Genomic DNA, 57,671 nt, shown 5'->3' with positions numbered 1-57,671 from the left:
GGTCTGTAATATGAAAAACTTCATCAATCCACGGATGTTCTAATGCTTCTTTTCTATCTAAAATAGAACCTAGTAAATCTTGTTTCCAGGGAGATTCTTCTTTGTCCATTAAGCCAACTTGATAATCAGTTTCATCAACCCAAATTCTAAATGGAAAAGCAAATCTATTTTTAGGTTCATCATCCGTTCCCCAATCACCAATACTAATTATTCCGGTAACAAGTTTGTCTTCATGTCCTTTTGTGAATTTTAAATAGTAAATAGCAAATGCATCTTCGTCTTTATAAACAAAACGAGTAAGCTTAACAATTTCGTTGTTACAGCATTTACAAATTTCGATGGTAGGCTCTTCAAATTCAATTTTAATCATTATTAATCCCTTTTCGATTTATATGTATTATTACAGGATTTTGGCCATCTGCATTTCTTTTACTTCTGCCTTCCAGACCAATTTTAACATCATCTGGTTTTTCAGAACCTAACTCGTTCGGATTTACATAAGTATACATTCCGTATCCATGTCCTGAAACAATCCAGCCTTCAGTTTCCTTTAAATGAATAACGCTAAAGTCTCCGGCGGGTCCTCCGGCATGTACTGGACCAAATTCTTTCATTAATTTTATTGCCTCGCTTTCTAAATCCGGAATGGTGTCTGCATTGTCAAAAATTATATAAGTTCCGTTTTCGAATAAAACCCAATCTTGAAATTTTGGATTTATAGCAAGTCTGACATGATGAAGTAAATCAGCTTCTGTCATTTCGTTAGATTCTTGATTGTCAATTTTCTTTTTTTCAGGATTTTTGCAACCCAACGAAAAGAAAGTTAAAAGAGGCAGAATAATTTTAAATGGCTTTATCTTCATATAGAATTTGGTTTCAATAGGCTTTTTTCAAATGTATTAATTTTTGATTATGATTTAATACATTTGAAGTAATTTGATTTTCTCTTTTATTATAAAAAAAGAATCTGTAATTGTAAGAAAAAGAATATAAAATAGAAAGGTTTTTCTTATATTTGTTTTTCCTAAATTACAGAATAATGACATTTAAAAAAAATTTGCCCGTGTGGTATGGTGACGGTATTGGAAACAACCGTAACACTTCTGTAGTGTAGGACACCTTAGCTATGCGGGTTTTATATTTTCCTAAATTACAGAGTTTATGAGTACAAACACATTTTCAAAAGAAGCTGAAACAAGACTTCTAAATTTCTTCAACACTAAAATTGATCCGCAAGACATGGCCAAAGCAATAAGGCAGGTAAATTATATTCTTGCTTTAGGCGTTATGCGAGAACATGAAACTCTTCAAAACGGAATAGATAACTTAGAAAATAGCTTTTTTTGGCTGAATGAATTGGCTGAAGTTTTGAATCCTTATTTGGAGAAGGAATAAAGTTTATAAAAAAACCTCGATTTTTTAAGATCGAGGTTTTTATTTTTCTCTTGTTACTTTTGCTAGCGGGCAAGATACTCTCTCTAAAAAGAAATTTGAGATAATTACAGATTTAAATTTTTTTGACACAAGTATAATATATTTTAGAAGAGGATTGGTATGAATTCAGCCTTTTCTAATTTAATATAATTTCAGGGGTTACTAATTCGGCTAACTTAGCAGCAACTTCTATCATTGAATCATCTATAGTATTTAAACCACTTCGTGAGCCAAGTAAAGGACTTACTTCACGTAAATCATCAAACGTTGTGTTATGAACTATAGGAACAAGTAAATCACGAGCCAAGAGAGCGGAAAGTTCCTTGTCAGCAATTCCTTCTCCTTTAATACGTTTAAGAAACGAAGGAGTAACTAATACAATACCAACTCGAGATTTTGCCAATCCTTTATCGATTTCACGGAGTAAGGATGAGCCTAACAAAACATCTTTTTCGCTAAACCAAACAGAAACGCCTTTTAATTCTAGTAAATCGTGTAATTCTTTAGCAGCGTCTTTTCGATCATCCCAAGCGTGACAAAGAAAAACATCTCGCAAGTCTGGTAAATCAGAACGTTTCTCAATGTTTTCACGTACAGGTGTAAGTGTACGGATCTCTGCTGGTGTATATAAGATCGTAGATCCAGCTGAAGACCAACGGGCTTTAGTTTTATATTGTCCGTTACTACTGTTAGTGTTACGACCAAACGAGCTGTTTGAGGATGAAGAATAAGACGGATAAGACGGATAAGAATTATAACTACGATAACTACTTCTGCCTCCGCATGCTGGGCAATTTTCTCTTGCACTTGCTGTGCGATGACCATGAACTGGTGCTGTACATCTTGACATATTATATATAATTTTGATAAGTTTATAATTTTTAAAATTTGTATAATTTATTTCTTTTTTGGTTAGTTGTTTAATTTTGAGCTAATGAAGAAGGCTTTAGCCTTCTTCATTGATTTTGTTGGTGTTATTTTTCTTTGGTAACGCCTTTAAAAGGAGCAGGACTTGAAGTTTTTACATCCATAAACTGTCCAGTTTCAGAATCTCTTTTAGTCCATAAACCCGTTTTCGGATTTTGAAATTGAGTTCTGTCTTTCACAGCTCCTTTTCTTGAATTGTCTTTAGGTGGATTTGTTGCCATCTTTTTTCAATTTAGAGTTAAACAATATTCCTTTAACTTCACGACATAAAGGATTTGACGATTTTAATATGTTATATCTATAATTTTTCATTAGATAATTTTATTTTTAAAAGTGCATTTAATCGTGTTTTATGTGATTTAATCGATTATATTTTGCTAAAATATACTTTATTGTATATTTTTTTCATAATGTATGAGATTAATACGTGCAAATATATAAAAAAAAATATTAGCTGTTTTATTTTTTTTAATCTTTTTTACGTAAATCTCTCATATTTTAGTATTTTTGCTTTAAAACAACTTTATTTACATTAGTAATGCTCGTAAAATTTTCGGTATGTAATTTTTTATCATTTAAAGAAAATACATCAATAAGCTTTTCTGCAACTTCTCTGACTGAACATAGAGAAGAAAATATATTTCAATCACCAATAAATGATATAAGCCTTTTAAAAAGCTTAATAGTTTATGGTGCAAATTCTAGTGGAAAAAGTAATCTTTTCAGTGCTTTAGGTTTTATGAAGCGGTTTGTCTTAAATTCTTCAAAGGATTCAATTTCAGGTGAAGAAATTGGTGTAGAAAGATTTAGATTGTCAACAGAAACAATTAAGAAACCAAGTTTTTTTGAATTAGAATTTATTATTGAAAGTACTAAATATAGATATGGTTTTAAAGTTGATTCAGATAGAGTTCACTCGGAATATTTATATTATCAAATAAAAACAAAAGAATACGTACTTTTTGAACGTGATTTTCAAGAAATCATTAGAGGAAAAAAAATTGACAAGGCAAATGAAAAACTTTTTGATATTACTAGAGAAAATGCTCTCTTTTTATCTGTTTGCGCTCAATTTAATGATCCTTTGGCAACATCTATAATAAAAGAAATTAGAAAGATAAATTTTATTACTGGTCTCGATGATTTTAGTTCTAGTGAATATACTGCAAGGATGTTGAGTGATAATAAGTCTAATGTTTTTATCAATGATCTTTTGAAAAGTGCTAATTTAGGCTTTAAAGAAATTAAAGTAGAGAGAGTATCTACAGAAGATTTACTATTGAAATCAGAAATACCTAAAGAACTTTATAAAATTATAGTAAAAAATAATCCTGAGAATAATATTATAAGCACAAAACATGATGTTTATAATGAAAAAGGAGAAATAGTAAGGGAAGAATTTTTTGATTTAAATTCAGATGAATCTCTAGGTACAAGGAAATTTTTTGCTTTAGCCGGACCTTTAGTAGATGCTTTAATTGATGGTAAAGTTTTAATAATTGATGAATTCGATTCAAGACTTCACCCAGAATTATGTAAAGCGATTATTAAACTTTTTAATTCATCTCGCAATAATCCTAGAAATGCTCAATTAATTATTGCATCTCATAATTCTACATTTATAAACTCAAATAATAAGCTGTTTAGAAGAGATCAAATTATAATAGCACGTAAAAATAAATATGGTGTTACTAAAATGAAAAGCTTATTTGATTTGAAAATAAGGAAAGATGCTTCATTTGAAAAAGATTATTTATCTGGAAAATATAATGGAGTTGAGATAGATTTAAATATTAGTAATCAATTTGAGTTAGATTTGTAATTTTGTTAAAATTCCCACTAGATTGCGATTATCTTCCTCATAAACACAATCTAAATTTTCTTAAACCACTTATATGGTTTAAAAAAACGTAGCAACTCTGCGTCTTTGCGAGAAATTTTCACGGTTAATCAAAATACCTACAAGGTTTTAAAAACCTTGCAGGAAAGCATAAAAAAAGGACGGCACTATATTAAGTACCGTCCTTTAAGGCAAATTTTAGATTTGCATTTTAAAACCATTATGATTTTAAAATGCCGCATTCAAGAATGCGTACAGTAATTGGTAATCTACTAAAAAGAAGACTAAACGCAGGTTATTCGTTTATGATATCGCCTTCCTTAGTTTCTTCGCTGGCAATTTTTACCAGTTTATCTTTAAGGCTTAAATCTCCGAAAATTTCGATTTTATCGTCGATTTCTCTTCCTTTTTTAATATCAACTCTGTTTGCTTTATGATTTACAACTCTAATTACAAACAAACCTTCAGCAGAATTCACCACTGCCGATTTCGGAACCACAAATGTGCTGTCTTTCGCATTAAGCGGTAATAAAACCTCGGCAACCATTCCTGGTAATAAATCTTTCTTTGTATTTACAACATCCATTTCAACACGCTCAGAACGTAATTTTAAATCTAAAGCACCAGACATTCTGGTAATTTTAGCTTTAAAAGTTTCAGGTAATGATTTTACATTAAAACTCATTTCGTCGCCTTCGTGTAAATATCCTGTATACAATTCAGGAATAGAAACTGCCAAACGTAATTTATCCTGCTGTTGAATGGTTAATAAAGGCAAATCTGAACCTTTTCCTGCCGGACCAACAAATGTTCCTAAATTCACGTTTCTTGCCGCCACAACGCCATCAAACGGAGCGCGAATTTCAAGATAACCTCTCATAATCGAAACTTCTTTATGCGCTGCAATTGCAGCTTGGTATTGCGCGTAATCAGAATTCTTTTTCCCGCTTGCCATTTCTAAATCGTTTTTAGAAATCGTTCCTTCAACCTTGCTTGTTTCATACAAACGGTTGTAAGTACTTTTGCTCGTTGTATAAATCGCTTCCATCGATTTTAATCTTGATTCGGCTGCAGCCAGCTGCGAACTGATTTCAGGAGCTTCTAAAACAATTAAAAGTTGTCCTTTTTTTACTTTCGTACCAATATCAACTTTCAATAATTTTACGAAACTGCTCACTTTAGCGTATAAATCTACTTGTTGAAAACCAGTTAATTCGGCTGGTAAACGCAATTCTGTAGTTAGTTTTTCTTTTTCTAAAAGAAACGTTTCAGTTTTAGGTTCGATTTCTGCCACAACAGGTTCTTCTTTCTTTGAATTACAGCTGTTAAGGAAAAATAATGCTGCAAAAAACAGCGCGCTATATTTTATAATTTTATTATTCATTATTTTGATTTTAATGATGAGATATAATGGATGCTTTCTTCGTCTTCAGGATCTAAAGAAACAGATTGTGTCGATGTTTTTTCTTGTGCCCAGGCAAAAATCTGAGGAAGAATTAATAATACGGCAAAAGTAGAAAATAATAATCCGCCAATAACCGCTCTTCCTAATGGAGAAACCTGATCGCCTCCTTCACCGTGTCCAATTGCCATTGGTAACATTCCCGCTATCATCGCCACAGAGGTCATAATAATAGGACGAAGACGCAGCGCCGCAGCTTCTCGCGCAGATTCTAATGCGTTTCCGTTTCGTTTACGCAATTGTTCGGCATTTGTGACCAGTAAAACGGCATTGGCAATCGAAACCCCAACCGACATAATGATCCCCATATACGATTGTAAATTTAGCGTTGAACCTGTAAGCGTAAGCATTAATAAAGCTCCTAAAACTACCGCAGGAACTGTCGTTAAAATTACCAATGAAACTTTGAACGACTGGAAATTAGCGGCTAACATTAAGAAGATTACAAAAACGGCAACCAATAATCCTGTTTGTAAACTACTTAATGTTTCGCTCAATACAGTACTTAACCCAATTGGCGAAATGAACAAACCACGAGGTAATTCGCCTAAAGAACTAATTGTTTTGCTCACATCTTTTGTAGCCGTACCTAAATCGGTTTGGTTGATGTTTGCCGTAACGGTAATGTAAGGCATAGCCCCTAAATTGTCATTTTCACCACTTACATAAGTTGGTGTAATTTTAGCAACGTCACTTAAAACCGGACGAATCGAATTTCTTAATACCGGAATTTCTCCAATATCAGTTTTGCTTTTCATCTTATTCAAAGGAACCTGAACCTGAACGTTGTATGATAATCCTGCTCTTTCATCAACCCAGGTATTTTTTTCTGTATATCTTGATGATGAAGTCGAAGCAACCAATGAACGTGAAATATCATTCATATCAACGCCTAATTCTGCAGCACGAGTTCTGTCAATATCAATATTCATTGCCGGATAGTGAATTGGCTGACCAATTTGCACATCTCTGAAATAAGAAATGGCTTTTAGTTTATCAACAATTTGATTGGCGTATAATTCATTTCGTTTTTTGTCTTTTCCTGCAATACGAATTTCGATTGGAGTAGGGGAACCCTGGCTTAAAACTTTATCCGTCAATTCGATTGGTTCAAAAGAAACTTTAGTATTTGGCAGTACTTTTTTAAGTCTTGCTCTAAAGTCATCTTTAAATTCATCCATATCAACATGATATTCTTTTAAACTTACTTGGAAAACAGCTTCATGTGAACCCGCCATGAACAAATAAATTGGGTTAATCGAGAATAGAGAAGGGTGCTGACCCACATAAACAGAAGTGATTCCGATATGCTCTTTTCCAACCATTTTCTCCAATTCTTTTAAAACAATTCTGGCTTGTTCTTCAGTTCTTTCTAAACGAGTTCCGTCAACAGCACGCATTCTCAATTGAAACTGGCTTGAATTGGTTTTTGGGAATACATCTTTTCCAATAAAACCAATAAATACAATCGCTAAAGCTGTAGCCGAAACCAGATATATAATACTTGTCGCTTTTTTGTATGGAAACAAACGATCTAAAGTTCTCATAAAACGGATTTTAAATCTTTCAAAAAGACTTATTTTTCCGTTATTATCTGTATCTAATCTTTCAACATAACCTTTTTTCTGTGTAATCAAATCTTTTTCAGATTCCGGAGTTAAACCACAGTCTCTAAATTCTGCTTCATCATCTGTAATTTCCGGGCCATGTTCGTGTTTTTCATGTCCTTTCATAATCCAGTTTGCCATTACAGGCACAAAAGTCTGCGATAATAAAAACGAAATAACCATCGAAAATCCAATCGCTAAAGCCAAAGGCAAGAACAAAGCTCCCGGAATACCAACCATGGTAAACGCTGGCGCAAATACAGCCAGAATACAAAGTAAGATCAATAATTTAGGTAAGGCAATTTCCTGACACGCATCCCAAATGGCGAGCGCCTTGGGTTTACCCATATCAAGATGCTGGTGAATATTTTCGATCGTAACCGTACTTTCATCCACCAAAATACCAATGGCAAGAGCCAATCCTGATAAAGACATTAAGTTGATCGTTTGCCCGAATAATTTCAGGAATAAAACTCCAGAAATAATCGAAATAGGAATCGTTAAGATTACGATTAATGCCGCACGTTTATCTCCAAGGAATAATAAAACCATTAATCCCGTTAAAACCGCACCAATAATTCCCTCAGTAATTAAACTTTTAACGGAGTTGATTACATAAACCGACTGGTCAAATTCATACGTAATGTTTACATCTTCAGGAAGTGTACTTTGAATTTTAGGAAGTTCGGCTTTTAATTTCTGAACCACGTCCCAAGTTGAAGCGTCACCCGCTTTTGCAATACTAATATAAACCGAACGTTTTCCGTTTACCAAAGCATAACCTGCCGTAATATCGGCACCATCTTTTACAGAAGCAACATCGCCTAATTTTAGATTTTGAACACCGCCTTTAAATAACGGAATCTGCTCAAAATCCTTAACTTCTTTAATGGTATTATTAGTTGGCGTAATATAGTTTTTGTCGCCCATACGAACGTTTCCGGAAGGAGCCGTTTGGTTGTTTAAACGAATCGCTTCCACAATTTGATCCGGCGTCATATTATGCGAACGCAATAAATCCGGATCAACATTTACCTCAATTGTTCTTGGGCTTCCGCCAAAGGGAGCCGGCGATAATAAACCGGGAATTGCCGTAAACGAAGCACGAACGTAAACGTTAGCTAAATCCTGTAATTCATTGTTTGATCTAATTTTACTGCTTAAAACCAATTGACCAATTGGAAGAGAAGAAGCATCAAAACGAATGATAAACGGAGGCTGAGTTCCCGGAGGAAAAGCCGCTTGAATCCTGTTGGAAAGCGCACTTAACTCGGCAGCAGCCTGAGCCATATTTGTACCTTCATAATAGGTTAATTTCATGATCATTAACCCCTGAATATTTTTGGTTTCTACCGATTTGATACCATTAGAAAAAGGTAAAACATTCACGTAGTTTTTAGCAAAATAAGCTTCCATCTGGTCTGGCGTATAACCTCCAAACGGATGCGCAATATAAATAACCGGCAAATTCATTTTTGGCAGAATATCTACCTTAATGTCTTTGATGGCACCAATTCCGAAGAAAAATAGACCCGCAACCAATACTAATATGGAAATGGGTTTGCGGAGTGCAAAACGTATTAAATTCATTAGACGTTATAATTAAAATTCATTTATAAATAAGTCAAAATTGCCCGTTGCAGCAACTTTCAGTAAAAACGACTGCCATACATTATTGTTCACAATATCACGATCGATTTCGGCACGGTTTAAAGTATAAATCGTTTGGGTCAAATCGGTTAGATCTGTTAAACCATTTTTGTATAAAGTCGATTTTTGAATGTAAGCTCTTTTTGCCGCATCAACCTGAATAGGCGCTTCGGCATAATTATCAAGTGTAATTTTGATCTTATCTTCGGCAAAAGTCAATTGTGATTTTAATTCTCTGTCTGCCTGATTATACTCTTCCTGTAAAGCCTGAGAAACAAATTTCTGAGCACTTACTTGTTTGCTTGATCTAAAAGGCGTGGTTAAATTCCATGTAATTCCAACTCCAACCAAATAATTGGTACGATCCGGATTTACACCATCCCAGTAATTTCTGCTAAACGCATGCTGATCTGTGGCATAACTATTTTCAAACCCCGAAGCCCTGGTTTGTAAAACTCCAAAAGCACTCATGGTTGGGTAATAAAAACGTTTGTATAATTTAACCTGCTGATTGCTGTAATCGATTTTTGTTTTATAGAATTGTAATAAAGGATGCAGACTATCTGTAGCTGCATTTGTTTTAATTAATTCTTTTGGAATCTGAGTTACAAAAAGAGTATCCGTAGCAAAATCCTGAGGCGCAACGCCCATTAAATCGACTAATTTATTGTTTTGCTCTTTAACGAAATTCTTCGCCAGATTTAAAGCAATTTTAGCTTTAGAAACTTCGGCTGTAGCCAATGTAGAATCTACTCCGGCCAATAATCCGTTTTTAACTCTCGCAACAGCTGTCTTTTTGAAAACTTCTGCACGATCCAGATTTTTTTGCTGCGAGATCAACAATCTTTGGCTTGCCAGTAAATTTAAATAAGCGGCAGAAATTTTGATTTCCTGCTGGAATTTTTCCTGTTGTAAATCTTTTTCTTTGGCCTGAACATCAATTTTAGACAAATTGATTTTTTCCTGTGTTTTTCCAAAAGTGAAAAAATCCCAGTTCATGTTGACCAGATAAAGTGCGCCAAAAGCCGAATTCCAGTTTTGTTCCGGCAGTGGTAATCCTGATGAAGCAACTCCAAGACCTCCAAATCCATAAAGCGGCCCGTTTTGACCATTTACAGTTCCGTAATCCTGCTGTGCCGATAAATTTAGGTTAGGCAGGTAATCACGTCGAGATTGTTTTAGAGTCTCTTTTGATGCATTGGTGTAATTGTTTTTTGCCCTGATCGAACCGTAATTTTCAAGCCCAGTTTTTACTGCTTCTTTTAAAGAAAGGGTTTGAGAGTAACCGATTGATGCAAAAATCAAGAAAAATAATAAGGTAATTTTTTTGAAATACATAAACTCAAGTGTGAAATTATAGCACAAATTTATTTCTCTTGTACTGATAAAAGTCATGTTAAGTGATGTACTGCGATAGTAAATGACCAATTCAATTGGTCATTTTTTAGAAATGATAATTAAATATTTGTCCGTACTTTGTGAACTATTTAAGTTTAAAAAATGAGCATAAAATTTGATAATATTCTGGATAACAAATGGTGGCAGGAAATTGCCGTCGTCGCGTTTTCCTTTACTATATATACTTTAAAAAATGACTGGATGTTATTTAGTTCCATAACATCTGTTTTAATGGGCATTTTCTTTTATTGCATTTTGTACATGCACGCCCAGTTCAATCGTTTCTTCCTTTTTCCCATATTATTTAAAACCCGTCGTCCTTTTACTTACCTGGTATTAACGCTTTTTGGGGTTCTTGTTTTCTCTGTCGTTTTGTATGAGCTTACGATGCTGGATATGTTTAGAAATCTTTATTTTTATCAAAACTCGCATCAAAGAAGTTATTTGTACCAATTGGCCAGCGTTTTGGGAACTTTGGTTTGTATTTTGAGCCCAATTATTGTTTTTAAATTCTACAGAATCCACAGAAAACGTACCGAAGAAGCTTTGCTATTCAACCAAATGCAGTTGAATTCGTTAAAAGGACAATTGAACCCGCATTTTTTATTCAATACTTTTAATACGCTTTACGGAATCAGTCTAGAATTTCCGGACAGAACGCCGGATTTAATTATGAAGGTTTCGCAGTTAATGCGTTATCAATTAGAAAGTAACAGCAAACAATGCGTATCTTTAGAAGACGAATTAGAGTTTATAAACAGTTACGTGCAGCTAGAAAAAGAACGCGTAGGATATCGTTGTGATATTACTTTTGATTCTAAAGTTGATAATGAAAATGCGTATAAAATTTCGCCGATGCTTTTAATTGCTTTTATTGAAAATGCTTTTAAACACGGAACCTGCGCGATTGAAAAATGTTTTGTCCAAATTTTTATTACTGTGGAAGACGGACAACTGCATCTTCATGTAGTAAACTCAATTCCAACGAAGCAAACCGATGTTGTTTCGACCAAAATTGGTTTAAAAAATACGATTGAAAGACTGAATTTGATTTTCGGGAAAAACTATACACTCGATATCCAGGAGAATAAAAAAACGTATATAGTTGATTTAAAACTGCAGTTGAAAAGATTTGCATAATGAGAGATCCAAAAAAATGCATTATTGTTGATGATGAGCCGGCAGCGCATTATGTTTTAGCTAATTATATAAAACAGAATCCGCAGTTAGAATTGGTTTTTCAGGGATATAATGGCATTGAAGCAATGGATTATCTTAGGGAAAATAAAGTCGATTTAATGTTTTTGGATATCAATATGCCTGAGATTTCAGGAATGGAATTATTAAAGATTATTCCCAATCATCCTAAAACCATTTTAACGACAGCTTATTCTGAATTTGCACTCGAAAGCTACGATTACGGTGTAATTGATTATTTACTGAAACCTATTTATTTTCCGAGGTTTTTAAAAGCTGTAGATCGTTTTTTCTCTACAGAAAATGTAAAAACAAAAGAAGAAGAAGTTGTTGTAAATAAAGTAAGCGTAAAAGTTGATGGTTATTTTATTGATATTGAATTAGACCAGCTTTTATATGCACAGAGTTTTGGAAATTATGTAAAACTGCACACAACAAAACGAACTTATCTGGCCTCAATAACCACAACAGAGCTTGAAAAATGCTTGCCGGAGAAGAATTTTATCCGAATCCATAAATCTTATATTGTCGCATTGGACAAAATTGATACAACTGAAAAAGATTTTGTAATAATCAAAAATGAAAAATTACCCGTTGGAATAACCTACAAAAGGGAATTGACGGATAGATTAAAAAAGTAACATTTTTTTTATTAAAAAATATTTGGATTTCATTTTAAAAGTAATAATTTTAGTACGTTATTTTGGTTTTATATTTTAATAGTCAAGATCATGAAAAAAGTATTCTTATTGCTGGTTTTACTTTATGGAGGTTTTTTAAGCGCTCAAAATGAAGTAGTAACACCGCCCGAAAAAGTTAGGTTTACTTTTGAAAAAGAATACCCAAATAAAGTTGCGGTCTGGTCTATAGATTACGTTGGCGATGATAATGATGAGATTAGATACGAAGCAAAATTTAATACCGATAAGAATACCAAAGCGCTGGCCGTTTATGATAATTTGGGAATTTTAAAAGCATATGAATTACAAATTCCATTAACTCAATTACCTCAAAAAGCGCAGACTTATTTAAAGAAAAATTACGCACCAAAAGCGATTAGGGAAATCGCTGTAATAGTAAATGATAAAAACAAAACCACTTATGAAGTTGGTGTAGAAAAAGACTCCAGATTTTATGATGTTGTTTTTGATCAAAATGGAGGTTTTGATGTGATCATCGAAAAAAATTAACAAGCACACTTACTAATTCAATTATATTTAAAACGGCAAACCCGACAAGTTTTATACTTGTCGGGTTTTGTTTTTGTTGATATCTAGGAAATACTATAAGTTTTAATTTTTTTCATAATTAAAAATGTAGTAATTTTATTACTTTATATGCAGATTGTTTAATTTATTAAAGTATTATTATGAAATTTTTTTATTTATTTACCGCCTTTTTATGTTTCAATTTTTTAATTGGGCAGCAGAGCATTTTGCTTCCGTCAGAAAAGACAGTGAAGGCTTTTGAAAAACAATATCCACAGAAAAAGCCAATTTGGTCTATGGAATATGGTAAGAATGAGAATGATATTAATTTTGCCGCAAAATTTACCATAGCAGCCAAAACTCAGGCTTATGCTGTTTATGACAGTGATGGAAATTTTAAAAAGTATAAAGAGCAAATCTCAAGTGCTAAACTGCCAAAAAATGGACAGACTTATCTTGACACCAATTATCCGGTTAAATCGAGCTCGAAATCAAAAAGTAAATCAAAAAATAAGATGGCAGTGGCTGTAAGAGAGGCTTATTCTGTTGTTGATGCTAATAGTAAAACGACTTATGAAGTGAAAGCGGCAAAAGACGGAAAAAATTATAATCTTATTTTTGATGAAGAAGGAAACTTAATTAAAACAATTCAAATAGGATAAAAAATATTTATTCAAAGATATTTAAAAAAGCAAACCCGACAGATTTTTAAAACTTGTCGGGTTTTATTTTTTATCTTTTTGCCAAATAAATTACGCAATCGCCAATTTTTCTCTCCACTTGGTAAGATTTACGCCTTTAAAAATAAGCCATAATGTAAGGCCTAATTCTGCAATGATGCAAGGAAACAATAATGCAAAATTAGAAAGCTGCGGTGCCAGAATGGATAGAAAACTGTTTATTAAGTAGCAAAGACCAGCAATTGCCATTAAAATACCTAATACTTTTGGTAAATATTGAGATTTATAGATTAAATATCCTTCAATAAGACACACAAATCCAAAAAAGATCAAACCTACACCAAATCCATAGCCGTGTAATTTTATGGAAAGATAAGATAATGCATGTAATTGATCTGGATTGAAAGATTTTAAGTAATCTGAATCTCCAAGGAAAAATAAAGCAGCAAGCAGATTTAATTTGTTGGCTGCCAAAACAGCAGTTTGAATCAGGTTAAAAGATAAATTGAGCAGTGCAAGTTTTTTGTTTACAGGTCTCAGCAGATAATAAAGTATAATCATTACAGGCAGATCACAAATTTGCATAATCAAATCTGCGCTGATTCCTATTCGCCATAAAAGATCAGAATTCATAATATTGTTTGCTGTAGCAGCTGCATCTTCGTAAACAATTAATTTGCTTCTTACGAAGATTTCAGCAAATAAACCTGTTACAATAATAACCAGGTATAATAATCCGGCTATTCTCGCGTAAAATTGGGGAGAAGTTTCAAAATTTTTTGGTTTCATATTTTGGTTAGTTTAAGATAAGACGTTTGTCTCACTAAATTGTTACCAACCATGATATTAAGTTTATTTTCTTGTTTTAAAAAGAAACCCGACAGGTTAAAAAAAACTGTCGGGTTTAATTCTCAACGTAAATAAGAATTACAAATTCATTCCACCAGAAGCTTCAATACGTTGTGCATTTACCCATTTTGCATCTTCAGTACATAAAAAAGCAACAACACCGCCAATATCATCTGGCAAACCGACTCTTCCTAAAGCTGTAATTGAAGCTATGTGTTGATTTAATTGTTCATTATCACGAACTGCGCCTCCGCCAAAATCAGTTTCAATAGCACCCGGAGCTACAACATTAGCTCTGATTTTTCTTTCGCCTAATTCTTTTGCCTGATATTTTGTTAAAGTCTCGATTGCGCCTTTCATAGAAGCATAAGCCGAATAACCAGGAAATGAAAACCTTGCTAAACCTGTTGAAATATTTACAATTCCGCCGCCGTCGTTCATTACGTTCAAAGCTTTTTGAGTTAAGAAAAACGGACCTTTAAATTGAATATTAGTCAATTGGTCAAACTCTGCTTCAGTAGTTCCAACGAATGAATTATGAATTCCAATTCCGGCATTGTTTACTAAAAAATCAAATTTATCCGTATTGAAAGTGCTTTTTAAAGTTGAAGAAATACCTTCAAAAAAGCCATCAAATGTATTTGAATCTCCCACATTCAATTGAAGAGACGCCGCTTTTTGACCTAAACTTTCGATTTCTTTTACAACAGCGTCTGCTTCGTCTTTTTTACTGTTGTAAGTAATGATAACGTCAAGTCCTTTTTTAGCAATAGCGATTGCCATGTTTTTTCCTAAACCTCTGCTTCCTCCTGTAACCAGAGCTATTTTTGTATTTACTGCCATTTTTATAATTGTTAATTATGAATTATTAATTGTGAATTGTTTGTTGTTCTGTCAGTCTGAGCGAAGTCGAAGACCTTTATGGTACGAATGTCCTTCGACTTCGCTCAGGAGGACAAATGATTGTGTTTAAATAAAATTAATTAGCATGCATTGCATTAAAATGATTTCTCAACTCTTCTGCGCTTGCGTTTAATCTCGTTTCGCTGGTTCCAAAAGTAAGTTCTGGTTTTCCGTCTTTTAATTGTTCAAAAATAGATTCGATAAAACTGCTTACGCTTGGATGTGCGTCGTGTAAACCAACTCCACCAAGATCTGTATTCAATGCGGGCGGAATAATTTCGATTACTTCAATATTTTTAGCTTTTAATAAATGACGAAGTGAAAGTGTAAACGAACGGAAAAATGCTTTTGTAGCCGAATAAACCGGAACTTTTGCAAAAGGCGAAAATGCCAATCCAGAAGTTACATTCATTACCGTTGTTAAAGATTTCAACTCAATAAATAAAGAAGTTAAATGCAGCGGCGCTTCAATATTCGTACTGATTTCTGCTTTCATGCTTTCGTAGAAATCAGCATCTGTAACAGAAACCCATTTTTGGATTCCGGCATTGTTGATTAATACGTTTAAATCAGGATGATTTTCTTGAATCCATTTGTAAAGGGCAACTCTTTCTTCTTCTAAAGATAAGTCGCATACTTTTGTAATTACAGAAGGAAATTTTGCTTTCACTTCGTTTAAAACAGATTCTCTTCTGCCGCAGATAATTACAGTATTATTTTCCTGAATAAATCTTTCAGTAAGTCCAAGTCCAATTCCGCTTGCACCGCCTGTTATTAAAATTTTGTTGTTTGATAAATTCATCTTTTCGATCTTTTAAATTGATAAGACAAAGGTAGGAGTGAAGTCGTGTTGGGGAATTGTAAATATCAAACCGATGTTTGCAAAATTCAAATCAGGTTTAGCAATTAAAAATTAAAAATTGATAATTAAAAATTCCAATTCTCATTTTATGTCATCCTGAGCGAAGTCGAAGGACACGCACAGCTGTACTCAAAGCATAGTCTGAGTTAACTATTGTCAATAATCTAAAATCTAAAATAATCTAGCTCCTAAAAGCCAACGGCGTAAAAGTAGTTTGTTTTTTAAAAAAGTTAGAAAAATGCGCTAATTCTTCAAAACCAAGAGAATAAGCGATTTCAGAAATATTCCAATCCGTTTGTTTTAAAAGGATTTTCGCTTCGTTTGTTAATCTTGAACTGATTAATTCGGTTGTGGTTTTTCCGGTATTTTCTTTTAAAACTTTATTTAAATGATTAACGTGAACCGATAATCTTGCTGCAAAATCCTTTGCAGTTCTTAGTTCTAATCGCTGATGCGGAGATTCTATTGGGAATTGTCTTTCTAATAATTCTGCAAATAAAGAAGAAACTCTTGCTGCAGAATTGTGTTTAGAATATAGAGCAGTTATAGGCTGTAATTTTTGTCCAAAGTGAATTAATTCAGCGACATAATTTCTAATTAAATCATATTTATAGATATAATCAGAATTAATTTCTTTTTGTATTTTGTTGAAAATCAATGCAACTTCTTCTACTTCTTCATCTGATAATTGAAAAATAGGATAACCGTCTGAAGCAAAAATAGGAAGTTCGTCTAAATCAATTCCGCTTTTGTTTTTTGATAAAAACTCGCTTGTAAAAACGCAAAACTGCCCAGATTGATTAGTGTCTTGCGGAACGTAATTATATGGAATTTTTGGTGTTGCAAATAAAAGTCCCTGTTTTTCTATTTCAATTACTTTGTCGGCATACTCTGCTTTATTATGACCTCGAATCAAACTTATTTTATAATAAGCTCTTCTGTCATAAGGCATTGTTGGTTTTCCCTGAAGACGTTCTAAAAGCTCTTTGATATCAAATACATTAAAATGACCAATCTCTTTTTGAATGTCATTTGGCAGTAATGAATTGGATTCAGCGGTTGTATCTTCGCTAATATCTTTGTAAAATGAATCTAGGGATTTCATATGTATGAATTGTAAAATTCAAATATACGAATTTTTTTGGCCCGCGGATTTTACGGATAAAACAGATTTGCACAGTCATTGCGAGGAACGAAGCAATCTTACTTGCTGAATCAATTGGTGATTTTTGTGAGTGCGGTTGCTTCGTGCCTCGCAATGACATGCTGTGTGTTTATTTAAACGCAAAGTATTATTCGCATTTTATGTCATTTCGAGGAACGAGAAATCGCACTAGAAACTCCGCAATGTGAGTCGCCAATCTTTGTAGATTATCGCGTGCGATTTCTCGTTCCTCGAAATGACAATACTTTATGTTAAAAAATCAAAATAAACTGCCCTGAACAAACTCAGCTTGTGCATTTCCATTAAAAGAAAAAGTATCAATTACAAAAAACTGTTTTTTAATAGCGTCAAGTTCTCGAAGTACAATTTCCTTGCACGAAAAATCAATATCTATTGTAGTAAAAAGCTGCGAGGCAATTTTAAGGTTTTCAGGAGTTAATTTCCTTCCGATTGACATATGCGGATCGTCGCTTTTTTTGAGTTTTAAAGGTTTTAAAGATTCCTGAACCTTTTTCATAATAGGTTTCAGGTTATTTTTTGATTCTTCGTTAGGAGCTATATAAAACGCTCCGGCATTGTCATAAGAACCAAAATGATCAAAATGAACCTGAAAAGGAGTAAAAGTGTCGCAAATTTTAAAAAGCTTTTGTTTGTATTTATCAATTTCGGATTCGGTAATTGTGAATTCACAAATCGTAATATGTCCAACAGAATTACAACTGTTATACCAATCAATTTTGCTTTTTAAATAATCCTTCATTGTTTTGACGGAATCAATAACATCTTGCGAAGGATAAATGGCAACAGAATACTTTTTCTCCATTATTTGGATTTTGAATTATACAAATTTAAGCTGTTAGTAAATCAGAGCGATTTATTTAGACCAAAATTTTCTTGAAAACCCATTATTTTGATCGTATGAATATTCATAGTCAATTAATTTTTTGCGTTTTGAAAATTCTTCAGAAGAAATAATCTTTATGTCTTCGGGATATTCAACTATGGCAGTTTTAATCAAATTATATTGAATTTTGCCTTTTTCATTTTTATTCTTAACCAATATAATATCATCATTCCCTATTACTTCAATTAAATCATAAATTAGCACTAAACCAGAATCTTGATGTTGTATTTCGATATATTTTGATGGAAGGATATCACTTTCCATTAAATAAAAATTACGAGACAGGCTTTCTTTAAAAGTATAATCTTTATAAAGACATTGCGTTAAAAGTAGTGAGACGAATAGAACAATAATTATTTTGGAGTATTTTTTTCTCATTTGAACAGATTGTGTTACACAAATTTAGAATTTAAATTGTGCTGTCAAAGCCGTATAAAAATAATCTTTTCCAGAACCAGCTTCTTTTAAAAATGCTCCTGCATCAAACCAGGCGCCTTCAACTGAAACGGTTAAAAAAGGATTTACAGAATAATCAAAATTTGTGATCAATTGAGTTCCTATAAAACGTTCGGTTGTGTTATCTCCAGAATATAAAAGCTGCATGTTTGGGGCGTATAATCCGTCGTGAATGGAACTTCTCCAGAAAATATCATAATCGATTCCGAAGCCTAATTTTTCGGTTAAATCTAAAGCAATTGACGGGTGAATGTCAATTAAGTTTGATGGACCAATTAAACCGACTAAACCAAAATAAGCGCCTTTTGGATACAACGGATTAAAAGTCTGCAATTGATTGTCATTACTGTTTTTATCTCCGGAAATGAATTCGGTTTTTAAACCAATTTCGGGATTGAATTTTACATTTTCAAAAGTATACGAAGTATTAGATGAAAGTGTCCATGCGGAAATATTTTGCGATTCGATTTTTCCGAATTGGTACAAACCTTCAAAATCATATTTCCAGTTTCCTTTTGTTTTCCAAATTCTTGTTCCTATGGAATGTCTGGTTTCTTCGCCAATAGCGTTATCAAAAACGGCTCGATTTTTCCATAAACCTAAATAATACAAATCGATGTTTTGAATAAAAGGCACTTTGTGAAATACGGTATAACTTCCCCAAAGTTTGGCATTGTCATTAAAATCATCGTTGAAAACTCCAGGTTTATTGGCAACAGGATGCGAATAAAAAGCATCCGTCTGCCAATTGTTATTTTTGTAGAACAGTTTCATTCCGTCAAAAGCAATTCTATTATTTGGACGTTCGCGAACGCTGACCAAACGCTGAGAACCGTATGCGATTTCTTGTCTTCCAACTCTAAAAGTTAACTGCTGATTTTTATTTTGAATGAAATCAACATCTAAAAATGCCTGATGAAAATCGAGTTCGTTTTCATCAACCGGACTCGGATCAATTTTGCTGTTGGCCAGACTGCTTTGAAATTCAATAAAAGTTCTGAACCTTCCCAAATGAACATCGGCATTTAGTAAATATCTGGACAATAAATAGCCGTCGCCGCCTGTGGTTTCATCGCCCCATTTATCATTTACGGTATAAAAATATTGTTCTCTGATTTCGCCGCCAATTGAAGCGTAGTATTTGTCGTTTTTTCCTAACGGAATATGTTTAATTTTCTCGTACCAAGTTTTCGTCGAATCGGCTTTTAGATATTGGAAATCATCGTCATATCGCAGCTTTTGGAAAACTGGTTTTTGTTGTGCATTTGCAGAAAAAATGATTCCCAAAAGCAACAATAATCGGAATGTATTTTTCATATTAGTTTTTTTGGTAACCTCCAAAGTAATTTACAGGACTCCAATCCGGAATCGCTTTTGGTGTTTCTTTGGCAAAGGTTCTAAATTCATTATCAGCATAAACTACTTTTCCGTTTACGACTGTTAGTTTTGATTCTATATTTAAGATTTTTTCTTCAGGAGTCGCGAAATAATCATCAGAAAGGATAGAGAAATCGGCCAGTTTATCTGCTGTCAGCATGCCGCGGTCTTTTTCAATATTGATTAATTGTGCGCTTCCGTAAGTGAATAATTTTAGAGCGGTTGTTCTGTCCAGAATATTTTCATCATTCATATATTTTAAACCGCCTAAAGTTTTCCCAGTTGTTAACCAATATAAACCAACCCACGGATTGTAACTTGCAACACGGGTTCCATCAGTTCCCATTCCTACTTTAATTCCTAATTCTAGTATTTTCTTTAGCGGAACTGTATTCGCAGCTGCCGTTTTTCCATATCTTTTAATAAAACTTTCACCTTGATACGCCATTCTATGCTGAATCGCTAATCCGCCGTTTAAAGCTTTTATTCGTTTTAAATTTTCTGTAGAAACCGTTTCTCCGTGATCAAAGAACCATAAAAGCCCATTTAAAGGTATTTCTTTATTAATGTCTTCAATTACATTTAAAAATCTTGTAATGCTTTCGTTATAAGTGGCATGAATTCTAAACGGCCATCTGTTTTTAATTAATAAAGACAAAACTTCTTTTAATTGTCCTTCCATTGCAGGGCTTAATTCTGGTCTTGGTTTATCGAAGTTTTCAAAATCTCCCGCACTCATTACTAAATTTTCTCCTGCACCCTGAACATGATATTCTACTTTGTCTGAATGATGATCATCGTCACAGCCTTCGCCAATTTCGACTGTATTAATCCATTTGGTGTAGTCGTTTAGTTCACTTCCTGCTTTTTGAGCAAACAAATAATACGGCATTCTAATCGTTAAATCGCTGTCTTTGCACAAACCATTCGTTACACCATAATCGTCTGGAAAGTTTTGAAATCCGCCTCCTGCATCCATAATTGCTGTTACGCCAAGACGGTTCATTTCGGTCATAAATTGTTTTGTAGAGTTTATTTTTTCTTCTGGAGATAATTCCGGAAGTTTAGAAAGTGTTGAGTATAAAATAAAAGCATTTGGCTCGGCAACTAATAATCCGGTTGGATTTCCTTCTGGATCTTTTTCAATTAATCCTGCATTTGGGTTTGGAGTATTGGCATCAATTTTTAAAGCTTGTAATCCAGCTTTGTTTAAATAAGCGTGTCCGTATAAATGAAGAATAAATGTTGGGACATCGCCTGTTACTTCGTTGATTTCTGCTAAAGTTGGGAGTCTTTTTTCTTCAAATTGATACGCATTCCATCCGCCTACAACACGAACCCATTGTCCTTTTGGAGTTCTTTGCGCTTGTTCTTTCAGCATTGCCAAAGCTTTTTTAAGGGAGCGAACGCCATCCCAGCGTAATTCGGTATTAAAGAATCTTCCGCCGCGGATAATGTGCATGTGAGAATCGAATATCCCGGGAATAATAGTTTTTCCTTTGGCATCGATTACCGTTGTTTTTTTGTCTTTTAATTTTAAAATTTCGCTGTTTTTTCCTGTTTTAAGGATTTTTCCATCGGCGACAGCCATAGCTTCGGCAATTGTATTTTTATCGTCTAAAGTGTGAATTACGGCATGATGAACGATAAGTGTAGTTTTTTTGTCTTGAGCGAAAACTGAAACAGAAAGCAATAATAGAAAAGCTAATATTTTGAAAGAGAGTTTCATGGTTGTGGTATTTGTTTGGTTTAGTAGAAGAAAAGACTGTACGTTTTATACAGTCTTTTTTGATGGATTAAATATTAGACGCAGATTTTAGAGATTTGCTTCGCAAAGACGAGGATTTACACAGATTTTTTTATTGATAACAGATGATTAAAAATCCGTTTTTATCCGCGTCTTTGCGAAGCGAATCCGTTTCATCCGTGTGCCATTAAACATTTAATGTTTCAACATTTCGTGAGCATATTGAACACCTACACCATAAGCACCACCGTATTTTTTAACTAAATCGGTTACAGGTACATAAGTTTCCTGACGAGCCCAGTCGCGTTGTAATTCTAATAAATATTGTAATGAAGTTACAGGATGTGCACCCGCTTGTACCATACGTGTTACAGCCATTTCGTGTGCTTCTTTAGAAACGTCGCCGCTTGCATCTGTAATTACGTAAACATCATAACCTTCGTTGATTGCTGATAAAACTGGCCCAACAATACAAACACTTGTCCATAAACCACCAAAAACGATTTTCTTTTTACCAGTTGCAATAATGGCTTTGCGTGCAGGAGCATCTTCCCAAGTGTTCATTGTAGTACGATCGATATAGTTTGAAGTTTTTTGTGGATAGAATTCTTCAATTTCTCTAAAAACAGGTCCGCTGAATGATTTCTCAGCAACGGTTGTTACAATAGTTGGAACTTTGAATATTTTTGAAGCTCCGGCTACAAGGGCTGTGTTGTTTCTAAGCTGATCAATTGGAATATTAGTCACTGCAAATGCCATTTGGCTTTCGTAATCGATTAGGACTAAAGTATGATTTGTTGGGTCTAACAATGCCGGACTTGGTTTTTGAGCAAATCCAATAAATGTTACAAATAATAAAGCTGCGGTAAGGATTAATTTTTTCATGATAATGTGATTTTGTTGTTAATTAAAAGGTTTAAAAAATATTTTGTATTTGATTTTCAATGTTTTGCATTCAAATAAAATGCCTTGTTTGTAATGTGTTGATTTTAAAAGGTTTTTCAGAAAAGGCAATAGTGATCCTAGCGATATATCGTCAATAAAAATTGGATATTCGTTAATGTATTATCGTAAAGCTTTTAATGAATTTTAAAAGAGAAAAATGCTGGTACCTAAATTTTTCCTTTTAGATGTAATCGGTGGAGAATTTCTGATTTTAATAATCCGCTTCCTCCGCCAAAATGTTCAATTACTTCAACTTCCGGCTGCTGTTTTAAGCAAAATGAAGTAAACTCTTTTTCGACGTGATCTTCGATTCCGGAACTCAAAAGAACAACATCGATTTTGTGATTCTGAAAATATTCCTGAGCTTCTTTTTCATTGTTGAAAGAAACTGCGTTCCAATCTTCATATGCGTTTACAAGGCGAAGTAAAATGGCCAATATCGCTTCGTTTTTTCCGAGTAATAAGAATTCAAGAGTTTTCATTTTTTTCTTTTTTAAAGTTACTAAGGTTCTAAGATTCTGAGGTTCTAAGTTTTTTTAGAATTTCAGTTAAACAGAATTTGTAATTTATTTAGCAAATTTATTTGTTTTGTTTTTGCTTCAACTTAATCTAGAATAAGAAAGTTTTTTTTAGTTTCTAAGATGCTGAGGTACTAAGATTCTAAGTTTTTTCTTTTTCTATTTGGTTTCAGTTTTTGACAGAACTTGTAATCTACTATGCAAATTTATTTGTTTTATCATGGCTTCAACTTAATCTAGAACAAGAAAGATTTTTTTAAAGTTTCTAAGATACTGAGGTACTAAGATTCTAAGTTTTTTCTATTTGGTTTCAGTTTTTGACAGAACTTGTAATTTACTATGCAAATTTATTTCTTTCATTACGGTTTCAACTTAACCTAGAATAAGAAAGGTTCTAAGCCTAAAAAAAACTTAGAACCTTAGCGTCTTAGAACCTCAGAACCTTAAAAAGAAAAATATACGGGAAACCCGTAATGGAATCTCAAAAGGCTGTATTAGATTTGTCTTGTTGAGATTGAGATAATGATTTACTACCTTTTAAATTATTCCTTAAAGATCTTAGCGGTTAAACTGTTTTTGGAGAAACAATTTTTTTAATTTTTTAAAAATTTGACATATTCACTTTATCATGGGTAACTTGTAGAAATTTGCAAATAATACAACAGATGTCTATTTTTTATGGGCTTTTAGATTTGGTTAATTGGTTGGCCTCTTCTAAAAGCCTTTTTTTGTTTACTACTTTTTGGTTTTAGTTATAGCCGTTTACTTTTAGCCATTCCTGGCAATCTCTTGTCCAATATTTGCTGGTGTCGTTTACGCCTAAACCAAAACCGTGACCACCTTTTTCATATAAATGTAACTCCGCTGTAACTCCATTTTTTTTAAGTGCTAAATAATAATCAATACTATTTTCTGGTAAAACGACCGTATCATCTGTAGCATGAATTAAAAAAGCAGGAGGTGTTTTTGCGGTAACTTTCTTTTCGTTTGAAAATGAATCAATTAAATCTTGTGAAGGATTATTTGCCAGTAAATTAATCTGTGAACCTTTGTGTGTAATGTCATTTTGCATTGAAATTACAGGATAAATTAAAAGAGAAAAATCGGGACGGGCGCTTACTTTATAAGCAGATTCATAAACTTTATCATCATAATGAGTAGATAGAGTAGCTGCCAAATGTCCGCCCGCAGAAAAGCCTAAAATTCCAATTTTATTTGGATCAATATTCCATTTTGCAGCATTTTGTCTTACGTAGCGAATCGCTTCCTGTGCGTCTTGCAGCGGGCCTACATTTTTATTTTTCATTATTAAATCGCTCGGAAGTCGGTATTTCAATACAAAAGCCGGAATTCCTAAACTATTAAACCATTGCGCCACTTTTGTTCCTTCTTTATCAATAGCTAAATGCTGATATCCTCCGCCGGGAAGAATAATTACTGCGGGCTGATTTGGTTTTGTTACATTCGGAAAAAATGCCGTTAAAGTGGGAATTGAAACTAAACTGGTACTTTGAACTTTTCCGTCAGTTATGATTTCTTTTTCTTTATAATCGGGTGCTTTAATTTCATCCGGAATTTTATTCCAAAGCGGAATTACCTGATTTTGCGCCTTTATATTGAATAATACTCCTGTAAAAAGAATAAAACTAAATACAGTTTTTCTAAAATATTGTTTTTTTGAATTTTTCAATGTTAAATTTAATTAGTTGTTTTACAATTGTTTACTTATTTGATCAAGTTGATTTATAAATTTGGATTTGAATAAATGAAAGGTAATTAAAAACAATTTCATGAGTATTAAATCCCGGGACAATTTTACCCCTAAATACGGATAAATTTCACCTATTGGCTTTTAACAAATATATTGGTTAATGTGTAATTTTGAGTTCTTTTTTTTATGCAATGTCTTAAATTTGATACTGAAAATAATTTTATATATAATTTATTTGGAATATAAAGATTAAAAACTATATTTGTGCAATCGATTACATTATTGCAATCCTATAATTTTAATCTCTTGATCCTAATGTGTTTAAATTATGCATTTGTATACAGATCTTAAAATTAAATAATCTAACTATAATAACCACAATCATGAGTCAAACCGATGCTGTTACAGTAAATCAAACTATTAAATCTGCAGGAAAATATCGTTGGAGTATATGTGCGCTTTTGTTTTTTGCAACCACAATTAATTACCTTGACAGACAAGTTCTTTCGTTGACTTGGAAAGATTCTATTGCTCCAGAATTTCACTGGACAAATAGTGATTATGGAGATATAACTGCCTTGTTTTCGATATTTTATGCTGTTTCATTATTATTTGCTGGTCGCTTTGTAGATTGGTTAGATACAAAAAAAGGATTTCTATGGGCAATTGGAATTTGGTCTATAGGAGCTTGTCTTCATGCTTTTTGTGGTATTGCTACTTCTGGAATAATTACTGGAGATTGGTTCGTAGGCTTTCATGGGTCAAAAGAAATAATAAGCTCCGTTCAGGATACTGCCTTGGTAATTAATGTAAGTGTTACTTTGTTTATTTTTGCACGTTTTGTTCTGGCCGTTGGAGAAGCAGGAAACTTTCCTGCTGCTATTAAAACTACGGCAGAATATTTTCCTAAAAAAGACAGGGCTTTTGCAACAAGTATTTTTAATGCCGGCGCAACAGTTGGAGCTTTGGCGGCGCCAGTTACAATTCCTTTTATAGCTAAAGCTTTTGGTTGGGAAATGGCTTTTATTATCATTGGAGCTTTAGGATTTATCTGGATGGGATTCTGGATATTTATGTATGATAAACCAGAAAAGCATAAAAATGTATCTGCTGAGGAATTGGCTTATATTCAGCAAGATGATATTGCAGAAAGTAAATTAGAAGGTTTTGTTCCAGAAACTTCTTCAAAAGTATCTTTTAAAGAATGCTTTAAATATAAACAGACATGGGCTTTTGCATTTGGTAAATTTATGACTGATGGTGTTTGGTGGTTCTTTTTATTCTGGACTCCGGCTTATTTAAGTTCGGTTTACGGAATGGATTCAGCTCAGGCAGCTTGGCCATTGTTTGTTCTTTACGCTATTACATTGTTGTCAATTATTGGAGGGTGGTTGCCTACTTATTTTGTAGAAAAAAAAGGCATGAATCCTTATGAAGGGAGAATGAGAGCAATGCTTATTTTCGCCTTTTTCCCTTTATTAGCTTTAGCAGCTCAGCCTTTAGGATATATTAGTTATTGGGTACCAGTTATCATTATCGGAATTGCAGGTGCAGCGCATCAGTCTTGGTCAGCAAATATTTTTACTACAGTTGGAGATATGTTTCCAAAAAAAGCAATCGCAACAATTACAGGCATTGGAGGATTAGCTGGAGGAATTGGTTCGACACTAATAAACAAAGGCTCTGGAGTATTATTTGATTTTACACAAAGAAATTGGAGTACTGTAAATGGTCAGCCATTATTAGAAAAATATCCACAACTTCAAAATGCAGTAACAGAAAAGGCTTTTCTGTCTCAAAGAGGAGTAGGGAATTTAGAAGATTTTTTAAAGTCGCTTACAACTGCGGGTGAAAATGTGGTAAACGGAATAAATACAGGATATATGATTATTTTTTCAATCTGTGCTGTTTGTTATTTGGCAGGCTGGTTAGTAATGAAATCATTAGTTCCAAAGTATAGTCCAATTACAAATCTTTAATTTAGCTCTATTGAAATATTTTTCTATTTGAATTATGCTTTTTCAATATAAAAAATTAAATTTGTGCAATCGATTACATTAAAATAAAATTATGACAAAATATAGCTCAAGATACGCGTCAAGCCCAGAAGCAGTTAAAAAATACGACACACAGCAGTTAAGAGAAGAATTCTTAATCGATGGCTTAATGCAGGAAGATGAAGTTGTATTGGTTTATTCGCATTATGACAGATACATTGCAGGTTCTGCAGTTCCTGTAAAAGGTGATTTAACTTTGGAAACAATCGATCCGCTTAAAGCGCCGTACTTTTTAGAAAGAAGAGAAATAGGAATTATTAATGTTGGAGGAAGCGGTTCTGTAGTAGTCGAAGGAACATCTTATGAATTGGGTTTTAAAGATGCCTTATACATTGGAAGCGGTAATAAAGAAGTAATCTTTAAAAGTGCCGACAGTAAAAACCCAGCTAAATTTTATATCAACTCTGCACCGGCTCACACAACTTACCCAACGGTAAAAGTAAGTTTGGCAGAAGCAAATAAACTAGAATTGGGTACGATGGAAACGGCGAATCACCGTACGGTAAACCAAATGATTATTGGAAGCGTTGTAACAACCTGCCAATTGCAAATGGGAATGACAGAATTAAGACCGGGAAGTGTTTGGAACACTATGCCAGCACACGTTCACGATCGTAGAATGGAAGTTTATTTTTATTTAGATATTCCGGAAAATCAAGCTGTTTGTCACTTTATGGGGCAGCCGCAGGAAACAAGACATATTTGGATGAACAATCATCAGGCAGTAATTTCTCCGCCTTGGTCAATTCACTCAGGTTCAGGAACCAGCAATTATACTTTTATCTGGGGAATGGCGGGTGAAAACTTAGATTACGGAGATATGGATGTTTGTAAAATCACTGATTTAAGATAAAAAATGACAAACTTATTTGATATAAATGGAAAAGTTGCCCTTATTACAGGAAGTACACACGGACTGGGAATGGCAATGGCAAAAGGACTTGGAGAAGCCGGAGCAACAATTGTGGTAAACGGAAATTCATCTCAACAAAAAATTGACGATGCTGTAGCGGCACTTAAAAGTGAAGGAATCAATGCGGTTGGTTATAAATTTAATGTAACCGAAGAGCAGGAAGTAAAAGCTGCAGTTGCCAAAATTGAAAGCGAAGTTGGACCAATCGATATTTTAATTAACAACGCAGGAATTATTAAAAGAATTCCGCTTCTTGAAATGGAAGTTGCTGATTTTAGAGAAGTAATTGATATTGATTTAGTAAGTCCGTTTATTGTTTCTAAGCACGTTGCAAAAGGAATGATTGAAAGAAGACAAGGGAAAATCATCAACATTTGCTCAATGATGAGCGAATTGGGCCGTAATACAGTTTCGGCATATGCTGCTGCAAAAGGCGGTTTAAAAATGCTGACTAAAAACATGGCAACAGAATGGGCAAAATACAATGTTCAGATCAACGGAATCGGGCCGGGTTATTTTGCTACAGAACAAACAAAACCTATTAGAGTTGACGGGCATCCGTTTAACGATTTTATCATTAGCAGAACGCCTGCTGCAAAATGGGGAGATCCAGGTGATTTAGCCGGAGCAGCGATATTTTTATCCTCAAAAGCGAGTGATTTTGTAAACGGTCACATTTTATATGTTGACGGCGGAATCCTGGCTACAATAGGAAAACCTTCAAACGAAGAATAATTTTCAAAATATATTTTAAAAAGACATGAGCGCGAATCAGACATTCATACACGATAATTTTCTGTTAGAAAATAAATATGCTGAAGAGTTGTATCACAATTACTCTAAAAACCAGCCAATTATTGATTATCATAATCACCTAAATCCGCAGTTTATTGCCGAAGACAAGATTTTTGATAACATTACAAATGTATGGATTAATGGAGATCACTATAAATGGCGTGCAATGCGTACATTAGGGATTAACGAGCAGTTTGTAACAGGGAATGGTTCAGATAAAGATAAGTTCTTAAACTGGGCAAAAACAGTTCCGTATACGATGCGTAATCCTTTGTACCACTGGACACATTTAGAATTAGCGCGCTATTTTGATATTTATGATTTGCTGAATGAAAAAAATGCAGAGAAAATCTATATCGAAACAACTGAGAAAATAAATTCTCAGGCTTATAGCACACAAAACCTTCTTAAAAAAGTAAACGCTGAATTAGTTTGTACTACAGAAGATCCAATTGACAGTTTAGAGTTTCACCAAAAACTGGCAAAAAATCCAATTGGAACTAAAATGAGTACGGCTTTCAGACCTGATAAAGCCATCTTGATTTCAAACGATGGTTATAATGCATATCTGGACACATTAGGGGATGTGTCCGGAGTTGCAATTAATACTTATGCTGATTTACAAACTGCATTAAGAAACAGAATTGAATTTTTTAATGCAAACGGCTGTAAATTAAGCGACCACGGTTTAGATCAGATTTATTTTGAAGAATTTACAGAATCTGAAATAAATTCAATCTTCAAAAAGAAAAGAGAAAACAGAATTCTATCTTCAGAAGAAGCTTTAAAATTCCAAAGTGCCGTTTTATTATTTTTATCTGAAACCTATCATGAATTTGGATGGGTGCAGCAGTTTCACTTAGGTGCGTTGCGTAATAATAATGCACGTATGCACAGGATTTTAGGCCCGGATACAGGTTGGGATTCTATTGGAGATTATCCGCAGGCACAAAAATTATCAAGCTTTTTAAATGCTTTAGACAGTAAAGATAAATTGTCTAAAACTATTATTTATAACCTAAATCCGGCTGATAACGAAGTTATGGCAACGATGATTGGAAATTTTAACGACGGAAGCGTTCGTGGAAAAGTACAATTTGGTTCTGGATGGTGGTTTTTAGACCAAAAAGACGGAATGACAAAGCAGTTAAATGCGCTTTCAAATATGGGATTAATCAGCTGTTTTGTTGGAATGCTGACAGATTCAAGAAGTTTCTTATCATTCCCAAGACACGAATATTTCAGACGTATTTTATGTAATCTTCTCGGAGATGAAATCAAACGCGGAGAACTTCCAAACGATATGGAATGGATTGGAAAATTAGTTGCTGACATTTCATACAACAACGCAAAAGAATATTTCAAATTCTAATTAAAATTAACCGCAAAGTTCGCAATCCCGATAGCTATCGGGAGTGGCAAAAAAAATATAAAATCAATGAGTAGAGTAGTTGCATTTGGAGAAATCATGCTGCGTTTATCAACAGAAAGACATTTACGTTTTTCGCAATCTACAGCATTTGGTGCTACGTACGGAGGCGGAGAATTTAATGTGTGTGTTTCTTTGGCTAATTATGGTGTAAATGCCGAATTTGTTACAAGATTACCTGAAAATGAAATTGGTTCATCAGCATTGAAAGAAATGCGAAAAATGAATGTCGAAACCAAAAACATAGTTTACGGAGGAGATCGTTTAGGAATCTATTTTCTGGAGACAGGAGCCGGAACACGTGGCAGCAATGTTGTTTACGATCGTGCACACAGCGCCATGGCCACTATTGAAAAAGGTCAGGTAAACTGGGAAAAAGTTTTAGAAGGAGCAGAGTGGTTCCATTGGAGCGGAATTACACCAGCTATTTCTCAAACTGCAGCAGAAGCTTGTTTAGAAGCTATTAAAACGGCTAACAAATTGGGAATCAAAATTTCCTGCGATTTAAATTACAGATCAAAATTGTGGCAATACGGTAAAACGCCAAGCGAAGTTATGCCGGAAATGCTAAAATATTGCAATGTTATTTTAGGAGACATTGATACGGCTTATTTCATGTTAGGAATTCCAAAGGAAAATCCTAATTATCAGGATCAGGAATCACTTCCGGTTTTATACTCAAAGTTGTTTGAGTTAATTCCGAATTTAAAAATTGCAGCAACAACACTTCGTTATTCTGTAAGTGCATCACACCAAAGAATTGGGGGTATTTTATTTGATGGAAAAACAATTCATCAGGCAGCTGTAAAAGAAGTTACGCCAGTTGTAGACCGAGTAGGAAGCGGTGACGCTTTTATGGGCGGATTGATTTACGGATTGTTAGAATATCAAAATAATAACCAGAGAGCATTAGATTTTGCCGTGGCAGCTTGTTGTTTAAAACACACAATTGCCGGCGATTACAATTTGGTTACTTTAAAAGAAGTTGAAAATATGATTGATGGTGATGGTTCTGCATTAGTATCAAGATAATTAATTAAAGATATGGCAAAATATTCAAGAATAGAGGTTGCGCAGACAATGAAAGATAACGGAATGGTACCGCTGTTTTTTCATTCGGATATTGAATTAAGTAAAAAAGTTTTAAAAGCTTGTTATGACGGAGGTTCCAGATTAATGGAATTTACGAGCAGAGGTGACTTTGCACATGAAGTTTTTGGAGCTTTAAATAAATACGCTTTAGCAGAATTACCGGGAATGATCTTAGGTGTTGGATCTATTACAGATGCTGCTGCGGCTTCATTGTATATGAGTTTAGGAGCTAATTTTATTGTAACTCCGGTATTTAGAGAAGATATTGCAATTGCCTGTAACCGCAGAAAAGTATTATGGTCGCCAGGCTGCGGAACACTTACTGAAATTGCAAGAGCAGAAGAATTAGGCTGTGAAATTGTAAAATTATTTCCTGCTGACATTTACGGGCCAGAGTTTATCAAAGCCATAAAAGGTCCTTGCCCATGGACAAACATTATGCCTACAGGAGGAGTTTACCCAACAGTTGAAAGTTTGAGTTCATGGTTGAATGCAGGTGCAACGTGTGTTGGTTTAGGATCACAATTGATTTCAAAAGATATATTAGACAATAAAGATTTCGATGGTTTAACTACTAAGGTTAAACAGGTTCTTGACATTATAAAAGATATTAGAAAATAAATAAGGAGTAATCATGCCAATCCTTATTTATGCGTTTTTTTTAGATTTTAGAGATTGTAATTGAGCATTACGCTTGAAAAATAAATCTTGTCACTCCTCACAGCAAGATCTATTTTAATTACGAGTGTAATGTTTCATTTACAATGTATTAAAATGTCAATAAGGTATTAAGTGGTTATTTAAAACACTTTAAAGCAAAAATTAAAATGGAAAAAATTAACAGATCAAATTCAGAGTTTTCAAACAGACTTCCTATTAAAATAGTTCAATTTGGAGAAGGTAATTTCTTAAGAGCTTTTGTAGAATATGCTATTCAGAAATTAAACCAAAATGCTGATTTTAATGCCGGAATCGCTGTTGTTCAGCCTATTGATAAAGGGTTGGTGAATATGATCAATGCACAGGATGGTTTATACACTTTGTTTATGAAAGGTGTAAAAAAAGGCGAGGAAATTCAGGAAAAAGAATTGATTACTAATATTGTAAAAGCAGTTGATCCTTATGCTTCTTTTGATGAATATTTATCTTTAGCAAAAGAAGAAGAACTGGCTTTTATTATATCAAACACAACAGAAGCTGGTATCGAATACATTGCTTCAGACTTGCCTACAATGCAGCCTCCTGTATCTTTCCCTGCAAAATTAACCGTACTTTTGCATGAAAGATTTAAACATTTTAATGGTGCAGCTGATAAAGGATTAACAATCATTCCTTGTGAGTTAATCAATTATAATTCAGATACTTTAAAAGAAGTTATTTTAAAATATTGTACAGACTGGAAATTAGGTCAGGATTTTGTTTCCTGGCTTTTAAACAACTGTTCATTCCACAATACATTAGTTGACAGAATCGTTCCGGGATATCCAAAAGATCAAATCGAAGAATACAACAGTCAGTTAGATTACAAAGACGATTTGATTGTAAGTGCAGAAAGTTTCTTTTTATGGGTTATTGAAGGAGATGATGAATTGAAAGCAAAACTTCCGTTTGAAAAAACAGATCTTGATGTAAAAATTGTAGAAGATATGCAGTCTTACAGAACTCGTAAGGTGAGAATTTTAAATGGAGCGCACACTGCAATGGTGCCGTTTTCATTACTTTACGGAAACGAAACTGTAAAAGAAACTGTTGATAATGCTTTTACAGGAGAATTCATTAATAAAGCTGTTTTTGAAGAAATCAACGAAACTTTAAACATGGATAAACAAGAACTGGCAAGTTTCTCTGAAGAGATTTTAGACCGTTTCAGAAACCCGTTTATCAAGCATTTATTGTCATCAATTGCCTTAAATTCAATTTCGAAATTTAAAGTTCGTGTTTTACCAAGTTTAACAGGATATGTTGATATTCATAAAACACTTCCGGTTCATTTAACTTTTGCATTTGCGGCTTTAATTCGTTTCTACAAAGGAACCTGGAACGGACAAAGTTTGCCGGTAAATGATAGTGAAGATATCGTTTCGTTTTTTGATGGTTTATGGAAATCAGATGATTATGAAAAAATAGCGAGACTTACTTTGCAAAACAAAAGTTTTTGGGATGAAGATTTAACTGAAATTTCGGGCTTAATAAAAGCGATTACAATTGCCTTAGAAGAAATTGATGCAAATGGAATTGAAGCTGGTTTTGCCAAGTTTCAGGAAAGAATAAAATAAAAAAAAGCAAAAAAAAACAAAAAGCAAAAAGCAAAAAGAATAAGGATTATGGCAGCGCAGAAAAAATTGATAAAAGTTCACCCAACCGACAATGTTGCGGTTGCTTTGGTGAATCTTACAGCTGGCGAAGTAATTGATTTCGAAGGAGAATCAGTTACGGTTGAGACAGATGTAAAAATGAAACATAAGATTGCAATGGTTCCTTTTAATGTAGGGGACAGAATCATTATGTACGGAGTTTTAGTAGGGAAAGCTAGTGCAAGAATCGAAAGAGGAGGATTGCTTTCTACTGAAAATGTAAAACACGAAAGTGATAAAGTTACTGGTAAAACAGAAACGATTGGCTGGACTGCTCCAAACATTGACAAATGGAAAGACAGAACCTGGCAGGGTTATCACAGAGAAGACGGACAAGTTGGTACTGAAAACGTTTGGTTATTCTTTCCGTTAGTATTTTGTGAAAACAGAAATATCGAAATCTTAAAAGATATTTTTGAGAAAGAATTAATGAAACCTAAAGAAAACGATTATCAATTGTTATTGCGTTCTTTAGTAAAATCTGAAACTGGTGGTGCCGGAAATCAGGAAGCATCAAACGATGCTAACTTATTCAACAATATCGAAGTTAAATTCATTACGCATCAAGGCGGCTGCGGCGGAATTCGTCAGGATTCTCATAGTTTGGCTAAATTATTGGCAGGTTATGTAAACAATCCAAACGTTGCCGGAGCAACTGTTTTGAGTTTAGGATGTCAAAATCTTCAAATTCAGATTTTCAAAGATGCTCTTGATGCGATAAATCCAGACAGCAAAAAACCTGTTTTAATTTACGATCAACAAGCTATCGGAACAATTGAAACGATGTTGAGCAGTGTAGTAAAAGACACTTTTGAAGCGATTAAAAAAGCAAACGAAATAAAAAGAGAACCAGCTCCATTGTCTAAACTAAGAATTGGTTTAGAGTGCGGTGGATCTGACGGATTCTCTGGAATTTCTGCAAACCCAACTTTAGGTGTAACTTCAGATTTATTGGCTGCTTTAGGCGGAACTACCATTCTTTCTGAATTCCCTGAATTATGCGGAGTAGAACAGGAATTAGTAAACAGATGTGTGGAAGACGAAGGCGGAAAACGTTTCTTAGATTTAATGCAATGGTATGAAAAAACAGTTGTTGATGCTGGTTCAGGATTTGATATGAATCCTTCTCCGGGTAACATTAAAGACGGTCTAATTACCGATGCAATGAAATCTGCAGGAGCAGCTAAAAAAGGTGGAACTTCGCCTATTACAGGAGTTTTTGATTACGGGGAATATATCACTAAACCAGGTTTAACTTTGCTTTGTACGCCAGGAAACGACGTTGAATGTACAACAGCAATGGTTGGTTCTGGAGCAAACATGGTATTGTTTACAACAGGTTTAGGAACGCCAACTGGAAATCCAATTGCGCCGGTTGTTAAGATTTCTTCTAACACACAATTAGCAAACAAAATGTCGGATATTATCGATATTGATACCGGAGGAATCATCACAGGAGAAAAATCAATCGATGAAATGGCAGATGAAATGTTAGAGTTTATTATTGATGTTGCCAGCGGAACAATCAAAACAAAAGCAGCACTATTAAACCAAAACGACTTCATCCCTTGGAAAAGAGGAGTATCGCTTTAGTTTTTAGTTACAAAGGTACAGAGATACAAAGTGACAAAGGTTTATATGTAGAGACGCACAGCAGTGCGTCTTTTTTTTATTTTTTAACCATATAAGTTATATAAGTAAATTTAAGTTTGATTCTTAAAACATAGCAATAAAAAAGCAGCTCTTTATGGAGCTGCTTTTTTATTCTAAGTATACTCTAAAATGAACTTATATAACTTATATGGTTTAAAAAAAAACTAAAAGGTGCTTCTTGAAGATGATTTACGGATGTGTAATTCTGGTGCGAGGACTACCTTTTTTTCGATTTTGATGGTTTCTGTTTTGTCAACTTGTTCTAAGAAAACGCGTGCAGACATTTTTCCCATTTCAAGCGGTGACTGATCTACAGACGTTATAGATAATTCCATGAATTTTGTGAAAGGTTCGTTACTGAAACCAGCCACACAAAACTCTTTCGGAATACTGATATTTCGTTCTTTTAATTCCTGAATCGCACCTAAAGCAGCAAAATCACTTGAAGAAAATATAGCATCCGGCGGCGTTTCTAACTGCAAAAGCTTATCAACTGCTTCTTTTCCTGCTTCAACGGCACTTTTAGTATAAATCACATATTCTTCCTTAAAATCAATTCCGTGATCTAACAAAGCTTGTTTGTAGCCTAAAAACCTGTTTTTAAATATTTCCAGCGACTGATCTCCGGAGAAATGTGCAATTTTTCTACAACCTTCATTAATTAAATGCTTGGTCGTTAAATAACCGCCTCTAAAGTCGTTTATCGTTACAGAACTAACACCTTCAATATGTTTGCTTCTGTCAAAGAAAATCAGCGGAACGTTTTTTTGAAGTACGTACTGAAATGCAGCATCATTTTCGTCAGTTACATCAGTTACAGACATTAAAATTCCGTCAACCTGAGCATCAATTAAAGTATATAAATTTTCGTTTTCTCTCTTTTTGCTTTCATGCGTCTGGCAAATAATTACCTGATAACCATGAGGGTGCAGTTCTTCTTCAATTCCTCTAATTACAGAGGCAAAAAAGTTACTGTCTATACGCGGTACAATCACGCCAATATTGTTACTTCGGCCGCTTTTTAATGCTAAAGCAAGTTTGTTTTGCTTGTAGTTCATTGAGGCAGCGGTTTTAATAACCAACTCACGAGTGCTTTCTTTAATCTTCGGGTTGTTATTCAACGCTCTGGAAACAGTAGCTGCAGTGATATTTAATTTTTCGGCAATATCATAAATGGTTACTTTTTCGCTCATTAAAAAGGGTTTTTACAAGTTAAATTCTTAGACAAAAATACATTTTTTTTAGTTAACCTAATATTTAATGTTATCGATTACCATAATAGATTACTACAACGTTTTTTATTTTACAATGATAATAAATTACAATTATTTTTGCATTAAATGTAATTATAATTCTTAATAAAAATTAAAAATACAATAAATTTCTAAATAAATTTGGTTGGGTGGAACATATTTTCTACTTTCGTGTAATCGATTACATGATTATTTATGTTTTCTTAATGTTTACCTGAAACTCCACAAAAATGATTATAAACAGGATTATAGCGTATAAATCAATTGTTTTTGCCAGTATAATGGTTGTTTTGACCATATCCTGCGCTAAAAAAGTTACAGCTGTTTCTGAATCTGATCCGTGGAAAAACATGGAATTGACCATAAAAAGTCTTCCTGAAACAAAATTTCAGAATAAAACCTATAATATAAACGATTTTGGAGCTGTTGCAGATGGCAAAACTTTAAACACTTCAGCCTTCGAAAAAGCCATTAAAACCTGTGCAGAAAATGGCGGCGGAAAAGTGCTGGTTCCAAATGGAAAATACCTAACCGGAGCGATTCATTTAGAAAGCAATGTAAATCTGCATTTAGAAGATCATGCCGAAATTCTTTTCAGCTTAAATCCAAAAGATTATCCAATCGTTCATACTTCTTGGGAAGGAACAGAAGTAATGAACTATTCTCCGCTTATTTACGCTAAAAATAAAACCAATGTTGCTATTACAGGAAAAGGTACTTTAAACGGTCAGGCAGACAGTACCAACTGGTGGATTTGGTCTGGCGGAAAAGGATACGGCTGGAAAAAAGGAATTCCTTCTCAAAATGATCCGGCAAACCGTGAAGTTTTAGTTGATATGGCTGAGAAGAATATTCCAGTTTCAGAAAGAATTTTTGGAGAAGGAAGATATTTACGTCCCAACTTTATTGAGTTTTTTGAATGTAATACTGTTTTGGTAAAAGACATAACCGTTATCAATTCTCCGTTTTGGATTCTTCATCCTATAAAAACCAACAATATTATTATTGACGGTGTAACGATAAATAGCCACGGACCAAACAATGACGGCTGCGATCCTGAATATTCTCAAAATGTAATAATCAAAAACTGCACTTTTAATACGGGCGATGACTGCATTGCCATTAAAGCCGGACGTGACGCCGACGGACGTAGAGTAGCGATCCCGAGTAAAAACATCATTGTTCAAAACTGTAAAATGATTGACGGTCATGGCGGAGTGGTAATTGGGAGCGAGATTTCAGCCGGAGTAAATAATGTTTTTGTAGAGAATTGTGTAATGGACAGTCCCAACTTAGATCGTGCCATTCGCATTAAAACCAATTCAAAAAGAGGAGGCGTAATTGAAAATATTTTTGTTCGAAACCTCGAAGTAGGAACAGTAAAAGAATGCGTTTTGCTCGTAACCATGTTTTATAACGTTTATGGCTCGCAAACCGGAAATTTTATACCAACAGTACGAAATATAAATCTTGAAAATATTACAGTAGAAAACAGCGGAAAATTTGGGGTTTTGGCAGAAGGTTATCCAGAATCTCCGATAGAAAATATTACGCTGAAAAATGTAAAAATCGAAAAAGCTGACTCAGTTTATTCATTAAAAAACGTGAAGAATATCAATTTTATAAACACTTATATAAATGGAAAAAAAGTAAACAAATAAAAAACTAGTAACTATAACATTTAACCAAACCACGAAACCACTTATGAAAATTAAACAACCATTAAAGAAAAAAACAAAATACAATCTCGTATTTTTATTTTTCCTGAATTTCCTGCTGTGCAATACGATAAACGCACAGTCTACAACAATAGAAGGGAAAATTACAGATGCAACAGGATTATCGCTGCCAGGCGTTAATATCCAGGAAAAAGGAACTAAAAACGGAACTTCGACAGATTTTGAAGGAAGTTTTAAAATAAATGTAACCAATAGCAAAGCTGTTTTAATAATCAGCTATTTAGGTTTTCAAACACAGGAAGTAAGCGTAGCCGGAAAAACAACAATTAATGTAAGTCTTGCAGAGCAATCAAATTCATTAAATGAAGTTGTAGTTGTTGGGTACGGTTCTGTTAAGAAAACAGATCTTACAGGATCTGTAAGTACCATCAGTGCGGCAACGATTACGGAACGAAATACAACAAGTGCGCTTGAAGCCATTCAGGGAAGTACGCCCGGAGTTACGATTTCGTCAACTTCTGGACGTTCCGGCGACGGATTTAAAGTTGTTATTAGAGGAAATAACTCTTTAGTAGGATCGTCTCCATTATATGTTGTAGACGGAGTTCCGGTTGATAATATTGACTTTTTAAATCCGCAGGATATTGCCAGAATGGACGTTTTAAAAGATGCTTCATCAGCAGCAATTTACGGTTCAAGAGGAGCCAGCGGTGTTATTATTGTTACAACAAAAAGCGGTGCCAACGTAAAATCAGGAATCAATGTAACTTTTGATTCTTCTTACGGAACAAAAACAGCGGCGAGATTACCAAAAATGATGAGCGGAGAAGAATGGTGGAAATTTCACCAGGTTGCTTATATGAGCGCAACTCCGGCAACTCAGACTCCTGCACAGCTTGCAGCTTTGGCCGGAAATCAAAGTCCGTTATTGGTTTCAAGAGCCAACAACGGTTACAATTTTGACTGGGCAGATGCGGTTCTAAAAACCGGAATGACGCAAAACAATTACTTGAATGTTACAGGCCGTTCAGATTCTGGGTTGAGCTACAATTTAGGATTCGGAATTCAAAGCGATGAAGGACTTATCGATAATGACGGAACAGATAAATATTCTTTTAAATTAGGATTAAATCATAAAATAAACGACAAATTTACAACAGGTGCAAACGTTACAATTGCCCGTGTTGACACGCAATTAGGAAGTGATTTAGCGATGCAGGACGCTTTTAGACTTAGTCCATTAATGTCGCCGTGGGCAGTTGATGCCGATGGAAATGAAAAAGTTGGAACGTTATTTTTCCTTCCGGGAAAACTAACTTATCCTGATGGTTCCTGGGCAATTAATAAAACCAGCGCGGTAAATCCGTTAATGGAAATTGCTAATTCTTCGCAGACAGAAAAAACATGGCAGACTGTTGGAAATGTTTTCTTTCAATATCAGGCTTTAAAATGGCTTTCGTTTAAAACCACTTTTTCTGCCGGAATAGAAAATACTGTTACAAGTGCCGCGTATGGTGCACAGTCAAATGCCGGAGTTACTTTAAACGGAAAAAATTCGGCCTCAATAAAAAACTTCAACAACTTCAATTACACTTGGGACAATCAAGTTGATTTGAAACATACTTTTGCCGAAGTTCACGATTTCAGCGTTTTATTATTGCAGAGTTTGTACTCAAATGTTGATGAAACTTCTTATTTGTATTCTAATAATCAGCCTTTTGATACAGGATCAAACAATATGGGATCTGGAGTTCAAACCAGTTATAATATCAGTTCAGGATATCAAAAAAATACATTAAGCTCTTACGCCGTTCGTTTAAACTATACGTTTAAAGATAAATATTTATTGACGGCTTCTTCAAGATGGGACGGTTCCTCTGTTTTATCAGAAGGCAATAAATGGCAGAGTTTCCCTTCTGTAGCTTTAGGATGGAAAATCAGCAAAGAATCTTTTCTGGCAAACAGTAATGTAATTTCAGACTTAAAACTTCGTGCGAGTTTAGGTTATACAGGAAACGACAACGTAGCGCCTTACACTTCTCAGGCTTTATTAAATCAGCAGACTTTTTATGCAAACGGAGCCAATGTAGTTTCGGGCTGGCAGTCAGAAAATCTGGCAAATCAGGATTTAACTTGGGAAAAAACACGAGAACTAAACTTTGGTCTTGATTTCGGTTTCTTAAAAAACAGAATTTCAGGAAGTGTAGATATTTACGATAGATTATCAGATAAATTAATCTACAAACAGCAATTGCCTGCAGAAAGCGGTTGGAAAAATACTTTTGCAAACGTTGGTTCTGTAAGCAATAAAGGTGTCGAGGTTTTATTAACCACAAAGAATATCAAAAGCGAAAATGTAAATTGGGAAACCACTTTCACCTTCACTAAAAACGTAAACAAATTAGAGTCAATTTACAATCAGGACAAAGTTAGTGATATTGGAAATAAATTAATTCTTGGCTCAGAACTAAACCCAAATTACAACTACGTTTACGATGGTGTTTGGCAGGAAAGCGAAGCAGCACGTGCAGCATCTTACGGACAAGCTCCGGGGCAGGCAAGACCGAAAGATTTAAATGGCGACGGAAAATTTAATCAGGATGACAGAACAGTAATTGGAAACGCAAATCCGGATTGGCAGGGAAGTTTATATTCTAAATTGACTGTTGGTAATTTTGATTTCAATTTTTCAGTTTTGACAAGTCAGGGACAAACCGTTCTGAGTACATTTCACCAAAACTTTGCCGATGTAAGTGACAGAGGACGTCAAAAACTGGCAATGGATTATTTTATTCCAACAAACGGTACAGGTATCGAAGCCAATGCAAATAACACAAACCCAAGACCAGGTCCGGTTGCAACGGGTGCGGGAGCTTACTGGACTTCTTTATTTGGGTACTACAGAGATGTTTCTTATGTAAAAATCAAAAATATATCTTTAGGTTATACACTAAATTCAGAATTATTGAAAAGACTTAAAATCAGTAATTTGAGAATTTATGTAAATGTTTTAGATCCATTTGTATTTACAGATTTTGATGGATATGATCCAGAATGGGCCGCTTCTCCTTTTGGGGTAAACCGTCCGGCATCTGTAACAACGCAATTGGGATTAAGTGTTAAATTTTAATAAAGATATCAAATGAAAAAAATAATAATAATATTAGGAATTGCTGTCATGGCTTTAAATTCATGCAGCAATTATATAGAAGAAGAAAGTCTTTCGAATGTTCCTGCCGATGCTACTTATAAAACCGCAGCAGGATATCAATTATTGATCAATACAAATTATGCATGGCTTAAAAGTATTTACGGAGGAAATCCGTGGTTATTTGAAGCAGGAACCGATATGTATGCTGAAGGAAGAACGCCGGAACCAGCAGGTTTAAGCCAGTATGCACTTTTAATACCTTCTTCAGACAACGTTGCAGATTTGTATACACCTTGTTACCAATTAATTCAATCTGTAAACAAAGCGGTTTATTATTCAGCAATAACAGAACAAACAGCTAATTTGAACACTTTAGTAGGCGAAGCTAAATTTTTAAGAGCGCAGGCTTATTTCTTGTTAGTTCAGACTTACGGCGGCGTTCCAATTGTAAATGAAAACATTACAACGCCTGTTTTGTCTTTCCATAGAAATACGGCTGAAGAAGTTTACACGCAGATTATTTCAGATTTAGATGCAGCTTTAGCAAGTGTTGGAACAAATTCGTACAGCACAACCGGAAAAGTAAACAAAAGAGCCGTAAATGATTTATTGGCAAAAGTGTATTTAACGAGAGGATATGAAACGTTTGGCAAAGCCGATGATTTTGCAAAAGCAGCAGCTTACGCCGATGCAGCAATTGGCGGACAAACTTTAGCACTTGCTTTTGATCAGTTATTTAAACCTGGAAACGACTTAAATGCCGAAACTATTTTCTCTGTTCAATACGATAAAGCTTCAACAAGTACAGACCCAACAAAATTGGGTAACAATCAGTTTTACTATTTCAGTTCGTATTTAGGCGGAGCAGAAACGGGCGCGCCATTAAGAAGTTATAATTTATGTCCAACAGATTATGCTTTAGGTCTTTATGAAAAAGGAGACAAAAGATGGGAAGGCACTTTTATGACAGAAATTTTGGAAGGCCCGGAAACTACAAACGGCGTTACAAAAAACGTGTTGTATTATCCATATTACAGAAGTACAAATCCGGCTTCATTAAAAGTGAGACATTTTTATGAGCCAAAATGGTTTACACCTGCAGACAGAACAGCTTGGGAAACAGCAAATGCAGCTAGAAAATCGGCAACGTTTGTTTATCATCCTTGGGGGGAATATTCTGCGGCGCATACTTTAATTAAAAACTTAGATTGTTATACAATTCCGGTTAAGAAATTTGATGATCCGGATCCTACAACGCCTTCAAGTACAGGGCCTGTAAGCACAAGAGATATTATTGTTTCAAGATTGGGAGAAACGTATTTAATCGCTGCCGAAGCGTATCTAAAAGCAGGAAACCCGGGAACAGGTTTAGACCGTTTAAACGAAGTGAGAAGAAGAGCCGGAGTTGCAAATGCTACAGCGGCAGAATTCAATATCGATTATATTTTAGATGAAAGAGGAAGAGAATTGTTAGGAGAATATAAGCGTTGGTTTGACTTAAAACGTACGGGAACATTGGTTGCGAGAGCATCGGCTCATAATTATAAAATTAAGGCCGCTAATTTTGTTGGTGTTGGCGGACAGCTTAAAATTTTAAGACCAATTCCGCAAGTGGCATTGGATTTAAACCAAAATAAAGATTTTCCTCAGAATCCTGGTTATTAGTAATTTGTTAGTTTTTTGAGACTATTGTTTTTTTGAAGAAGTTAAGAAGGAGTTCGACCCAAGTGTCGGACTCCTTTCTGACTAAAAAGTAAAAAGGATTGTAATGCGAAAAATAATATTGATTTTATTCTTGCTTTCCTGCGCGATAAATGCGCAGCAGACTTACCCTGTCGACACGTCGTACACGGTAAAAAGCACGTATGCTAAATTGATAAAAAAGTATCCGTCAATTACAATTCCGGTTTTAGAAAAGCATAAGAATCTGATTCAAATTAAGGATATAATTTATTTTAAAAAGAACGAAAGAGTTTTGCATTTTGATGCTTTTGTATATAACACAAAAAAGCAAAATCCTGCCGTTATTATAATTCATGGCGGAGGCTGGAGATCTGGAGATAAAGCTCAGATGAACGTTTTGGCAGAAGAAATCGCTTCTTACGGTTATTCCTGTTTTACGATAGAATACAGATTATCACTCGAAGCAAAATATCCGTACGGAGTTTATGATGTGAAAAATGCGATTAAATTTATAAAAGATAATGCAAAGAAATTCAAAGTAGACCCAAACAAAATTGCGGTTTTAGGCTGTTCTTCGGGCGGGCAGATGGCAGCTTTGATTGGTACAACAAATGAAAATCCAACTTTTGAAGATGCTTCAAATCAAAGTAAATCAACTTCAAAAGTAAATGCAATTATTGATATAGACGGCGTTTTGGCATTCAGGCATCCGGAATCTTCAGAAGGAGAAATGGCATCGTTTTGGCTTGGAGGTTCTTATGATGAAAAACCGGAGAATTGGAAAAATGCTTCGGCTTTAAGCCATACCGACAAAAACACGCCGCCAACATTGTTTATAAACAGCAGTATTGACAGGTTTCATGCCGGGAGAGATGATATGATAAAGATTTTAAATCAGTATAAAATTTATAATGAAGTTCAAACACTAGAAAACTCACCGCATTCTTTTTGGTTTTTTGAGCCTTGGTTTTATAAAACAGCCGATTTTACAGTCCAATTTCTAAATAAGATATTCAAATAATTTACCATAAAATGAAAACAAAAATTACAGCCGCAGCTTTATTCTTAATTGGTTTTACATCAGTTAATGCTCAAAAATATGATATTAAAACGGCTAAAACGTATGCTGAAATTTCAGCAAAAACAGACGGACACTGGGAGGGACGCAAATACATTGGCGGAACTACTTTTAAAAACGTCGACAGATTAAAATTGGCACCAGAACATACAGATCATTCTTTTGATATTCGTTACGAAGGCCCGGGCTGGGAAAATAACCGAATTGGTTACCGTTTGTACTTAGACTGGAGAAATGCAATTGATATTTTTGGAAAGAAAACATCGGCTATAATTTTGCCAAAAGTCGGGCAGGATAATTTTGATTCGTATCATGAAATGAGTGATTGGGGAGCCGATATTTTAAAAGCCGGAAAAGCAATAGGAATTGGTTCTATCGATCGTTATTTAAACAATGAAAAACTTCATTTTCGTGAAGTAGATTCTACAATTGCTACGGTTGAAAATAAAAACAACGAATCTGGCGTAAAAGTGAATTATTACGGATGGAAAACAGCATCTGATAAAATTGATTTTACTTCTACTTTAACCATAAAACCAGATCAGTTATATACAAAACATACGATTCAGGCATCAAAAGAAATTAAAGGAATCTGTACCGGAATTGTAAAACAAAAGAATACGGAATTGCTTAAAAAAGAAAGCAAAAACAAAAAATGGGCTTATATAGCAACATATGGTACACAGTCTTTGGTTCCAGATAAATTAGGACTGGGTATTTTTTATGAAGTAAACACAATCGAAAACATCGCTGATACGGATTTAGATTATTTATTGGTTTTTAAACCAACAACAAAAGCAAATTCTTTTTATCTTTTAGGTGCCTGGGAACAAGAACAAAACGGTATTAAATCGCAGGAAGATTTCGTTAAATATTTAGACGCACAATTAGAGGTTTTGAATAAAAAAGGGAAGATGTAGATTGTTTTTATGTGTTTATCTAAAAAGGTTTACACCGTATTTTGTCATTCCGAGGAACGAGGAATCTCCGCGAGAAACTCTACAAAGATTGGCGAATTTGCAGAAGGAGCTTCTTATGGAGATTCCTCGTTCCTCGGAATGACAAAACTGTGTGCAAGGGTAAGAATCAAATTTTAAACATATAGAATAATCCATTTAATCTGTGAAATCTGTGGCAAAAAAAAATATATAAAAATGAAGTATAAAAAAACAGCCGTACTATTATTTCTGCTTCTCCATGTTTTTGCAATTGCACAAAACAATCCTGAAGATGTGCTCCCAGATAATTTAAAATGGTCTGAGAGAACTGCACTTTCTATTTTGGACAAATATCCTGAAGCATGGAAACTAGACGGAAATGACAGCCCGAAATGGGATTACAAAATGGGTTTTGTATTGTCTGGTTTTGAGAGATTATATCAGGAAAAAAAGGATAAAAAATACCTCGACTATATCAAAAACTATGTTGACGGTATGATTGACAGTGATGGAAATCTTAAAAAATACGAAACAAAAGAATACAACATTGATTGTTTGAATCCGGGGAAACTGCTGTTCAATTTATATGATGTAACAAAGGATTCGCGCTATTTTGAAATTATTGGAAAATTGAGAAATCAGTTAGAAAATCAGCCAAGAACGGCGAGCGGTGGATTTTGGCACAAACAGATTTATCCGAATCAAATGTGGATTGACGGCTTGTATATGGCTGAACCTTTTTATGCTCAATTTACTATGAAATATGAAAAAGGAAGAAGCTTAGATGATATTGCAAAACAATTTGAATTAGTTCACGATCATATGATCGATAAAAAAAGCGGACTGGTTTATCAGGCTTGGGACGAAAGTAAAGAAATTGCCTGGGCTGACAAACAAACCGGAACTTCGCCAACGGTTTGGGGACGCGGAATTGGCTGGTATGTGACAGCATTGGTAGAAACGCTGGATTATTTTCCAAAATCTCATCCAAAATATAAAGTTCTAGTTCAGTATTTAAATGAAATTGCAGCGGCTGTTGATCAATACAAAAGTGATACAGGATTATGGTACCAAGTGGCAGATAAAACGCAGTTATATGCCAATTATACAGAACCATCTGGTTCAGGAATGATTATTTATGCTTTTGCAAAAGGAGCACGCAAAGGATATCTGTCTTCGAGTTATAAAAAAACAGCAAAGAAATCATTTGACAGTTTTGTAAAAGAGTTTGTTAAGGTTGATAAAAAAGGAGAAGTAAATATTTTGAATGTGTCGGCAAATGTAGGTTTAGGAGGAAAACCTTTTAGGGACGGCACTAATGATTATTATCTTATTGCCAAAACAAAAGAGAATGGGGCAATAGGCTTAGGAGCATTTTTACTGGCTTCAATTGAATTAGAAAAATAATAGAATTAAAATATATTTTGAAATGAAAAATACTAGGAAACAAAGTTTTATGTCGGTTTTATTAGTTTGTGCTATCGCTTTAACAGGCTGTAAAGCAATTTCGCAAGAACCTGCAAAAAAAGAAATTGTGATTTCTAAAGACATGAAATGGTCAGATAAAATGGCTTTAACCTTAATGAAACGTCATCCGGAAAGTTATATGCTTGACGATTCTAAAAAACCAAAATGGGATTATGTTCATGCCTTAGTTTTACATTCGATAGAAGAATTGTACAAGAAAAATCCAGATCCGCGTTACAAAGCTTATGTAAGAGGTTATGTTGATGAATTGGTACAAGAAGACGGAAGTATTAAAACCTATGAATTTGATAAATACAACATTGACTTAGTTGTTCCAGGACGTTTGCTTTTTGATATTTATGCAGAATCAAAACAGGATAAATACTTAAAAGCAATGCAATTAGTTCGCAAGCAATTAGCAGAACAGCCACGTACGGCAAGCGGTGGTTTCTGGCACAAACAAATTTATCCAAACCAAATGTGGTTAGACGGTTTATATATGGGAGAACCTTTCTACGCACAATACACAGCAACATTTGAAAACGGAAAAAGTTTTGATGATATCGCAAAACAATTTGAGTTGATTCAGCTTCATGCAACCGATCCAAAAACAGGATTATTGTATCACGGCTGGGACGAAAGCAAAGCAATGCCTTGGGCAAATAAAGAAACAGGAAATTCACCAAACTTTTGGTCCAGAGCTTTAGGCTGGTACGTAATGGCATTGGTTGATGTTCTGGATTATATGCCAAAAGACCATCCAAAAAGAGCAGAATTAATTAAATATTTAAACAATGCTTCTGCGGCTTTGGCTAAATATCAGGATAAATCTGGATTGTGGTATCAGGTTACAGATAAAGGCGGAGAAAAAGGAAATTATTTAGAAGCTTCGGGATCTGCAATGTTTACTTATGCTTTCGCAAAAGGGGCAAACAAAGGATATTTACCGGCAAAGTATAAAAAATTAGCAAACAAAGCTTTCGATGGATTGACTAAAATCTTAATCAAAAAAGTTGACGAAGACGGCGGAATTACTTTAACAAACTGTTGTCAGGTTGCAGGTTTAGGCGGAACTCCATATCGTGATGGTTCTTATGAATATTACGTAAACGAAAAGAAAAAAGATAACGATCCTAAAGCGACAGGGCCTTTTATTTTGGCTGCTTTGGAGCTGAATAGATAGGAATTAATTGTTAATTGTTAATTGTGAATTATGAGTGAAGGCTCGCTTTGTCTTGCTGAGCGAAGTCGAAGCATCGCAAAGTAATTCCTCAAAGAAACTCCAATTGCAAATCACGATAGAAACCCGACAGGTTTTTAAAACCTGTCGGGTTTAAAACACATAGTTTGTCATTTCGAGGAACGAGAAATCGCACTCGGAATTCGACAAAGATTGACGACAATAGGAATGGATTTTCTTGTGCGATTTCTCCTTTCGTCGAAATGACAAAAAAGCAAAACAAAACAAAAATGAAAAAAATAAAAATCATTTTCCTTCTCCTTTCCGTTTTCTCTATTGAGAAAAATTCGGCACAAGTCTGGACACCGGATAATGGGGACGGAACGTATACCAATCCTATCATTCATGCTGATTATTCAGACCCTGATGTTGTAAGGGTTGGAGATGATTTTTATATGACGGCATCGTCTTTTAACTGTATTCCAGGGCTTCCGATTCTGCATTCTAAGGATTTGGTAAACTGGAAAATTTTAAGTTACGCGCTGCCAAAACAACCGCCTTTTGAAACGTATGATAAAGTACAGCACGGAAATGGAGTTTGGGCACCAAGTATTACTTTTCATAACAACGAATTTTATATTTATTATCCAGATCCTGATTTCGGGATTTACATGATAAAAGCTAAAAAAGCCGAAGGGCCTTGGTCAGAACCACTTTTGGTAAAAGCAGGAAAAGGATTGATTGATCCGAGTCCGCTTTGGGATGATGACGGAAAAGTATATTTAGCACATGCGTTTGCAGGAAGCCGTGCGCAGATTAAAAGTTTATTAGTTGTCTGCACCATGAATGCAGAAGGAACAATCGCTAATAATGATGAGGTTATGGTGATTGATGGACATGAAAGTGAAGGTACAATTGAAGGTCCAAAATTCTACAAACGAAATAATTACTATTACATTTTTGCTCCGGCAGGCGGCGTTCCTACTGGCTGGCAGACTATTTTAAGATCTAAAAATGTTTTTGGCCCTTATGAAAAGAAAAAAGTTTTAGAACAGGGATCAACCCAAATAAACGGCCCGCATCAGGGCGCGTGGGTGCAGACACAAACGGGTGAAGATTGGTTTATTCATTTTCAGGACAAAGGCGCGTACGGGAGAATTGTGCATTTGCAGCCTATGAAATGGGAAAACGACTGGCCGGTTATGGGGCAGGATTTTGATAAAAACGGAATAGGCGAACCGGTTACAACATTTAAAAAACCAAATGTCGGCAAAAAATATCCAATTGAAAATCCGGCGACTTCAGATGAATTTAACGAACCAAAATTAGGTTTACAATGGCAGTGGCAAGCCAATTCGCAGATCAATTGGGGTTTCCCTACTAGTATGGGATATCTGAATTTATTTTGCGTAACAACAATCAAGGATAATAAAATATTTGATGCTCCGAATTTGCTTCTTCAAAAGTTTCCTGCAGAAGAATTTTCGGCTACAGCCAAAATAACTTTCAATACACGATTAAATGGAGAATCGACCGGACTAATTATCATGGGATTGGATTACAGTTATTTGAATTTTAAAAATGTAGAAGGAAAATTATATCTAAACCAAAAAACAGGGACATTCAATAAAACTGTTTCAGAAACAGAAACAAAACCTATTTTAATTGCTAACCATACTATTTATTTAAATGTTAAAATTAAGAAAGGCGGAGTATGCAGTTTCTTTTACAGTTTAGACGATAAAAACTATCAGGCAATAGGAACTGATTTTATTTCGAAAGAAGGAAAATGGATTGGAGCCAAGATTGGACTTTTTGCTTTAGGCGAAAAAATAACAAACGATTCAGGAAATGCAGCTGTCGATTGGTTTAGAATTACAAAATGAAAAAGCATCAAATTCTAAAAAAAATAATTTTTCAGAAGAAAAAATGGGCTCAATAAATGAGATATAATGAAAGAATTTAAAAAAATAATATCACAACACATTTGAATATAAATTAACAGCTAAAAATAGTGTTTAAATGTTTTTTCTTACAAAAAAATAAGTTTTAAATTTTTTTGGTGTAAAAAATTAAGTTTTCATTCCGTTGATGCAAATAAAAAAATACAGATGATTATTGTAAAAGAAAATAAAATGATTCAGTTAAAAAAAATAATACTGCTTTTTATTGTTGGTTTTAGTTTTGCAGTTAAGGCTCAAAATACAAATAAAAACTGGCCGGATATTATTCGTAAAAATGATGCGTCCTGGTTTGGAACAGAAGAAGCAAAAAAGATTGCCGAAAATGTTTTGCTTTATCAAAGAGATATTGGCGGCTGGCCAAAGAACATTCAAATGCAGAATGAGCTGACTACTTCACAGAAAAAAGATTTATTGGAGATAAAGAAAACCACAAAAGAAACCACGACAGATAATGGAGCAACTACTCAGGAAATGCTTTTTATGTCGAAAATGTATGCGCAGGTAAAAGACGAACGTTATAAAGAATCCTTTTTAAAAGGTTTAAATTATTTATTAGAAGCACAATATGCAAACGGCGGCTGGCCTCAGTTTTATCCCTTAAAAAAAGGATATTACACACATATAACGTACAATGACGATTCGATGGTGCGCATTTTAAATGTGATGAAAGAAGTGGCTGAAGAAACTGATTTTTACAGTATTAAACCATCAAAAGAAATTGTTGCCAAAACTAAAACAGCTTTTAATAAAGGTATCGACTGCATTATCAAAACACAATACAAACAAAACGGAGTTTTAACGGCCTGGTGCGCACAGCATGATGAGGTTACTTTACTTCCGGCAAAGGCCAGAGCGTATGAACTTCCTTCGCTTAGCGGAAAAGAATCGGCTAAAATTGTTTTGCTTTTAATGTCAATTCAAAAACCTTCTTCAGAAATAATTACTGCTGTAAAAAGTGCCAATATCTGGTTTGAAAAAACGAAAATCACGAATCTGGAAGAGAAACGTGTTTTAAATGACGCTGGAAAAATTATCGACAAAAAAATGATTCCGGTTCAAAATGCATCACCAATCTGGGCGAGATTTATGGAACTGGACAATAACGAACCTTTCTTTAGCGATCGTGACGGAATCAAAAAGAAATCATTAGATGAAATAGGCGCAGAACGAAGAAATGGTTACGCCTGGTACACAGACGAACCAAAAGAAGTTTTGAAAAAATACGATTCGTGGGCAGTTAAAAATGGAATAAAAGTTTCGGAAACAGCATCAGAGAAAAAAAAAACTAACTTTTTAACTGTTGCTCAGGACGGTTCCGGCGACTTTACAAAAATACAAGATGCCATTTATGCAAGTCCTTCATTTCCATATGAAAAAGTGACCATCTTTATAAAAAACGGAACCTATAAAGAAAAAGTTAGAATCCCGGAATGGAACACCAATTTGATTTTATTGGGAGAAAGTAAACAAAACACCATTATTACTTTTGATGATAATTTTTCGAAGATCAATTTAGGACGCAACAGCACCTTTTATACTTCAACCCTTTTAGTAGAAGCAGACGATTTTTCGGCATCAAATTTAACGATTCAAAATGCTTCCGGAGATAAAGGTCAGGCAATTGCATTATCAGTGGTAAGCAATCGGATTAAAATTTCAAATTGTATTATTTTAGGGAATCAGGACACCCTTTATTTATCTGGAAAAAATGCCAAGCAATATTTTAAAGACTGTTATATAGAAGGAACAACCGATTTTATTTTTGGAGGTGCAACAGCATTATTTGAAAACTGTGTGATTCACAGTATTAAAAGTTCCTATGTAACAGCCGCTTCAACTCCCGAAGGAACAGCGTACGGTTTTGTTTTTAAAAATTGTAAACTAACAGCAGAACCTTCTGCCAATGCCGTTTATTTAGGAAGACCTTGGCGTATTTATGCCAAAACAGTTTACATAAACTGCGAATTAGGAAAGCATATAAAACCCGAAGGCTGGGAAAACTGGTCAAAACCAGATGCGGAGAAAAATGCCTTTTATGCCGAATACAATAACAGCGGAGAAGGATTTCAGCCATCCAAAAGAGTACCATGGTCACATCAGCTTATTAAATCAGAAGCAGATCAATATTCGATAGAAAATATTCTAAAAGATACGGTACAAGATTGGTACAAAAGTTACTAAGGCGCTTAGATTCTAAGAAACTAAGAATTACACAAAGCTTAGAATCTTAGCATCTTAGAACCTCAGTATCTCAAAAACTCAGCACCTTAGAACCTAAAAAAAATGAAATATCTTATCCTATTACTAATCAGTTTCAGTTCTTTTGCTCAGAACAATGATTTTCCAACGGCGAAAATCGATTCGATCGTGAACAGAATCCAGCTTCCTGTTTTTCCTGCTTATCAGGTAAATATCTTAAAATTAGGAGCAAAAGAAGATTCAATTACAAACAACAAAACTGTTTTTGATAAAGCGATGGCTTTATGCAAAAAAAATAATGGCGGAACTATTATTGTCCCAAAAGGAATCTATAAAATAAACGGACCAATCCATTTTGTTAGCCATGTAAACCTGAAAATCGAAAAAGGAGCAAAGATCAAATTTAGCGACAATCCACAGGACTATCTTCCAATGGTTTTAACAAGCTGGGAAGGAACCATGTTGTATAATTATAGTCCGCTTATATACGCAAATGAATGTACTAATATTGCCATAACGGGAGAAGGAACAATTGATGGAGAAGGAGGAAAAATATGGAAAAGTTTTAAAGCAAAAGAAGGTCCGGGCAAGGATTTAAGCCGTGAAATGAATCACAATAATATTCCGTTGAAAGACAGAAAGTTTGGCGAAAGTTATTTCCTGCGCCCGCAGATGATTCAGTTTTTGAATTGTGCAACTATATTGGTCGAAAATGTGAGAATCGAAAATTCGCCGTTTTGGTGTCTGCATCTTTTAAAATCGCAAAGTATAACCATTCGCGGTATCAGTTATAAATCTTTAAATCACAATAACGACGGAATCGACCCTGAATATGCTAAAGATGTTTTAATCGAAAATGTAACCTTTAATAATGGCGATGACAACGTTGCCATAAAAGCAGGACGAGATCACGAAGGAAGAGCCAATACAGCGACTCCAAGTGAAAATATAATCATTAGAAACTGTAATTTTAAAGGACTTCACGGCGTAGTAATTGGCAGCGAAATGTCTGCCGGAGTTCAAAATGTTTTTGTGGAAAACTGCAAAACTATCGGATACTTAAAAAGAGGCATTTATCTAAAAACCAATGCCGATAGAGGCGGTTTTATCAAAAATATATTTGTTCGAAATATTCAATTGGATCAGGTTGAAGACTGTATTTATATTACAGCCAATTATCATGGTGAAGGGAAAGGATTTCAATCGGATATATCCAATATTTCATTCTCGAATATTACTTGTAATAAAGCATCAGAGTCCGGAATTGTAATTCAGGGTTTCCCCGATAAAAAAATCAAAAACATCTCACTGAAAAATATAGAAATCAAAGAAGCAAAAAATGCCCTCTCCAACGAAAATGCCGAAAATGTTTTGATGACAGATGTTTTTATAGGACAAAGGGCAACAGTACCAACGGCGGTTTCGAAACCGTAATTTTTTAGGTTCAAAGGGGCAGAGGTTCAAAGGGACAAAGGTTTTTTCTGTAGGGACGCACAGCAGTGCGTCTATTTAGAATTGATAGGTGTAAAGAGTAATGTCAAATTTGTTCTTCTGATTTTTTGAGTTTCAAAGGTACGAAGATACAAAGGTTTTCCGTAGAGACGCACAGCAGTGCGTCTACACAAAGAAAATCCATAAAGATATGTCCTTGAGCTAATTTGAAGGATCTTCATAACGTAAAAGGTCATCGACTTCGCTCAGACTGACAACTGTAATAAAAAATAAAAGAAAATGAAAAAATACATCATAATATTATTGCTAATCTCATCGGCTTGTTTTGCACAAAAAACGACCTTATATACTATAGGCGATTCAACAATGGCAAACAAAAAAGATCCTGAACGAAATCCTGAGCATGGCTGGGCACAAGTTTTACAGCCATTTTTTACAGAAGATATAGTAGTGGTAAACAAAGCGGTAAACGGAAGAAGTACAAAAAGTTTTATCAACGAAAAGCGCTGGGATTCCATTTATAAAGAACTAAAAAAAGGAGATTATGTCTTTATACAATTTGGCCATAATGATGAAAAAATAGAAGATTCTTCCCGTTATACAAACCCGCATACGGCCTATAGATATAATTTAATTCGTTTTGTAAAAGAAAGCAGGGAAAAAGGAGCTATTCCAATTTTATTAACTTCAATTGCGAGACGTAACTTTAATGAAAAAGGAGTATTAGTACCCACCCACGGCGATTATCCTTTAGAAACTCGTTTAGTGGCACAGGAATATAAAGTACCTTTTATTGATTTAGAATATTTTACTGAAACACTGGAACAATTTTACGGGCCGGAAAAATCAAAACAACTGCATTTGCATTTTAAAGCAGGCGAAAATGCCTATTATGATAAAGATAAAGCAGATGATACACATCTTTCTTTATTGGGGGCCAAAACAATTGCCCAAATAGTAATCAATCAAATTAAAGTTTTGAATGATAAATCTTTAGACAAACTCAAAAAAGGAATAAGGTAGCACAATTATCATTCACAAAAGTGTATCAATATTTAGTCTATATACTTACTCATGCTGCGTAAGTATATAGACTAAAACAGCAGGAAGAGAGAAAATGTAAGTTTTCTCTCTTTTTTTTTGTATTTTTATAAATCAATTAGCTGTTTATTAAGCACTTAGTTTGTTTTTGTTTAACGCCATTATTGATATTTGCCTTCCGCAATATAGGAATTATTCCCTATAATTTAACCTCTATTTTCATATATACCTTAATCTATAAGTTTAAAAACTTTTACGGGCAAAAATAAATTGATTTTCAGGAGAACTTTGCACCTTCAAATCTAGATGATTGAATTTTAAAGACTTAAGAAAATAATTAAACACATAATAATTAAAAGGTTATGAAAAATAGATTACTCCCTTTATTTGTTGTTTTGGCTACATTTTCGGCCCGTTCGCAGGTTGGTATTGGAACAAAAACACCAATTACATCGAGATAATCAGGGCGTTTTTTTAAAAATGTTCAAAAGAAAATTTAAAGAAGAGTTTGAATTTTCTGAAGATTCTTTCCTGTTAGAAAACGGAAGCAAACCAAAAGATTTTGAACGTTCTATATTTGTTGTATACGACAAATCAGAATTAATAGATTTTTTAAAATTAGAGAAAAAGGGAACTAATGTAATGGTTTGTTTCTTTAATAAACATTTGCACAATAGTCTGCTTTATTTTAATGAGATTAAAAACCTAAAACTTATAGATGCATCAAAATCAAGAAATGAGCTTTTAAAAGAGTTGAATTCTTATTTTAAAGACACTTCTGATTTTATCTCAAAAATCCCTGAAATTAAATTTTTAACTCCGGCACTTAATCAAACTCAGCTTGACAGCCTTCAAAAAGCGTTGTTTTTTATGGCACAGTTTTAAAACTGCCTATTTTTTTTCCTGATTTTATTTCAACCATACAGGGAAGCGCAGGATACAGAAAATGTTTTTGTGCTGTAAATTTAGAATGAAATTATAATTGATTTCATTTAAATACTTAAATTGGTTTAAAATAAAAAGAATGAAAAGTACCATTAAACTTTACGCATCAACCGCATTCTCTGTACTAATTTTCGCGTCGTGCCAGGCGCAGCAAAAACTTTCTAAAGAAAATAAGATCGTTTTAAAAAACACTTCTAATATTGAATTATTTCAAAAAGCGATTGCTGTAAAAAGAAGTCAGCTTACTATAAATAAAGATTCAGGAAATTATCCGGTTTTACTTTTTAAGAACGATACAATTCCTGTACAGGTTAATGATTTAAACAGTGACGGAAAATGGGATGAACTTTTTTTTGTAACCGATTTTTCTCCAAATGAAGAAAAAACAATAGTGCTGAATTGGTCAAATAAAGATCCTAAATACCCAATAAAAACAAGTGTACGATTTGGAAAAAGAGAAGGAAAGAACCTTCCTGTTCATCCTGATACGCAGGAAGTTTTAATGGCAGACCAAGTGCATAAAAAATTAGGATACCAAAAGTACCAAACTGACGGCCCAACCTGGGAAAATGATAAAGTAGGTTTCAGGCATTATTTAGACGGAAGAAACTCAAAAGATGTATTTGGAAAAAAATTACCGGGAATAACGCCGGAGGATGTTGGAATTAACAGCAAAGGTGCCGTTGAAGACAATTATCATGTAATGTACGATTGGGGAAGAGATATTTTTCCTGTTGGAAATTCGGCTGGTTTAGGAGGTTTTGCCTTATTGACTAATGACAATAAAATCAAAAGACTAGGAATACTTGCGGCTGATACTTTAAATACTATTGAAAAAACAACTTTTAAAATCGTAAGCGAAGGTCCGGTTAATTCGGTTTTAAGTTACAACTATCAAAATTGGAAAGCCTCAGGAAATAAATATCAGGCACAGGAAACAACTTCGATCTGGCCGGGAATGTATGGCTATAAAAATACAGTTTCGCTAAATGGTTTAAAAGGAAACGAAATGCTGCTTGTAACGCTTTCTAACCTTAACAACCAAAATCCGCTGCAGGTAATTGAAGCTGGGGATTTTGTGTGTTTTATTCAACATGATAAATTAACCTATGAACGTCAATGGATTTTAGGAACAGCAGTTATTGTTCCTAAAAATGTTTATAAAGGATATATGGAAGCACCAAAAACGGGACAGCTGACAGATTCTTATCTCATAAAACTGAAAACAAAGAACAACGAACAAATAAGTTATTATCCGATAGCGGGATGGGAATTAAGCGCAGATACAAACTTTAAGGATTCTGTTTATTTTACCAATTATGTAACCAATTTGGCAAAGCAGCTTTCAGCTAAAATTAAGGTAAGCATTAAGTGAGTTTTATATTAACTTCATTTAAGATAGCTAATAACAAAATCTTAATATTTGACTTGTATTTAGAAGTTCTGCGTGTAAATAGACAATCAATTGGGGAAAAATTCCACACATTCTCAGTGGCGAAATAAAAATTTAAGCGAAAATCTTATACTTTAAAAACGTTTTGTTTTTTTATAAACCTATTTTAAAACACGTCTAAATAAGCTCTGAAATTTTGTTTTGATAATAATTGTCTGATTAATAGTTTATTGCAAAAAGAAGATTTAGAAAAATGTGATTCGTAAATTTAAGGTTAATTTAAAGAGTAAAAAACAATGATAATTTTAACAGCAAATATGTTGTAACTATCAATCAAACTTCTATTTTTGCGCCTTAATTTAATAATTATAAGCATGAAAGATCTATTAGTAAAAATCAACGCCGAAATTGACACATTCAAAGCAGAAGCTGAATCTTTAACTGAAAAAGGTATCAAAGCTGCAGGACCAAGAGCACGTAAAGCTACTTTAGAAATCGAAAAACTTTTAAAAGAGTTCAGAAAAGTTTCTATCGAAGAATCAAAAAAATAATACAACTAAAACCTCGTCAACTGGCGAGGTTTTTTTTGCTCCAATATCTAGGTTTTAAAACCTTAGTATCTCAGAATCTTAGCACCTTAGCACCTCTAAAAAAGCTTACCATTGCCTTGGTCCAACAGCGATTAATTCTTTGGTTTTTAAATCATATATTTTAGTTTTATTACTGCATTGAAACTTAATTTGTAGTCGGTTTTGTTCCATTAAATCAAACTGATACGTCCAACGATCTTTTTTGTCTTCTTTTAATTTTATGATTTCCTGACCATCTTGATTGTATAAAGCATATATATCATGGTCATCTTCGTTTTTAACCGTAAAATAGTAAAAGTTTGATAATTTATTATCCTTAAAAAAATTTCGTAACTCCTCACTTGGCTGATAATAATAATGTATCTCCTGCATCCCGATTAGATTAAATTCGGCAGGCAGGATAATCTTTCCACTTTGATCTATAATACCCATTATATCTCCTTTTTTTTCAGGTGAAAAAGCAAAAAGTTTATCTGTAATGAAATCATGATCTATGTGAATATTACCATCATGAGCTACCCTATG

At 34.1% G+C, this 57,671-nt stretch carries 48 protein-coding genes (2 of these 48 only partly in view); 28 read left to right on the top strand and 20 right to left on the bottom strand.

Annotated features, from left to right (window positions below):
* Positions 1-370, bottom strand: the 5' portion of a protein-coding gene (locus J2Y38_RS17380) for a hypothetical protein (protein WP_309844989.1). Its footprint begins 47 nt before the window's first position; the window shows 370 of its 417 coding nt (coding positions 1-370); its start codon is at positions 368-370; its stop codon lies beyond the left edge, outside the window.
* On the bottom strand, positions 363-863 hold the full coding sequence (locus J2Y38_RS17375; protein WP_309844987.1) for a hypothetical protein: 501 nt from the start codon (positions 861-863) through the stop codon (positions 363-365). The genes J2Y38_RS17380 and J2Y38_RS17375 overlap by 8 nt, the downstream gene beginning before the upstream one ends.
* A gap of 298 nt (positions 864-1,161) precedes the next feature.
* Here J2Y38_RS17375 and J2Y38_RS17370 point away from each other — a divergent pair, with 298 nt between their 5' ends.
* Positions 1,162-1,395, top strand: coding sequence for a hypothetical protein (locus J2Y38_RS17370; protein ID WP_309844985.1), 234 nt, complete (start codon positions 1,162-1,164; stop codon positions 1,393-1,395).
* Positions 1,396-1,570: 175 nt separating this feature from the next.
* On the opposite strand, the gene J2Y38_RS17365 is transcribed toward J2Y38_RS17370, so the two are convergent.
* Positions 1,571-2,284, bottom strand: a complete 714-nt coding sequence (locus J2Y38_RS17365) for a toll/interleukin-1 receptor domain-containing protein (RefSeq protein WP_309844983.1) — start codon at positions 2,282-2,284, stop codon at positions 1,571-1,573.
* Between the two features lie 124 nt (positions 2,285-2,408).
* On the bottom strand, positions 2,409-2,582 hold the full coding sequence (locus J2Y38_RS17360) for a hypothetical protein (RefSeq protein ID WP_309844982.1): 174 nt from the start codon (positions 2,580-2,582) through the stop codon (positions 2,409-2,411).
* A 317-nt stretch (positions 2,583-2,899) separates the two neighbouring features.
* On the opposite strand from J2Y38_RS17360, the gene J2Y38_RS17355 reads away from it, so the two are divergent.
* Positions 2,900-4,183 (top strand): ATP-binding protein, encoded by a 1,284-nt coding sequence (locus J2Y38_RS17355; RefSeq protein WP_309844981.1) that lies wholly within the window; start codon positions 2,900-2,902, stop codon positions 4,181-4,183.
* 313 nt (positions 4,184-4,496) lie between these two features.
* On the opposite strand, the gene J2Y38_RS17350 is transcribed toward J2Y38_RS17355, so the two are convergent.
* The 3 genes from J2Y38_RS17350 to J2Y38_RS17340 are packed head-to-tail and all read right to left on the bottom strand — an operon-like array spanning position 4,497 to position 10,258.
* On the bottom strand, positions 4,497-5,585 hold the full coding sequence (locus tag J2Y38_RS17350; RefSeq protein WP_309844979.1) for an efflux RND transporter periplasmic adaptor subunit: 1,089 nt from the start codon (positions 5,583-5,585) through the stop codon (positions 4,497-4,499).
* Positions 5,585-8,860, bottom strand: a complete 3,276-nt coding sequence (locus tag J2Y38_RS17345) for an efflux RND transporter permease subunit (RefSeq protein WP_309844977.1) — start codon at positions 8,858-8,860, stop codon at positions 5,585-5,587. Before J2Y38_RS17345 ends, J2Y38_RS17350 begins: the two co-directional genes overlap by 1 nt.
* A 12-nt stretch (positions 8,861-8,872) precedes the next feature.
* The gene (locus tag J2Y38_RS17340; protein ID WP_309844975.1) at positions 8,873-10,258 is read right to left on the bottom strand and encodes a TolC family protein; all 1,386 of its coding nucleotides are present in this window, start codon (positions 10,256-10,258) and stop codon (positions 8,873-8,875) included.
* A 162-nt stretch (positions 10,259-10,420) separates the two neighbouring features.
* On the opposite strand from J2Y38_RS17340, the gene J2Y38_RS17335 reads away from it, so the two are divergent.
* The 4 genes from J2Y38_RS17335 to J2Y38_RS17320 all read left to right on the top strand — a co-directional run bounded on the left by J2Y38_RS17335 (position 10,421) and on the right by J2Y38_RS17320 (position 13,385).
* Positions 10,421-11,458, top strand: coding sequence for a histidine kinase (locus J2Y38_RS17335; protein ID WP_309844973.1), 1,038 nt, complete (start codon positions 10,421-10,423; stop codon positions 11,456-11,458).
* Positions 11,458-12,156, top strand: a complete 699-nt coding sequence (locus J2Y38_RS17330) for a LytTR family DNA-binding domain-containing protein (RefSeq protein WP_073488235.1) — start codon at positions 11,458-11,460, stop codon at positions 12,154-12,156. The genes J2Y38_RS17335 and J2Y38_RS17330 overlap by 1 nt, the downstream gene beginning before the upstream one ends.
* Before the next feature lie 90 nt (positions 12,157-12,246).
* Positions 12,247-12,705 (top strand): PepSY-like domain-containing protein, encoded by a 459-nt coding sequence (locus J2Y38_RS17325; protein ID WP_309844970.1) that lies wholly within the window; start codon positions 12,247-12,249, stop codon positions 12,703-12,705.
* A gap of 179 nt (positions 12,706-12,884) precedes the next feature.
* On the top strand, positions 12,885-13,385 hold the full coding sequence (locus J2Y38_RS17320; protein WP_309844967.1) for a hypothetical protein: 501 nt from the start codon (positions 12,885-12,887) through the stop codon (positions 13,383-13,385).
* Between the two features lie 90 nt (positions 13,386-13,475).
* Here J2Y38_RS17320 and J2Y38_RS17315 read toward each other — a convergent pair whose 3' ends face one another.
* From J2Y38_RS17315 to J2Y38_RS17265, 11 genes are all read right to left on the bottom strand, one after another.
* Positions 13,476-14,192, bottom strand: a complete 717-nt coding sequence (locus J2Y38_RS17315) for a DUF4386 domain-containing protein (protein ID WP_309844964.1) — start codon at positions 14,190-14,192, stop codon at positions 13,476-13,478.
* 138 nt (positions 14,193-14,330) lie between these two features.
* On the bottom strand, positions 14,331-15,095 hold the full coding sequence (locus J2Y38_RS17310) for an SDR family oxidoreductase (RefSeq protein ID WP_309844961.1): 765 nt from the start codon (positions 15,093-15,095) through the stop codon (positions 14,331-14,333).
* 136 nt (positions 15,096-15,231) lie between these two features.
* Positions 15,232-15,957 carry an SDR family NAD(P)-dependent oxidoreductase gene (locus J2Y38_RS17305; RefSeq protein WP_309844958.1) on the bottom strand — a complete coding sequence of 242 codons (726 nt, stop codon included), beginning with the start codon at positions 15,955-15,957 and terminating at the stop codon, positions 15,232-15,234.
* 241 nt (positions 15,958-16,198) lie between these two features.
* Positions 16,199-17,122, bottom strand: a complete 924-nt coding sequence (locus J2Y38_RS17300) for a helix-turn-helix transcriptional regulator (protein WP_309844955.1) — start codon at positions 17,120-17,122, stop codon at positions 16,199-16,201.
* 319 nt (positions 17,123-17,441) lie between these two features.
* Complete coding sequence (locus J2Y38_RS17295) at positions 17,442-18,005, bottom strand: 2'-5' RNA ligase family protein (protein ID WP_309844953.1); 564 nt, start codon at positions 18,003-18,005, stop codon at positions 17,442-17,444.
* 51 nt (positions 18,006-18,056) lie between these two features.
* Positions 18,057-18,350 (bottom strand): hypothetical protein, encoded by a 294-nt coding sequence (locus J2Y38_RS17290; protein WP_309844952.1) that lies wholly within the window; start codon positions 18,348-18,350, stop codon positions 18,057-18,059.
* Between the two features lie 138 nt (positions 18,351-18,488).
* Complete coding sequence (locus J2Y38_RS17285) at positions 18,489-19,859, bottom strand: alginate export family protein (RefSeq protein ID WP_309844951.1); 1,371 nt, start codon at positions 19,857-19,859, stop codon at positions 18,489-18,491.
* A 1-nt stretch (position 19,860) separates the two neighbouring features.
* Positions 19,861-21,648 carry an amidohydrolase gene (locus J2Y38_RS17280; protein WP_309844949.1) on the bottom strand — a complete coding sequence of 596 codons (1,788 nt, stop codon included), beginning with the start codon at positions 21,646-21,648 and terminating at the stop codon, positions 19,861-19,863.
* Positions 21,649-21,861: 213 nt separating this feature from the next.
* A complete protein-coding gene (locus J2Y38_RS17275; RefSeq protein ID WP_309844947.1) occupies positions 21,862-22,551 on the bottom strand; it encodes a hydrolase in 690 nt (229 codons plus the stop codon).
* Positions 22,552-22,778: 227 nt separating this feature from the next.
* Positions 22,779-23,093 (bottom strand): hypothetical protein, encoded by a 315-nt coding sequence (locus J2Y38_RS17270; protein WP_056199178.1) that lies wholly within the window; start codon positions 23,091-23,093, stop codon positions 22,779-22,781.
* Between the two features lie 784 nt (positions 23,094-23,877).
* Positions 23,878-24,819 carry an alpha/beta hydrolase gene (locus J2Y38_RS17265; protein WP_309844943.1) on the bottom strand — a complete coding sequence of 314 codons (942 nt, stop codon included), beginning with the start codon at positions 24,817-24,819 and terminating at the stop codon, positions 23,878-23,880.
* A gap of 404 nt (positions 24,820-25,223) precedes the next feature.
* Here J2Y38_RS17265 and J2Y38_RS17260 point away from each other — a divergent pair, with 404 nt between their 5' ends.
* The 8 genes from J2Y38_RS17260 to J2Y38_RS17225 all read left to right on the top strand — a co-directional run bounded on the left by J2Y38_RS17260 (position 25,224) and on the right by J2Y38_RS17225 (position 35,073).
* Positions 25,224-26,819, top strand: coding sequence for an MFS transporter (locus tag J2Y38_RS17260; protein ID WP_309844940.1), 1,596 nt, complete (start codon positions 25,224-25,226; stop codon positions 26,817-26,819).
* Positions 26,820-26,910: 91 nt separating this feature from the next.
* Positions 26,911-27,750, top strand: coding sequence for a 5-dehydro-4-deoxy-D-glucuronate isomerase (gene kduI / locus J2Y38_RS17255; RefSeq protein WP_309844938.1), 840 nt, complete (start codon positions 26,911-26,913; stop codon positions 27,748-27,750).
* Positions 27,751-27,753: 3 nt separating this feature from the next.
* A complete protein-coding gene (locus tag J2Y38_RS17250; protein ID WP_309844935.1) occupies positions 27,754-28,545 on the top strand; it encodes a gluconate 5-dehydrogenase in 792 nt (263 codons plus the stop codon).
* 25 nt (positions 28,546-28,570) lie between these two features.
* A complete protein-coding gene (uxaC, locus tag J2Y38_RS17245) occupies positions 28,571-29,977 on the top strand; it encodes a glucuronate isomerase (protein ID WP_309844933.1) in 1,407 nt (468 codons plus the stop codon).
* 66 nt (positions 29,978-30,043) lie between these two features.
* Positions 30,044-31,066 carry a sugar kinase gene (locus J2Y38_RS17240; RefSeq protein WP_309844930.1) on the top strand — a complete coding sequence of 341 codons (1,023 nt, stop codon included), beginning with the start codon at positions 30,044-30,046 and terminating at the stop codon, positions 31,064-31,066.
* Positions 31,067-31,078: 12 nt separating this feature from the next.
* Complete coding sequence (locus tag J2Y38_RS17235) at positions 31,079-31,747, top strand: bifunctional 4-hydroxy-2-oxoglutarate aldolase/2-dehydro-3-deoxy-phosphogluconate aldolase (RefSeq protein ID WP_309844928.1); 669 nt, start codon at positions 31,079-31,081, stop codon at positions 31,745-31,747.
* Between the two features lie 206 nt (positions 31,748-31,953).
* Positions 31,954-33,402: a tagaturonate reductase gene (locus tag J2Y38_RS17230; protein ID WP_309844926.1), complete on the top strand. Its 1,449-nt coding sequence runs from the start codon at positions 31,954-31,956 to the stop codon at positions 33,400-33,402.
* A 48-nt stretch (positions 33,403-33,450) separates the two neighbouring features.
* On the top strand, positions 33,451-35,073 hold the full coding sequence (locus J2Y38_RS17225) for an altronate dehydratase family protein (RefSeq protein ID WP_309844924.1): 1,623 nt from the start codon (positions 33,451-33,453) through the stop codon (positions 35,071-35,073).
* A 224-nt stretch (positions 35,074-35,297) separates the two neighbouring features.
* On the opposite strand, the gene J2Y38_RS17220 is transcribed toward J2Y38_RS17225, so the two are convergent.
* Positions 35,298-36,326 carry a LacI family DNA-binding transcriptional regulator gene (locus J2Y38_RS17220; RefSeq protein WP_309844920.1) on the bottom strand — a complete coding sequence of 343 codons (1,029 nt, stop codon included), beginning with the start codon at positions 36,324-36,326 and terminating at the stop codon, positions 35,298-35,300.
* 290 nt (positions 36,327-36,616) lie between these two features.
* Here J2Y38_RS17220 and J2Y38_RS17215 point away from each other — a divergent pair, with 290 nt between their 5' ends.
* The 14 genes from J2Y38_RS17215 (at position 36,617) to J2Y38_RS17150 (ending at position 57,107) form a co-directional block, all read left to right on the top strand.
* Positions 36,617-38,047 (top strand): glycoside hydrolase family 28 protein, encoded by a 1,431-nt coding sequence (locus tag J2Y38_RS17215; RefSeq protein WP_309844918.1) that lies wholly within the window; start codon positions 36,617-36,619, stop codon positions 38,045-38,047.
* A gap of 43 nt (positions 38,048-38,090) precedes the next feature.
* Positions 38,091-41,195, top strand: coding sequence for a TonB-dependent receptor (locus J2Y38_RS17210; RefSeq protein WP_309844915.1), 3,105 nt, complete (start codon positions 38,091-38,093; stop codon positions 41,193-41,195).
* Between the two features lie 12 nt (positions 41,196-41,207).
* Positions 41,208-42,881, top strand: a complete 1,674-nt coding sequence (locus J2Y38_RS17205) for a RagB/SusD family nutrient uptake outer membrane protein (RefSeq protein ID WP_309844912.1) — start codon at positions 41,208-41,210, stop codon at positions 42,879-42,881.
* 103 nt (positions 42,882-42,984) lie between these two features.
* A complete protein-coding gene (locus tag J2Y38_RS17200; RefSeq protein ID WP_309844908.1) occupies positions 42,985-43,920 on the top strand; it encodes an alpha/beta hydrolase in 936 nt (311 codons plus the stop codon).
* 11 nt (positions 43,921-43,931) lie between these two features.
* Positions 43,932-44,897 (top strand): DUF4861 family protein, encoded by a 966-nt coding sequence (locus J2Y38_RS17195; RefSeq protein ID WP_309844905.1) that lies wholly within the window; start codon positions 43,932-43,934, stop codon positions 44,895-44,897.
* Positions 44,898-45,131: 234 nt separating this feature from the next.
* Positions 45,132-46,322: a glycoside hydrolase family 88 protein gene (locus tag J2Y38_RS17190; RefSeq protein ID WP_309844903.1), complete on the top strand. Its 1,191-nt coding sequence runs from the start codon at positions 45,132-45,134 to the stop codon at positions 46,320-46,322.
* Positions 46,323-46,344: 22 nt separating this feature from the next.
* Entirely contained in the window at positions 46,345-47,565 is a 1,221-nt protein-coding gene (locus tag J2Y38_RS17185) for a glycoside hydrolase family 88 protein (RefSeq protein WP_309844901.1), read from the top strand.
* A 287-nt stretch (positions 47,566-47,852) separates the two neighbouring features.
* Positions 47,853-49,448: a glycoside hydrolase 43 family protein gene (locus J2Y38_RS17180; RefSeq protein WP_309844898.1), complete on the top strand. Its 1,596-nt coding sequence runs from the start codon at positions 47,853-47,855 to the stop codon at positions 49,446-49,448.
* A gap of 249 nt (positions 49,449-49,697) precedes the next feature.
* Positions 49,698-51,707: a pectate lyase gene (pelA, locus tag J2Y38_RS17175; protein WP_309844896.1), complete on the top strand. Its 2,010-nt coding sequence runs from the start codon at positions 49,698-49,700 to the stop codon at positions 51,705-51,707.
* Between the two features lie 102 nt (positions 51,708-51,809).
* Positions 51,810-53,159 (top strand): glycoside hydrolase family 28 protein, encoded by a 1,350-nt coding sequence (locus J2Y38_RS17170; RefSeq protein ID WP_309844894.1) that lies wholly within the window; start codon positions 51,810-51,812, stop codon positions 53,157-53,159.
* Positions 53,160-53,456: 297 nt separating this feature from the next.
* Positions 53,457-54,200, top strand: a complete 744-nt coding sequence (locus J2Y38_RS17165; RefSeq protein WP_309844891.1) for a rhamnogalacturonan acetylesterase — start codon at positions 53,457-53,459, stop codon at positions 54,198-54,200.
* Between the two features lie 498 nt (positions 54,201-54,698).
* Positions 54,699-55,103 carry a hypothetical protein gene (locus J2Y38_RS17160; RefSeq protein ID WP_309844889.1) on the top strand — a complete coding sequence of 135 codons (405 nt, stop codon included), beginning with the start codon at positions 54,699-54,701 and terminating at the stop codon, positions 55,101-55,103.
* Between the two features lie 139 nt (positions 55,104-55,242).
* On the top strand, positions 55,243-56,538 hold the full coding sequence (locus J2Y38_RS17155; RefSeq protein ID WP_309844887.1) for a DUF4861 domain-containing protein: 1,296 nt from the start codon (positions 55,243-55,245) through the stop codon (positions 56,536-56,538).
* 392 nt (positions 56,539-56,930) lie between these two features.
* Positions 56,931-57,107, top strand: a complete 177-nt coding sequence (locus J2Y38_RS17150; RefSeq protein ID WP_026729959.1) for a histone H1 — start codon at positions 56,931-56,933, stop codon at positions 57,105-57,107.
* Positions 57,108-57,212: 105 nt separating this feature from the next.
* Here J2Y38_RS17150 and J2Y38_RS17145 read toward each other — a convergent pair whose 3' ends face one another.
* Positions 57,213-57,671: the end of a hypothetical protein gene (locus J2Y38_RS17145; protein ID WP_309844875.1), read on the bottom strand. Its footprint extends 855 nt past the window's final position; only the last 459 of its 1,314 coding nucleotides appear in the window; the start codon falls outside the window, past its right edge; its stop codon occupies positions 57,213-57,215.

Source organism: Flavobacterium sp. 2755 (assembly GCF_031455715.1).
Taxonomy (GTDB): Bacteria; Bacteroidota; Bacteroidia; order Flavobacteriales; family Flavobacteriaceae; genus Flavobacterium.
Note: the sequence above shows the minus strand (reverse complement) of the source record. Positions and strands in the feature narration are given on the sequence as shown.

Bases quoted from the DNA above. Each gene is read 5' to 3' on its own strand.
- J2Y38_RS17375 (WP_309844987.1), bottom strand. From the start codon at position 863: ATGAAGATAAAGCCATTTAAAATTATTCTGCCTCTTTTAACTTTCTTT.
- J2Y38_RS17370 (WP_309844985.1), top strand. From the start codon at position 1,162: ATGAGTACAAACACATTTTCAAAAGAAGCTGAAACAAGACTTCTAAAT.
- J2Y38_RS17365 (WP_309844983.1), bottom strand. From the start codon at position 2,284: ATGTCAAGATGTACAGCACCAGTTCATGGTCATCGCACAGCAAGTGCA.
- J2Y38_RS17360 (WP_309844982.1), bottom strand. From the start codon at position 2,582: ATGGCAACAAATCCACCTAAAGACAATTCAAGAAAAGGAGCTGTGAAA.
- J2Y38_RS17355 (WP_309844981.1), top strand. From the start codon at position 2,900: ATGCTCGTAAAATTTTCGGTATGTAATTTTTTATCATTTAAAGAAAAT.
- J2Y38_RS17350 (WP_309844979.1), bottom strand. From the start codon at position 5,585: ATGAATAATAAAATTATAAAATATAGCGCGCTGTTTTTTGCAGCATTA.
- J2Y38_RS17345 (WP_309844977.1), bottom strand. From the start codon at position 8,860: ATGAATTTAATACGTTTTGCACTCCGCAAACCCATTTCCATATTAGTA.
- J2Y38_RS17340 (WP_309844975.1), bottom strand. From the start codon at position 10,258: ATGTATTTCAAAAAAATTACCTTATTATTTTTCTTGATTTTTGCATCA.
- J2Y38_RS17335 (WP_309844973.1), top strand. From the start codon at position 10,421: ATGAGCATAAAATTTGATAATATTCTGGATAACAAATGGTGGCAGGAA.
- J2Y38_RS17330 (WP_073488235.1), top strand. From the start codon at position 11,458: ATGAGAGATCCAAAAAAATGCATTATTGTTGATGATGAGCCGGCAGCG.
- J2Y38_RS17325 (WP_309844970.1), top strand. From the start codon at position 12,247: ATGAAAAAAGTATTCTTATTGCTGGTTTTACTTTATGGAGGTTTTTTA.
- J2Y38_RS17320 (WP_309844967.1), top strand. From the start codon at position 12,885: ATGAAATTTTTTTATTTATTTACCGCCTTTTTATGTTTCAATTTTTTA.
- J2Y38_RS17315 (WP_309844964.1), bottom strand. From the start codon at position 14,192: ATGAAACCAAAAAATTTTGAAACTTCTCCCCAATTTTACGCGAGAATA.
- J2Y38_RS17310 (WP_309844961.1), bottom strand. From the start codon at position 15,095: ATGGCAGTAAATACAAAAATAGCTCTGGTTACAGGAGGAAGCAGAGGT.
- J2Y38_RS17305 (WP_309844958.1), bottom strand. From the start codon at position 15,957: ATGAATTTATCAAACAACAAAATTTTAATAACAGGCGGTGCAAGCGGA.
- J2Y38_RS17300 (WP_309844955.1), bottom strand. From the start codon at position 17,122: ATGAAATCCCTAGATTCATTTTACAAAGATATTAGCGAAGATACAACC.
- J2Y38_RS17295 (WP_309844953.1), bottom strand. From the start codon at position 18,005: ATGGAGAAAAAGTATTCTGTTGCCATTTATCCTTCGCAAGATGTTATT.
- J2Y38_RS17290 (WP_309844952.1), bottom strand. From the start codon at position 18,350: ATGGAAAGTGATATCCTTCCATCAAAATATATCGAAATACAACATCAA.
- J2Y38_RS17285 (WP_309844951.1), bottom strand. From the start codon at position 19,859: ATGAAAAATACATTCCGATTATTGTTGCTTTTGGGAATCATTTTTTCT.
- J2Y38_RS17280 (WP_309844949.1), bottom strand. From the start codon at position 21,648: ATGAAACTCTCTTTCAAAATATTAGCTTTTCTATTATTGCTTTCTGTT.
- J2Y38_RS17275 (WP_309844947.1), bottom strand. From the start codon at position 22,551: ATGAAAAAATTAATCCTTACCGCAGCTTTATTATTTGTAACATTTATT.
- J2Y38_RS17270 (WP_056199178.1), bottom strand. From the start codon at position 23,093: ATGAAAACTCTTGAATTCTTATTACTCGGAAAAAACGAAGCGATATTG.
- J2Y38_RS17260 (WP_309844940.1), top strand. From the start codon at position 25,224: ATGAGTCAAACCGATGCTGTTACAGTAAATCAAACTATTAAATCTGCA.
- kduI (WP_309844938.1), top strand. From the start codon at position 26,911: ATGACAAAATATAGCTCAAGATACGCGTCAAGCCCAGAAGCAGTTAAA.
- J2Y38_RS17250 (WP_309844935.1), top strand. From the start codon at position 27,754: ATGACAAACTTATTTGATATAAATGGAAAAGTTGCCCTTATTACAGGA.
- uxaC (WP_309844933.1), top strand. From the start codon at position 28,571: ATGAGCGCGAATCAGACATTCATACACGATAATTTTCTGTTAGAAAAT.
- J2Y38_RS17240 (WP_309844930.1), top strand. From the start codon at position 30,044: ATGAGTAGAGTAGTTGCATTTGGAGAAATCATGCTGCGTTTATCAACA.
- J2Y38_RS17235 (WP_309844928.1), top strand. From the start codon at position 31,079: ATGGCAAAATATTCAAGAATAGAGGTTGCGCAGACAATGAAAGATAAC.
- J2Y38_RS17230 (WP_309844926.1), top strand. From the start codon at position 31,954: ATGGAAAAAATTAACAGATCAAATTCAGAGTTTTCAAACAGACTTCCT.
- J2Y38_RS17225 (WP_309844924.1), top strand. From the start codon at position 33,451: ATGGCAGCGCAGAAAAAATTGATAAAAGTTCACCCAACCGACAATGTT.
- J2Y38_RS17220 (WP_309844920.1), bottom strand. From the start codon at position 36,326: ATGAGCGAAAAAGTAACCATTTATGATATTGCCGAAAAATTAAATATC.
- J2Y38_RS17215 (WP_309844918.1), top strand. From the start codon at position 36,617: ATGATTATAAACAGGATTATAGCGTATAAATCAATTGTTTTTGCCAGT.
- J2Y38_RS17210 (WP_309844915.1), top strand. From the start codon at position 38,091: ATGAAAATTAAACAACCATTAAAGAAAAAAACAAAATACAATCTCGTA.
- J2Y38_RS17205 (WP_309844912.1), top strand. From the start codon at position 41,208: ATGAAAAAAATAATAATAATATTAGGAATTGCTGTCATGGCTTTAAAT.
- J2Y38_RS17200 (WP_309844908.1), top strand. From the start codon at position 42,985: ATGCGAAAAATAATATTGATTTTATTCTTGCTTTCCTGCGCGATAAAT.
- J2Y38_RS17195 (WP_309844905.1), top strand. From the start codon at position 43,932: ATGAAAACAAAAATTACAGCCGCAGCTTTATTCTTAATTGGTTTTACA.
- J2Y38_RS17190 (WP_309844903.1), top strand. From the start codon at position 45,132: ATGAAGTATAAAAAAACAGCCGTACTATTATTTCTGCTTCTCCATGTT.
- J2Y38_RS17185 (WP_309844901.1), top strand. From the start codon at position 46,345: ATGAAAAATACTAGGAAACAAAGTTTTATGTCGGTTTTATTAGTTTGT.
- J2Y38_RS17180 (WP_309844898.1), top strand. From the start codon at position 47,853: ATGAAAAAAATAAAAATCATTTTCCTTCTCCTTTCCGTTTTCTCTATT.
- pelA (WP_309844896.1), top strand. From the start codon at position 49,698: ATGATTCAGTTAAAAAAAATAATACTGCTTTTTATTGTTGGTTTTAGT.
- J2Y38_RS17170 (WP_309844894.1), top strand. From the start codon at position 51,810: ATGAAATATCTTATCCTATTACTAATCAGTTTCAGTTCTTTTGCTCAG.
- J2Y38_RS17165 (WP_309844891.1), top strand. From the start codon at position 53,457: ATGAAAAAATACATCATAATATTATTGCTAATCTCATCGGCTTGTTTT.
- J2Y38_RS17160 (WP_309844889.1), top strand. From the start codon at position 54,699: ATGTTCAAAAGAAAATTTAAAGAAGAGTTTGAATTTTCTGAAGATTCT.
- J2Y38_RS17155 (WP_309844887.1), top strand. From the start codon at position 55,243: ATGAAAAGTACCATTAAACTTTACGCATCAACCGCATTCTCTGTACTA.
- J2Y38_RS17150 (WP_026729959.1), top strand. From the start codon at position 56,931: ATGAAAGATCTATTAGTAAAAATCAACGCCGAAATTGACACATTCAAA.